53 protein-coding genes, 1 tRNA gene and 1 pseudogene (1 of these 55 only partly in view) are annotated in these 57,456 nt (G+C 69.6%); 18 read left to right on the forward strand and 37 right to left on the reverse strand.

Annotated features, from left to right (window positions below; all coding sequences use genetic code 11):
* The 7 genes from A5727_RS09785 to ftsH form a co-directional block, all read right to left on the reverse strand.
* Window positions 1–758, reverse strand: a 758-nt coding sequence (locus A5727_RS09785) for a DUF6779 domain-containing protein (RefSeq protein ID WP_353612250.1), incomplete at its 3' end; no start/stop codon positions are given.
* A 69-nt stretch (window positions 759–827) separates the two neighbouring features.
* A complete protein-coding gene (locus tag A5727_RS09790) occupies window positions 828–1,313 on the reverse strand; it encodes a DUF3180 domain-containing protein (protein ID WP_068248361.1) in 486 nt (161 codons plus the stop codon).
* Window positions 1,291–1,833 (reverse strand): 2-amino-4-hydroxy-6-hydroxymethyldihydropteridine diphosphokinase, encoded by a 543-nt coding sequence (gene folK / locus A5727_RS09795; RefSeq protein WP_068248365.1) that lies wholly within the window; start codon window positions 1,831–1,833, stop codon window positions 1,291–1,293. The genes A5727_RS09790 and folK overlap by 23 nt, the downstream gene beginning before the upstream one ends.
* The gene (gene folB / locus A5727_RS09800; protein WP_068248367.1) at window positions 1,830–2,234 is read right to left on the reverse strand and encodes a dihydroneopterin aldolase; all 405 of its coding nucleotides are present in this window, start codon (window positions 2,232–2,234) and stop codon (window positions 1,830–1,832) included. The genes folK and folB overlap by 4 nt, the downstream gene beginning before the upstream one ends.
* Complete coding sequence (folP, locus tag A5727_RS09805; RefSeq protein WP_068248369.1) at window positions 2,227–3,075, reverse strand: dihydropteroate synthase; 849 nt, start codon at window positions 3,073–3,075, stop codon at window positions 2,227–2,229. Before folP ends, folB begins: the two co-directional genes overlap by 8 nt.
* Window positions 3,072–3,680, reverse strand: a complete 609-nt coding sequence (gene folE, locus A5727_RS09810; protein WP_068248371.1) for a GTP cyclohydrolase I FolE — start codon at window positions 3,678–3,680, stop codon at window positions 3,072–3,074. The genes folP and folE overlap by 4 nt, the downstream gene beginning before the upstream one ends.
* A gap of 18 nt (window positions 3,681–3,698) precedes the next feature.
* Window positions 3,699–6,020, reverse strand: coding sequence for an ATP-dependent zinc metalloprotease FtsH (gene ftsH, locus A5727_RS09815; RefSeq protein WP_068248372.1), 2,322 nt, complete (start codon window positions 6,018–6,020; stop codon window positions 3,699–3,701).
* 132 nt (window positions 6,021–6,152) lie between these two features.
* Between ftsH and A5727_RS09820 the strand changes: the two genes are divergently transcribed.
* Entirely contained in the window at window positions 6,153–7,052 is a 900-nt protein-coding gene (locus tag A5727_RS09820; RefSeq protein ID WP_068248374.1) for an alpha/beta fold hydrolase, read from the forward strand.
* On the opposite strand, the gene A5727_RS09825 is transcribed toward A5727_RS09820, so the two are convergent.
* On the reverse strand, window positions 7,039–7,254 hold the full coding sequence (locus A5727_RS09825; protein WP_068248376.1) for a hypothetical protein: 216 nt from the start codon (window positions 7,252–7,254) through the stop codon (window positions 7,039–7,041). The genes A5727_RS09820 and A5727_RS09825 overlap by 14 nt on opposite strands.
* A 174-nt stretch (window positions 7,255–7,428) precedes the next feature.
* Between A5727_RS09825 and A5727_RS09830 the strand changes: the two genes are divergently transcribed.
* On the forward strand, window positions 7,429–8,163 hold the full coding sequence (locus tag A5727_RS09830) for an SIMPL domain-containing protein (RefSeq protein ID WP_068248378.1): 735 nt from the start codon (window positions 7,429–7,431) through the stop codon (window positions 8,161–8,163).
* 80 nt (window positions 8,164–8,243) lie between these two features.
* Here A5727_RS09830 and A5727_RS09835 read toward each other — a convergent pair whose 3' ends face one another.
* From A5727_RS09835 to dacB, 5 genes are read right to left on the reverse strand one after another with little or no spacing between them, the layout of a single operon-like run.
* Window positions 8,244–10,412, reverse strand: a complete 2,169-nt coding sequence (locus A5727_RS09835) for a molybdopterin-dependent oxidoreductase (RefSeq protein WP_068248381.1) — start codon at window positions 10,410–10,412, stop codon at window positions 8,244–8,246.
* Between the two features lie 13 nt (window positions 10,413–10,425).
* Window positions 10,426–11,001 (reverse strand): hypoxanthine phosphoribosyltransferase, encoded by a 576-nt coding sequence (gene hpt, locus A5727_RS09840; RefSeq protein ID WP_231992017.1) that lies wholly within the window; start codon window positions 10,999–11,001, stop codon window positions 10,426–10,428.
* Window positions 11,002–11,054: 53 nt separating this feature from the next.
* A complete protein-coding gene (gene tilS / locus A5727_RS09845) occupies window positions 11,055–12,017 on the reverse strand; it encodes a tRNA lysidine(34) synthetase TilS (protein WP_068248384.1) in 963 nt (320 codons plus the stop codon).
* On the reverse strand, window positions 11,996–13,003 hold the full coding sequence (locus A5727_RS09850; protein WP_068248479.1) for an Rv3626c family coenzyme F420 biosynthesis-associated protein: 1,008 nt from the start codon (window positions 13,001–13,003) through the stop codon (window positions 11,996–11,998). Before A5727_RS09850 ends, tilS begins: the two co-directional genes overlap by 22 nt.
* Window positions 13,000–14,385, reverse strand: a complete 1,386-nt coding sequence (dacB, locus tag A5727_RS09855) for a D-alanyl-D-alanine carboxypeptidase/D-alanyl-D-alanine endopeptidase (RefSeq protein ID WP_068248386.1) — start codon at window positions 14,383–14,385, stop codon at window positions 13,000–13,002. The genes A5727_RS09850 and dacB overlap by 4 nt, the downstream gene beginning before the upstream one ends.
* 95 nt (window positions 14,386–14,480) lie before the next feature.
* Between dacB and A5727_RS09860 the strand changes: the two genes are divergently transcribed.
* Window positions 14,481–14,969 (forward strand): inorganic diphosphatase, encoded by a 489-nt coding sequence (locus tag A5727_RS09860; protein WP_068248388.1) that lies wholly within the window; start codon window positions 14,481–14,483, stop codon window positions 14,967–14,969.
* A 66-nt stretch (window positions 14,970–15,035) separates the two neighbouring features.
* Window positions 15,036–15,554 (forward strand): 2-oxo-4-hydroxy-4-carboxy-5-ureidoimidazoline decarboxylase, encoded by a 519-nt coding sequence (locus A5727_RS09865; RefSeq protein WP_068248481.1) that lies wholly within the window; start codon window positions 15,036–15,038, stop codon window positions 15,552–15,554.
* 6 nt (window positions 15,555–15,560) lie between these two features.
* On the opposite strand, the gene A5727_RS09870 is transcribed toward A5727_RS09865, so the two are convergent.
* On the reverse strand, window positions 15,561–15,974 hold the full coding sequence (locus A5727_RS09870) for a hypothetical protein (protein ID WP_068248390.1): 414 nt from the start codon (window positions 15,972–15,974) through the stop codon (window positions 15,561–15,563).
* A 59-nt stretch (window positions 15,975–16,033) separates the two neighbouring features.
* Window positions 16,034–17,008 carry a TerC family protein gene (locus A5727_RS09875; RefSeq protein WP_068248392.1) on the reverse strand — a complete coding sequence of 325 codons (975 nt, stop codon included), beginning with the start codon at window positions 17,006–17,008 and terminating at the stop codon, window positions 16,034–16,036.
* A gap of 238 nt (window positions 17,009–17,246) precedes the next feature.
* Here A5727_RS09875 and A5727_RS09880 point away from each other — a divergent pair, with 238 nt between their 5' ends.
* From A5727_RS09880 to A5727_RS09900, 5 genes are read left to right on the forward strand one after another with little or no spacing between them, the layout of a single operon-like run.
* Entirely contained in the window at window positions 17,247–21,128 is a 3,882-nt protein-coding gene (locus A5727_RS09880) for a Pls/PosA family non-ribosomal peptide synthetase (RefSeq protein ID WP_068248395.1), read from the forward strand.
* Window positions 21,125–22,480: a M1 family metallopeptidase gene (locus tag A5727_RS09885; protein ID WP_068248397.1), complete on the forward strand. Its 1,356-nt coding sequence runs from the start codon at window positions 21,125–21,127 to the stop codon at window positions 22,478–22,480. Before A5727_RS09880 ends, A5727_RS09885 begins: the two co-directional genes overlap by 4 nt.
* Complete coding sequence (locus tag A5727_RS09890) at window positions 22,477–23,718, forward strand: hypothetical protein (protein ID WP_068248398.1); 1,242 nt, start codon at window positions 22,477–22,479, stop codon at window positions 23,716–23,718. The genes A5727_RS09885 and A5727_RS09890 overlap by 4 nt, the downstream gene beginning before the upstream one ends.
* A 25-nt stretch (window positions 23,719–23,743) precedes the next feature.
* Complete coding sequence (ppgS, locus tag A5727_RS09895) at window positions 23,744–24,451, forward strand: polyprenyl-phospho-N-acetylgalactosaminyl synthase PpgS (protein ID WP_068248399.1); 708 nt, start codon at window positions 23,744–23,746, stop codon at window positions 24,449–24,451.
* Window positions 24,448–24,795, forward strand: a complete 348-nt coding sequence (locus A5727_RS09900) for a DUF2304 domain-containing protein (RefSeq protein WP_068248402.1) — start codon at window positions 24,448–24,450, stop codon at window positions 24,793–24,795. The genes ppgS and A5727_RS09900 overlap by 4 nt, the downstream gene beginning before the upstream one ends.
* A gap of 5 nt (window positions 24,796–24,800) precedes the next feature.
* On the opposite strand, the gene A5727_RS09905 is transcribed toward A5727_RS09900, so the two are convergent.
* On the reverse strand, window positions 24,801–25,742 hold the full coding sequence (locus A5727_RS09905; RefSeq protein ID WP_068248483.1) for a GDP-mannose 4,6-dehydratase: 942 nt from the start codon (window positions 25,740–25,742) through the stop codon (window positions 24,801–24,803).
* Between A5727_RS09905 and A5727_RS09910 the strand changes: the two genes are divergently transcribed.
* Both A5727_RS09910 and A5727_RS09915 read left to right on the forward strand, forming a co-directional pair.
* On the forward strand, window positions 25,708–27,549 hold the full coding sequence (locus tag A5727_RS09910; RefSeq protein ID WP_197507633.1) for a hypothetical protein: 1,842 nt from the start codon (window positions 25,708–25,710) through the stop codon (window positions 27,547–27,549). The two genes, A5727_RS09905 and A5727_RS09910, sit on opposite strands and share 35 nt — an antisense overlap.
* Before the next feature lie 123 nt (window positions 27,550–27,672).
* Window positions 27,673–28,059, forward strand: a complete 387-nt coding sequence (locus A5727_RS09915; protein WP_157521312.1) for a carboxymuconolactone decarboxylase family protein — start codon at window positions 27,673–27,675, stop codon at window positions 28,057–28,059.
* A gap of 78 nt (window positions 28,060–28,137) precedes the next feature.
* Here the strand turns inward: A5727_RS09915 and A5727_RS09920 are convergent.
* Together A5727_RS09920 and A5727_RS09925 are read right to left on the reverse strand one after the other, a co-directional pair.
* Window positions 28,138–28,213: transfer RNA gene (locus tag A5727_RS09920), tRNA-Thr, on the reverse strand.
* Window positions 28,214–28,241: 28 nt separating this feature from the next.
* The gene (locus tag A5727_RS09925) at window positions 28,242–29,456 is read right to left on the reverse strand and encodes a DNA polymerase III subunit delta' (RefSeq protein WP_068248408.1); all 1,215 of its coding nucleotides are present in this window, start codon (window positions 29,454–29,456) and stop codon (window positions 28,242–28,244) included.
* Window positions 29,457–29,548: 92 nt separating this feature from the next.
* Here A5727_RS09925 and A5727_RS09930 point away from each other — a divergent pair, with 92 nt between their 5' ends.
* A complete protein-coding gene (locus A5727_RS09930) occupies window positions 29,549–31,150 on the forward strand; it encodes an adenylate/guanylate cyclase domain-containing protein (protein ID WP_068248409.1) in 1,602 nt (533 codons plus the stop codon).
* Between the two features lie 17 nt (window positions 31,151–31,167).
* On the opposite strand, the gene topA is transcribed toward A5727_RS09930, so the two are convergent.
* The 3 genes from topA to A5727_RS09945 form a co-directional block, all read right to left on the reverse strand.
* Window positions 31,168–33,966: a type I DNA topoisomerase gene (gene topA, locus A5727_RS09935; RefSeq protein WP_068248410.1), complete on the reverse strand. Its 2,799-nt coding sequence runs from the start codon at window positions 33,964–33,966 to the stop codon at window positions 31,168–31,170.
* 115 nt (window positions 33,967–34,081) lie between these two features.
* Entirely contained in the window at window positions 34,082–34,681 is a 600-nt protein-coding gene (locus tag A5727_RS09940; RefSeq protein ID WP_068248412.1) for a hypothetical protein, read from the reverse strand.
* Window positions 34,682–34,754: 73 nt separating this feature from the next.
* Window positions 34,755–34,958 carry a cold-shock protein gene (locus tag A5727_RS09945; RefSeq protein ID WP_005138711.1) on the reverse strand — a complete coding sequence of 68 codons (204 nt, stop codon included), beginning with the start codon at window positions 34,956–34,958 and terminating at the stop codon, window positions 34,755–34,757.
* Window positions 34,959–35,175: 217 nt separating this feature from the next.
* Here A5727_RS09945 and A5727_RS09950 point away from each other — a divergent pair, with 217 nt between their 5' ends.
* Both A5727_RS09950 and A5727_RS09955 read left to right on the forward strand, forming a co-directional pair.
* Window positions 35,176–37,506, forward strand: a complete 2,331-nt coding sequence (locus A5727_RS09950) for a DEAD/DEAH box helicase (protein WP_231992018.1) — start codon at window positions 35,176–35,178, stop codon at window positions 37,504–37,506.
* Between the two features lie 239 nt (window positions 37,507–37,745).
* Entirely contained in the window at window positions 37,746–38,381 is a 636-nt protein-coding gene (locus A5727_RS09955; protein WP_068248415.1) for a PAS domain-containing protein, read from the forward strand.
* Here A5727_RS09955 and A5727_RS27435 read toward each other — a convergent pair.
* The 7 genes and pseudogenes from A5727_RS27435 to ssd all read right to left on the reverse strand — a co-directional run.
* Window positions 38,371–38,682: pseudogene (locus A5727_RS27435) on the reverse strand (Rv3654c family TadE-like protein); the annotation flags it as partial. The gene A5727_RS09955 and the pseudogene A5727_RS27435 sit on opposite strands and share 11 nt — an antisense overlap.
* 10 nt (window positions 38,683–38,692) lie before the next feature.
* Window positions 38,693–39,010, reverse strand: coding sequence for a TadE family type IV pilus minor pilin (locus tag A5727_RS27440; protein WP_068248416.1), 318 nt, complete (start codon window positions 39,008–39,010; stop codon window positions 38,693–38,695).
* A gap of 14 nt (window positions 39,011–39,024) precedes the next feature.
* Window positions 39,025–39,228 (reverse strand): DUF4244 domain-containing protein, encoded by a 204-nt coding sequence (locus A5727_RS09970; RefSeq protein ID WP_068248418.1) that lies wholly within the window; start codon window positions 39,226–39,228, stop codon window positions 39,025–39,027.
* Window positions 39,229–39,252: 24 nt separating this feature from the next.
* Complete coding sequence (locus A5727_RS09975) at window positions 39,253–39,816, reverse strand: type II secretion system F family protein (protein WP_068248421.1); 564 nt, start codon at window positions 39,814–39,816, stop codon at window positions 39,253–39,255.
* Window positions 39,813–40,598 carry a type II secretion system F family protein gene (locus tag A5727_RS09980; RefSeq protein ID WP_231992019.1) on the reverse strand — a complete coding sequence of 262 codons (786 nt, stop codon included), beginning with the start codon at window positions 40,596–40,598 and terminating at the stop codon, window positions 39,813–39,815. Before A5727_RS09980 ends, A5727_RS09975 begins: the two co-directional genes overlap by 4 nt.
* A complete protein-coding gene (locus A5727_RS09985) occupies window positions 40,595–41,764 on the reverse strand; it encodes a TadA family conjugal transfer-associated ATPase (RefSeq protein ID WP_068248426.1) in 1,170 nt (389 codons plus the stop codon). The genes A5727_RS09980 and A5727_RS09985 overlap by 4 nt, the downstream gene beginning before the upstream one ends.
* Window positions 41,761–42,804, reverse strand: a complete 1,044-nt coding sequence (gene ssd, locus A5727_RS09990; RefSeq protein WP_068248491.1) for a septum site-determining protein Ssd — start codon at window positions 42,802–42,804, stop codon at window positions 41,761–41,763. The genes A5727_RS09985 and ssd overlap by 4 nt, the downstream gene beginning before the upstream one ends.
* Window positions 42,805–43,245: 441 nt before the next feature.
* Here ssd and A5727_RS09995 point away from each other — a divergent pair, with 441 nt between their 5' ends.
* Window positions 43,246–44,109: an HAD-IB family hydrolase gene (locus tag A5727_RS09995; RefSeq protein WP_068248427.1), complete on the forward strand. Its 864-nt coding sequence runs from the start codon at window positions 43,246–43,248 to the stop codon at window positions 44,107–44,109.
* Window positions 44,110–44,524: 415 nt separating this feature from the next.
* Here A5727_RS09995 and A5727_RS10000 read toward each other — a convergent pair whose 3' ends face one another.
* The 5 genes from A5727_RS10000 to A5727_RS10020 are packed head-to-tail and all read right to left on the reverse strand — an operon-like array spanning window position 44,525 to window position 50,318.
* Entirely contained in the window at window positions 44,525–45,301 is a 777-nt protein-coding gene (locus A5727_RS10000; RefSeq protein WP_068248429.1) for a Fic family protein, read from the reverse strand.
* Between the two features lie 11 nt (window positions 45,302–45,312).
* A complete protein-coding gene (locus tag A5727_RS10005; protein WP_068248431.1) occupies window positions 45,313–46,926 on the reverse strand; it encodes a dipeptide ABC transporter ATP-binding protein in 1,614 nt (537 codons plus the stop codon).
* The gene (locus A5727_RS10010) at window positions 46,923–47,798 is read right to left on the reverse strand and encodes an ABC transporter permease (protein ID WP_082949717.1); all 876 of its coding nucleotides are present in this window, start codon (window positions 47,796–47,798) and stop codon (window positions 46,923–46,925) included. The genes A5727_RS10005 and A5727_RS10010 overlap by 4 nt, the downstream gene beginning before the upstream one ends.
* Window positions 47,755–48,702, reverse strand: coding sequence for an ABC transporter permease (locus A5727_RS10015; RefSeq protein ID WP_068248435.1), 948 nt, complete (start codon window positions 48,700–48,702; stop codon window positions 47,755–47,757). Before A5727_RS10015 ends, A5727_RS10010 begins: the two co-directional genes overlap by 44 nt.
* A gap of 14 nt (window positions 48,703–48,716) precedes the next feature.
* Entirely contained in the window at window positions 48,717–50,318 is a 1,602-nt protein-coding gene (locus A5727_RS10020) for a peptide ABC transporter substrate-binding protein (RefSeq protein WP_068248492.1), read from the reverse strand.
* 159 nt (window positions 50,319–50,477) lie between these two features.
* On the opposite strand from A5727_RS10020, the gene acs reads away from it, so the two are divergent.
* Window positions 50,478–52,439: an acetate--CoA ligase gene (acs, locus tag A5727_RS10025; RefSeq protein ID WP_068248437.1), complete on the forward strand. Its 1,962-nt coding sequence runs from the start codon at window positions 50,478–50,480 to the stop codon at window positions 52,437–52,439.
* A gap of 110 nt (window positions 52,440–52,549) precedes the next feature.
* Here acs and A5727_RS10030 read toward each other — a convergent pair whose 3' ends face one another.
* Window positions 52,550–53,245 (reverse strand): S1 family peptidase, encoded by a 696-nt coding sequence (locus A5727_RS10030; protein WP_068248439.1) that lies wholly within the window; start codon window positions 53,243–53,245, stop codon window positions 52,550–52,552.
* Between the two features lie 119 nt (window positions 53,246–53,364).
* On the opposite strand from A5727_RS10030, the gene A5727_RS10035 reads away from it, so the two are divergent.
* Both A5727_RS10035 and A5727_RS10040 read left to right on the forward strand, forming a co-directional pair.
* On the forward strand, window positions 53,365–53,883 hold the full coding sequence (locus tag A5727_RS10035; protein ID WP_068248442.1) for a phage holin family protein: 519 nt from the start codon (window positions 53,365–53,367) through the stop codon (window positions 53,881–53,883).
* A gap of 7 nt (window positions 53,884–53,890) precedes the next feature.
* Window positions 53,891–54,838, forward strand: coding sequence for an alpha/beta fold hydrolase (locus tag A5727_RS10040; RefSeq protein WP_068248443.1), 948 nt, complete (start codon window positions 53,891–53,893; stop codon window positions 54,836–54,838).
* Here the strand turns inward: A5727_RS10040 and marP are convergent.
* The 3 genes in view from marP to A5727_RS10055 are tightly spaced (at most 13 nt apart) and all read right to left on the reverse strand, a layout consistent with a single transcriptional unit that may run on beyond the window.
* Complete coding sequence (gene marP / locus A5727_RS10045) at window positions 54,835–56,022, reverse strand: acid resistance serine protease MarP (RefSeq protein ID WP_068248444.1); 1,188 nt, start codon at window positions 56,020–56,022, stop codon at window positions 54,835–54,837. The two genes, A5727_RS10040 and marP, sit on opposite strands and share 4 nt — an antisense overlap.
* Window positions 56,019–56,807 (reverse strand): NUDIX hydrolase, encoded by a 789-nt coding sequence (locus tag A5727_RS10050; RefSeq protein ID WP_068248493.1) that lies wholly within the window; start codon window positions 56,805–56,807, stop codon window positions 56,019–56,021. Before A5727_RS10050 ends, marP begins: the two co-directional genes overlap by 4 nt.
* 13 nt (window positions 56,808–56,820) lie before the next feature.
* Window positions 56,821–57,456, reverse strand: partial view of a TlpA family protein disulfide reductase gene (locus A5727_RS10055; protein WP_068248447.1) — the 3' portion only. Its footprint extends 12 nt past the window's final position; the window shows 636 of its 648 coding nt (coding positions 13–648); its start codon lies beyond the right edge, outside the window — the gene reads right to left on this strand; it ends in the stop codon at window positions 56,821–56,823.

Here is a 57,456-nt window from a genome sequence, read left to right on the forward strand (position 1 = left end):
GGCGGCGGGGGCGGTGCGGAGGTCTGCGCCGGCACCGGCGGCATCACCCAGCTGGTCTCCTCCGACGCCCGGCGGTGCGAGCCGCGGTAGTCGGGCTCCTCGGCCCGGCGACGCCGTCGTGCCTGCGGTTCCGGCACCGGCGGCGGAGGCGGCGGCAGCAGCGGCTCCTCGGGCACGTCGATGATCGGGCTCTCGGCGGTGCGGGTGGTGTCGTCCTCCTCCGCGGGCGCGACCCGGCTGGCGATCACCCGGTCGGCCTTGACCGGTTCCGGGGTGCGCAGCCATTCGCCCCGGGTGCGATCGGTCTCGATGGCGGGCCGGTGCGCCAGGTCGGTGTCGAACAGGATCTCCAGATTGGTCCGCAGCGCCGCCAGTTCGGCGCGCAGTGCGGCCACCTCGTCGGCGGACTGAAGGCGCAGTTCCGACGAGATCTCGCGACGCAGATGGGTCTCGACGGTCAGCTCGTACTCCCGGCGTGCCGAGATCTCCCGATCCAGCTGAAGGTCGTACACGAGCTTCAGGTCGCGCACTTTGGCCTGATCGGCGTCGCTCTGCCTTCGATAGATGACCGAGACGAACGCCGCGACGACGGCGGCCCACAACGCCAGGATGACGGCGAGCTTGAGCAGTTCGACACGGTTGGTGAACACCAACGCGGAACTCGCCGCAATGGCGAGGACCAGCAACACAGTCAAGAGCAGCCAACCCGGCCTGCGGCCGCTGCGCCGACTCTGCGCGCCGCGGGACAGAACGGTCATGCGCCGACTGTACCTGTGCGAGGTCACTGCGCGTGTCGCCGCGCATCGGCGATTCTGAAGATCCCTGCGCTATTCCGGCAGACCAGACGGATCGTCGGGATCGTCCGTCCGGTCGCCGGGCGACTTGCAGCAATGCTGAAGCCAGAGCGCGGCCACCATGAGCACCAGTGCGCAGGCCGCCGCGACGAGCGCCCCGGGAGTGTCCTGCTCGGCCACCCGCAGCGTGGTCCGACGCGGAAATGTGTAGGCCAGCACCGCCAGCCACCACCCGAACATCACGGCCCCCACCCAGGCCGACGCCTTGGCGATCACCACGGTCCGCGCCACCGCAAGCGGGTGCAGCCGGTCTGCGCCCAGTCCGATCCTGTTGTCGGCGATCTTGGTGCGCACCTGCCACCCCCAGACCGCCTCGACCACTCCGACACCGGCCAGCGAGATCCCGGTCCAGAGCGTCAGCGGCGGAAACCACCGGTAGAGCAGCAGCACCGCGAGGTATCCGAGGACGGCGGCGACGACGACGGCCGCGGCCAGGTCACGCTTTCTCGTCGGGCCCATGCAACTCCGCCGCGAACAGTTCGACACCCTCGCGTTCGGCCGCGTCGATCTCGTGCAGAAGGTCGAGCACGCTGCGGCGCTCGTCGGCCACGGTCAGGGTGGCCTCGGGCTCCACCGCGAGCCACGGGATCAGCACGAATGCCCGCAGGTGCGCCAACGGGTGCGGCAGGGTGAGCCCATCGGACCGGGAGATCACCTCGGGCGCTTCGAGGTTGGCCGGATCTCGCACGGAGACCAGGTCGACGTCCAGCGTCCGCGGCCCCCACTTCTGCTCGCGCACCCGGTCGGCGTCGCGTTCCAGCTGCTGGGCCAGCTGCAGCCATGCGGGACCGTCAAGCGCGGGATCCTCGGCGATCACGATCGCATTGAGGAAGGGACCCTGGTCGACACCGCCCCACGGGGCGGTCTGGTAGACCGGCGACACCGCCACCACCCGCTCGCCGAGCGCGTCGACGACACCCTGCAGGCGCGCCAGCCGGTCGCCGAGGTTGGACCCGATGGAGAGTACGACGCGACTCACAGGGTCTCCCCCACCGCCGGGATGATCGAACCCCTGCCACCGCGGCGCGACCTGCGTGCGACCACGGCGACGTCGGCGAAGTCCAGCGGGATGGGCGCCTGGGGTTTGTGCACCGTGACCTCGGCGGCGTGCACGCGCTCATCGGACATCACGTCGTCGGCGATTTCGCCGGCCACGGTCTCGATGAGGTTGCGCGGTTCGCCGCCGACGACGGCGGCCGCCCGTTGCGCGAGCACCCCGTAGTCGTAGGTGTCGGACAGTTGGTCACTGGCCGCGGCGTCCGCGAGGTCGATCCACACCGTGATGTCGACGACGAAGTCCTGGCCGTCGCGACGCTCGTGGTCAAAGACTCCGTGATTACCGCGAACCTTCAAGCCGCGCAGTTCGATTCGATCAGCCATTCACGCCTCCTCCCGCACTGTTCCAGGCCGCCAGCACCTTGAGGGCGTCCACCGAGGCCCGCACGTCGTGGACCCGAACCCCCCAGGCCCCGTGGGCCGCGGCGAGCGCCGAGATCACCGCCGTGGCGACCTCCCGCCCGTCCGGAGCTCTGACGGTGCCGTCGGCGTCGGCCAGCAGCGAACCCAGGAAGCGTTTGCGGGACGCACCGATCAGCACCGGCAGGCCCGTCTCCACGAAGCTGGGAAGAGCGTTCAGCAGGGCCCAATTGTGTTGCGCTGTCTTGGCGAACCCCAACCCGGGATCAATGATCAACTGACTGCGCGCCACCCCGGCCGCCAGGGCGTCGTCGATCGCCGACTGCAGTTCGGCCCGCACGGTCGCCACCACATCGCCGTAGTGCGGGACGTCGTGCGGATGCTCGGCCCTCACCGAACGCCAGTGCATCAGCACCCACGGCACCCCGGCGTCGGCCACGACCGACGCCATCTTCGGATCGGCCCGTCCACCGGAGACGTCGTTGACGATCTGGGCGCCCGCGTCCAGGGCGGCTCGGGCGACATCGGCGTGCATTGTGTCGATGCTGACGGTGATCCCCTGGGCGGCAAGCCCTCGGATCACCGGGCCGACGCGCGCCGACTCGACGTCAGCGGCGATCCGGACTGCTCCGGGCCGGGTCGACTCGCCTCCGACGTCGACGATCGTGGCCCCCTGGCCGACCAGTTCTAGGCCGTGCGCGATCGCGCGTCCGGGATCGAGGTAGCGGCCACCATCGGAGAAGGAGTCGTCGGTGACGTTGACAACCCCCATCACCTGTACGGGCAGTCCCGCCGCGAGCGTCATTTACGCAGGATGAGTTCCAGCGCCTCAGCACGAGAGGCCTTGTCCGACTTGAACTGTCCGCGCACTGCCGAGGTGGTGGTGGTGGCGCCCGGCTTGCGGATGCCGCGCATCGCCATGCACAGATGCTCGGCCTCGACCACGACGATCACGCCGCGGGGGTCGAGTTTGCGCATCAGGGCGTCGGCGATCTGGGCGGTCAGACGTTCCTGCACCTGGGGACGTTTGGCGTAGAGGTCGACGACGCGGGCCAGCTTGGACAGCCCCGTCACGCGTCCGTCCACACCGGGGATGTACCCCACGTGCGCCACACCGTGGAAGGCGACCAGGTGGTGCTCGCACGTCGAGTACATCGGAATGTCCTTGACCAGCACAAGTTCATCGTGCTGCTCGTCGAACGTGGTGTTGAGCACCTCGTCGGGATCCAGGTAGAGCCCGGCGAACATCTCCTGATATGCGCGGGCCACCCTGGCGGGTGTCTCGATCAGTCCGTGCCGGTCGGGATCCTCACCGATCGCGTAGAGCAGTTCGCGGACCGCCGCCTCTGCACGCGCCTGATCGAACACCGGACGATCAACCGTTGCGACCCGAGAATTCGGCAGCACCATGCAAGACTCCGTTCGTCATCACGCATTTCCCGGCGGTACGGTCCGGTTCGAGTCGTTACCCGACGGCTCGCCCGGCGGCGGGTTCTGCGGCGGGTACGGCTGGTACGGGTAGGGCTGACCCGGGTACGGCTGCTGCGGCGGCACCTGCCACCCACCCGACGGCGGTGGTGGCGGCGTGCCCTGCGGCGGCGGGTACCACCCGCCCTGCGGCGCTGCGCCGCCCTGCGGTGGCCACCCCGGAGCATGCCACCCGGCCGGGGCGCCGTAGTCGGGCTGAGTCGGGCCGTTGGGGTGCTGAGGCGGTGCGCCGTTGGTCGGATTCGCCCCATGGGCGCCGTTGGCGCCGTTGGCTCCATTGGCTGCGCTGGCGTTGCGGATCGCCGTCTTGAACGCGGGCTCGGGCACCGGCTTGGGCCATTCCTCGCCACGTTCGATCGCCAGTTCGCCCGGCGTCTTGATCGGCGGCTTGTCTGATGGGATGCGACCGCCGAAGTCGTCGAACGCCGTGATGCGGGGCCGCTTCTTGACGTCAGCCAACACCACCTGGAGTTCGGCCTTGTGCAGCGTCTCCTTCTCGAGGAGCTCGCCGGCCAGCCGGTCCAGGGCGTCACGGTTCTCGGTCAGGATCTCCCAGGCCTCGGTGTGCGCGGCCTCGATGAGCTTGCGCACCTCCTCGTCGATCTCCCGAGCCACCTCGTGGCTGTAGTCGGCCTGCGTGCCCATGGTGCGGCCGAGGAAGGGGTCGCCGTGCTCCGTGCCGTAGCGCACCGCGCCGAGCTTGGCGCTCATGCCGTACTCGGTCACCATCGCGCGGGCGATCTTGGTGGCCTGGTCGATGTCGGACGACGCGCCGGTGGTGGGCTCGCGGAACACGAGTTCCTCGGCCGCGCGGCCACCCATCGCGAACACCAGGCGGGCGATCATCTCCGACCGGGTCATCAGACCCTTGTCGTCCTCCGGCACCGCCATCGCGTGCCCGCCCGTGCGACCGCGGGCCAGGATGGTCACCTTGTAGATCGGCTCGATGTCGGGCATCGCCCAACCGGCCAGCGTGTGACCGCCCTCGTGGTAGGCGGTGATCTTCTTCTCGTGCTCGCTGATGATCCGGCTCTTGCGGCGCGGGCCGCCCACGACGCGGTCGACGGCCTCCTCGAGTGCGGCGCCCGTGATGACGGTGCCGTTCTCGCGCGCGGTCAGCAGCGCGGCCTCGTTGATCACGTTGGCCAGGTCAGCGCCCGACATGCCGACGGTGCGCTTGGCCAGGCCGTCCATATCCGCGTCCGGCGCGATCGGTTTGCCCTGCGAGTGCACCCGCAGGACGGCCTTGCGCCCGGCCAGGTCGGGGTTGGACACCGGGATCTGGCGGTCGAAGCGGCCCGGGCGCAGCAGCGCGGGGTCCAGGATGTCGGGCCGGTTGGTGGCCGCGATCAGGATGACACCCTGCCGGTCACCGAAACCGTCCATCTCGACCAGCAGCTGGTTCAGGGTCTGCTCACGCTCGTCATGACCACCGCCGAGGCCCGCGCCGCGCTGGCGGCCGACCGCGTCGATCTCGTCGACGAAGATGATGCAGGGGCTGTTCTGCTTGGCCTGCTCGAACAGGTCACGCACGCGGGAGGCGCCGACACCGACGAACATTTCGACGAAGTCCGAACCGGAGATCGTGAAGAACGGCACCCCGGCCTCGCCGGCGACCGCACGGGCCAGCAGGGTCTTGCCGGTGCCCGGCGGGCCGAACAGCAGCACGCCCCTGGGGATCTTGGCGCCGAGGGCCTGGTAACGGCTGGGGTTCTGCAGGAAGTCCTTGATCTCGTAGAGCTCTTCGACCGCCTCGTCGGCGCCGGCCACATCGGCGAACGTGGTCTTCGGCATGTCCTTCGACAGCTGCTTGGCCTTGGACTTGCCGAAGCCGAAGCCCATCCGGCCACCGGACTGCATCCGCGAGAACATCACGAACAGGCCGATCAGCAGCAGCAGGGGCAGCATGTAGATCAGCAGCGAACCGAGGGCGCTGCCCTGATTGACCGTGGTGTTGATCTTGACGTTCTTGCTCTGCAGCGCGTCGAACAGCGGCACCGCGTACCCCGTCGGGTACTTGGTGATGACCTTGTCGCTGTTTGCGGTGTCACCGTTGCCGCTCTTCAGTTCGAGCCGAAGCTGCTGCTCACGGTCGTCGATCTGGGCGCTGTTGACATTGTCGTCCTGGATCTGCGACATCGCGACCGAGGTGTCGACGGGCTTGTACCCACGGGTGTCGTCACTGAAATAGAAGAAGGACCACGCCAGCAGGAGCACAACGCCGATCACGGTCAGCGTGCGGATCACGTTTTTTCGGTTCATCGTCAGTCTTTGGCCAGCGGGTGCGGGTCGGCCGGGTCCTTCCACGTGCGGGGCAGAGTTGTGAGCTGCGTTCAGTCAGGCTACCGCTAGTCCAACGATCGAAGGTTCCCGCCGGTGTGGTTTGGTGACCGGGTGGGCGAACCTGACGAACGTTTCGTCGTGCGCGATGGTGTCCGTCTGCGCGTCCTCGACGCCGGCGCGACCGGCGAGGCCGACCAACCGGTCGTGGTCCTCGCTCATGGCTTCCCCGAACTGGCGTACTCGTGGCGCCACCAGATCCCGGCCCTGGTCGACGCCGGCTGGCGGGTGCTGGCCCCCGATCAGCGCGGGTACGGCGGCTCCGACCGCCCCACCGACGTCGAGGCCTACGACATCAACGCCCTGACCGGCGATCTCGTCGGCCTGCTCGACGACATCGGCACCTCTCGGGCGGTCTTCATCGGGCACGACTGGGGTGCGCTGGTGGTCTGGCACACCGCACTGCTGCACCCTGCCCGGGTCCGCGCCGTCGCGGGCCTGAGCGTGCCGCCGATTCCGCGGGCCCGCACTCGGCCCACCGAACGGTGGCGGGAGAAGTTCGGTGCGGACTTCTACATGCTCCGCTATCAGACCCCCGGGGTCGTCGACGCCGAGATGGCCGCCGATGTCGCGGGCACCATGCGGGATCTGTTCGCCGAGGGCAGACAACCGGGCCTGCCCGACTGGATCTCACCGGCCGACTTCGAGGTCTACGTGCAGCAGTTCAGCCGGACCGGGTTCACCGGCGCGCTGAACTGGTACCGCAACTACGACCGCAACTGGGCGGCCACACCGCATCTGACGGATGCGCGCATCGACGTGCCCGCGCTGTTCGTCGGCGGAAGCGCGGATCCGGTGCGGCACACCATGCGACCCGAACGTGCCCGTGAGGTCGTCGCGGGCCCCTACCGGGAGATCTGGGTTGACGGTGCCGGCCACTGGCTGCAGCAGGAGCGGCCGACCGAGGTCAACCGCATCCTGCTGGCGTTCCTGTCCGACGTCACAGGTGGGTGAACTCGCGTGCCATCTCGGCCCGCTCCAGGTATTCGGCGCGGACGGGACGGCGGTGCGATTCGGGTGCCACACCCACGGTCGCGGCGTTGGCGAGACCGTGCCAGCACACGGAGAACCCATGGGTGACGTGGTGCGCGAGGGCCGGGGCCGCCCGCAGATACGCGTGCGGCAGGTGACCGATTCTCAAAGCGTTGGCGACCATGATGGTCCCCCTTCCGATCCGCCGACCGCGGCGAGCGATCGGCTCACCTACAAACCCTGCGCGGCCCCGCCGCCGAGGGCGTGAGTAGTCCACTACTTGAACTCGCGCACCGCGCAGGCGAATTCCCGACGCAGCCCGCCGGTGACACGCGGCGATCGCCGGTAGGGTGCCACCATGCCGATCGCCGGGAACTCCAAGACCCCCATCCGGTTGTCCGTCGCCGTGCTCGCCGGCGTGGCCGCTGTCACGATGACGGGCTGTGATGCCGTCAGCCCCGCGTCGTCGGGGGCACCGAACGTTCGCCAGGTGACCGTCGTCGGGAACGGCGAAGTGCAGGGCACGCCCGACACCGTGACCACCAACGTGGGGATCAGTTTCACCGGCGCGGACGCGGTCACCGTGCTCAACCAGACCAACGAACGCCAGCAGGCCGTCATCGACGCCCTCGTCGGGGGTGGCGTGGATCGCGACAACATCGCCACCACCGGGGCCACCCTGCAACCGCAGTACGGGCCCGACGGCACCACACCTGCCGGTTATCAGTCCACCAACACCATCGACGTCCGCATCCACGACGTCGACGCGGCATCGCGCGCTCTGCCGCTGATCGCGAACATCGGCGGCAACGCCACCCGGATCAACTCCGTGACGTTCTCGATCGACGACGACTCCGACCTGGTCCGGGACGCCCGGGCCCGCGCGTTCGAGGACGCCAAGTCGCGCGCCGAGCAGTACGCCGAGCTGTCCGGGCTGACGCTGGGCGACGTCATCTCGATCTCGGAGGCCGCCGAGGGGTCGACCCCGCCGTCGCCCACGCCCATGCCACGCGCGATGGCCGCCGACGTGCCGTTGTCACCCGGTCAGCAGACCGTGAGCTTCTCGGTCACCGCGATCTGGGAACTGCGCTAGCGCCCACAGGACCGTCGCGAGCGTCCGCATTGGTCCGCTTTCGGGCGGCGCGTCGCGTACAGACACGCGCGCTCGCCGGATTAGTGGACTGCGGTGACGTCCACCGGGATGCCGTTGAGCACGGCCGTCCCCGACAGGGGGTCGAGTGCCCCGCCGTCGTTGAGTTGATTGACGTTGGCCTCGGCCCACCCGTGCGGGATCGACACCACGCCCGGCCGGATCGTGTCGGTGACCTCGATCGGGATGAGGATCTCGCCGCCGGGGCCCTTCACCGACGCCATGTCGGTCAAGCCCCGCGCGGCGGCGTCATCCGGATGGATCTGCAGTGTGCACCGGTTGGTGCCGCCGGTCATGTGCATCCAGCTGTTGTTCGAACGCAGGTGCCGCCTGCCGATCAGCACCAGCCCATCCACCCGGCCGGCCAGCGACGCGCGCAACCGGGCCGCGTCGGCGACCAGTTCCTCGGGCGCCAACTCGACCTGGCCCGACGGCGTGCGCAGCACTTCGAGGAGTCGGGGCTGAAGCGGTCCGAGGTCGATGCCGTGCGGCGCCTCCAGCAGCCGCTGCAGCGTCAGCCCGCCGGGTTGGGCGCCGAACGCATCACCGTAGGGGCCGACCCGCAGCATCATGTCGAGTCGCCGCTCATAGCCCGGCCCCGCCGGCAGCATGCCGATCATCTCGTCGACCGATCGCCCAGCCACCGGCGACTCCGGATCCTCGGACTCCTTGGCCAGCGTCGCGCGGATCACCTGCTCGTCGGCCAGTGTCGGGTCGGCGTGCACCCCCAGACCGAAGACCAGGAGCGCGATCCTGGCCAGGATCTCGGTCTCGTCGGGCCAGCCCTCGTCGGGCGGCAGCACCGGCGGTGAGTAGCGCGCATTGTTGCGCACCGCGAGGTTGTTGAGCACGAAGTCGAAATGCGGACTGCGGGACGGTGGTGGAGGCGGCAGGATCACGTCGGCGTGCCGCGTCGTCTCGTTCAGGTACGGGTCGATGCTCAGCATGAACCCGACGCCGTCGAGAGCCCTGGCGAGCCGGTCCCCGTCGGGCGCCGACAACACCGGATTGCCCGCGATCGTGATCAGCGCCTTGATCTGGCCGTCCCCGGGGGTGTCGATCTCCTCGGCCAGCGCGACGGCCGGGAACTCCGATGCGACCTCGGGGTGGCCCGACACGCGACTGTGCCAGCGGCCCACCTGGAATCCCCGGCCCCGGTGTGGCGGCCGCGGCGTGGACGCCGTCGGTGACAGCGGGAACATCACCCCGCCCGGGCGGTCCAGGTTGCCCGTCAGGATGTTGATCACCTCGACGAGCCAACTTCCGAGCGTCCCGAACTCGACGGTCGAGGTGCCGATGCGGCCGTACACCGCGGCACTCTCGGCGGTCGCGATCTCACGCGCCAGTCGCCGGATGTCCTCAGGCTCGACACCGCAGTGCGCGGCCACCAGGTCGGGGTTGAAGTCGGCCGCCATGCCGCGGACCTGTTCGACACCCGCGACGTGCTCGGCGATGCCCCCGAGGTCGGGAGCCACCAGATCCTCGTCGAAGAGCACGTGCACCACCGCGAAGAGCAGGGCCGCGTCCGTGCCCGGGCGCGGCGCCAGATGCCAGTCCGCCTGGGCCGCGGTGCGGGTGCGGGCCGGGTCGATCACGGTCAGCCGGCCGCCGCGCCTGCGCAGCGCCTTGAGCCTGCCCGGGAAGTCCGGGGCCGTGGTGAGGCTGCCGTTCGACACCAGGGGGTTGCCCCCGATGATGACGAGGTGGTCGGTGCGGTCCAGGTCGGGCACCGCGAACGCGAACGGGCTGCCGAACAGATGCCCGAGCGCGACCTGCTTGGGCATCTGGTCCAGAGTGCTCGCCGAGAACACATTGCGCGTGCCCAGGGCCTTGATCACCATGGGCCCGTAGAGCGCACCTGCGACGGTGTGCGCGTTCGGGTTTCCCACGTAGACCCCGACGGACCGGCCACCGTGCTCGCCGAGCACCGCGCCCAGACCCTGCGCGACGGCATCGAACGCCTCGTCCCACGTGGACTCGGTCAGTTCGCCGTCACGACGCACCATCGGGTGGGACAGTCGCGCGGGGTCGTTGTCGAGGTCGGCGAACGTCGCGCCCTTGGGGCAGATGAACCCCGCGCTGAAGACGTCCTCGGCGTCGCCGCGCGCCGCGGTGACGCGGTCACCGTCGACGGTCAGGGCCAGGCCACACGTCGCCTCGCAGATCGGACAGATGCGAAGTTCGGTGCGCATGGCGCCTCCAAGATCAGTGGCTGTAGACCTTCGGCTCCAGTGTGCCGATGTAGGGCAGATCTCGGTAGCGTTCGGCGTAGTCGAGGCCGTATCCGACGACGAACTCGTTCGGGATGTCATAGCCGACGTACTTGACGTCGATGTCGGTCCGCACGGCGTCGGGTTTGCGCAGCAGCGTGCAGACCTCCAGAGACCGCGGGTTCCTGGTGGCGAGGTTGCGCAGCAGCCACGACAGCGTGAGCCCGGAGTCGATGATGTCCTCGACGATCAGGACGTCACGACCGTTGATGTCGCGGTCGAGGTCTTTGAGGATCCGTACGACACCCGACGACGACGTCGACGATCCGTAGGAGCTGACGGCCATGAACTCCAGCTGGGTGGGCAGCGGAATCGCCCGGGCCAGGTCGGTGACGAACATCACCGCGCCCTTGAGGACCGTCACCAGCAGCAGATCCTCTGCGCCGAGCGAATCGCTGTAGTCGGCCGCCACCGCGGCTGCGAGTTCAGCCGTGCGGTTCTGAATGTCCTGTTCGGACAACAGCACCGATTTGATGTCCCCCGGATAGATTTCCGCAGAATTCACTGGCACGTTCACAGCGTGCCACGTCGCGGCGTGCAGAACCAATGCGGTGACGTCCAGGGTTACCGTTCGGTGTGTCGCAGCACCAGCCGGCCGTCCCGGCGTTCGGCGAACACCCGGCGGTCGCTGAACTCCGTGCCGATGGCCACGCCGCCCTGCCCCCGCCATGACGTCACCAGCGCGTCGACTGCCCGGATGTGCCGGCTGGTGAGATTGCGCGCACCGGCGGACAGCAGCCACTCCCGGATCGCGCGCAGGCGCACCGCCGCGGGCAGCCGGGCCAGCTTCACGGCGTCGAGACCCTGTTCGGTCACCACCAGCGCGGCCGCTCGTGTCGTCAGCTCGTCGAGGACGTCGCCATCCTCCTGCAGTGCGGTCGCGGTGCGGGCCAGCGCCTCGGCGACGCCACCGCCCAGCACGTCCTCGAGCAGGGGCAGCACCTCGTGCCGCAGTCGCGACCGGGTGTAGCGCGCGTCGGTGTTGTGCGGGTCGCGCCACGCCCGCAGCCCAAGAGCGTCACACGCCGCCTCGGTCACCTCGCGGCGCACACCCAGCAGCGGGCGGCACCACGGGGGGTCGTAGGGCCTTATCCCGGCGATCGACCGCGGACCGGACCCGCGCCCCAGGCCCAGCAGCACGGTCTCGGCCTGATCGTCGAGCGTGTGGCCGATCAACACGGGTGCGCCGTCGCGGGCCCGCGTCAGCGCGGCATAGCGGGCGGTCCTGGCCGCCCCCTCCGGACCGCCATCCCTGCCAACGCTGACCGAAAGAACCTGCGCGCCAACACATCCCAGAGAAAACGCCTGCTCCCGCGCCTGTTCTGCGATCGCCGCGGAGCCGTCCTGCAGTCCGTGGTCGACGATCAGCGCGGTGGTCGGCAGCAGACCCGCGGCCGCGGCGGTGAGGGCCAGGGAGTCCGGGCCGCCCGAGAGTGCGACGCACCACCGGTCGGCACCAGGGAGCCACTGGCTGGCGAACGTCGAGACGGCAGCGCGCAGGCGGCCTACAGAATCCGGTCGATCCACAGCTGAGGCTCATCGATTTCAGCGGGCAGGGGCAGGGTCTCCGCGCTCGTCCAGACGGTGTTGAAGCGATCCATGCCGACGCGTTCCACGACGTGGTCGACGAAGGCCTTGCCGCGGGTGTACTGCGCGAGCTTGGCATCGATTCCGAGCAGGGCCCGCAGAAGTCGTTGCAGCGGAGGCTGTCTGCGCTGCCTGCGGTCGTCGAACCGGCGCCGGATGGTGGCCACCGACGGCACCACCGCCGGACCGACCGCGTCCATCACATGGTCGGCGTGCCCTTCGAGCAGGGTGCCGAGAACGAGGAGTCGATCCAGGGCCTGCTGTGCGGGCTCGGACTGCACGGCGCGCAGGAAACCCACCACACCGTCGCGCCGGTCTCGGGCGAACTCGGCCAAACGTCCCACCACGGCGGCGAATTCATCGCTGGTGTCGGCGGTGAGCACGCCCAGGGCTTCGGTCATGTACCCGGCCAGCCACGGGTTCGCGGTGAACTGCACGCGGTGGGTCACCTCGTGCAGGCACACCCACAGCCGGAAATCCTTGGGCGCCACCCGCAGTTGGCGTTCCACCGCGATGACGTTGGGATACACCAGCAGGAGCTTTCCGCCGTCGGCCGAGAACGGGTCGAACTGACCGAGGATGCCCGACGAGACGAACGCCAGCACAGCACCGGTCTGCGCGCCCGTGATCCGGCCGGTCACCGGACCGCTGCTGCGCTGTTCGCCACCGGTCATCACCCGCATGGAGTCGCTGGCCGCACGGATCCAGTCGGGGCGATCGACGATCCGCGCGTCGGGCACCGGTCCGTCGGTGTGCAGTCGGGTGACCTCGCGGACAGGAGGTTCGGCCGCGCGTGAGGCCGCGGCCAACTCCTCGATGGCCTGGTTGCGGGTGTAGTCGGTCACCGGCGGAGCGGGACGCGCCAACCGGGCGCCGACCGTCGCGGCGAACTGCCAGTCGACGGCCCCGCCGACCGTGCTGCTCATCGGACGCACCCGCAGGTCCGCAGCGCGGCCGCCAGCGCGTCGATCGCGAGCCGACCGGTGGGTCCCGCGTTGTTGGACAGGAACGAGAAGGTCAGCACCCGCCCACTGCGGTCGGTCACGACACCGGCCAGCGCGTTGGTGCCGGTCAGCGACCCGGTCTTGGCGCGCAGCCAACCCGCGGCGCCCTGGCTGGCCATCGGGTCGAGGAATCGGTCGGACAGCGTGCCCGAGCCACCCGCGATCGGCAGGAGGTCCAGCAGCGGACGCAGGTCCCGATGGTCGGGACCGGCGGCCTCACCGACCACCTCGTCGAGCGTCGTGGCGGTCAACCGGTTGTCCACGGACAGACCGCTGGAGTCGACGAGCCTGGCGCCGTCCATGTCGACACCTTCGGCCTTCAGCCGATCGGTGATCGCGTCGACCGCACCGCTGAAGCTCAGCGGCCGACCCTGTTCGGCGGCCACCTCCCGCGCGATCGTCTCGGCCATGACGTTGTCGGAGGTGACCATCATCTGCCGCAGCCGCTCGATGAGGGCGGCGGACTGCACCGAGGCCAACTCCTGACCCGTGGCCGGGCCCGGGGCCGTCGTGACGGTCGCGGGGTCGACTCCCAGGGCCGCGGCCAGCGCCCGCCCCGCGTCCAGCGCCGGGGTCGGCGAACGCCGGGACTCGACCGTCGTGGGCTGCGTGCGGCCACCGTCGAGCATCACCGATTCGATGGGCGCGATGTCGCCGCCGTCGATGTCGGCCGGATCCCAGCCCGGTGCCATTTTGGGGCCGGTGAACAGCGACGTGTCGACCTGGACCGCGGTGACGTCGACGCCGCTGCGCCGAACCTGGTCGGCCAGGTCGCTGATCCGCGCGGCGCCGCGATACCAGGTGTCCTGGTCGGGCGGGGCCGCCGACAGCGTCGGATCCCCCGCACCCACGAGGACCACCAGGCCCGGGGCCCTCGTCTGGTCGGCGGCGACCACCGTGGTGGTGATGCGTGCGTCCCGGTCGAGGGTCAGCAGAGCGGCCGCCGCGGTCAGCACCTTGTTGGTCGACGCGGGCTGCATCGGCAGGTCGTCGCCCTGCTGCCACAGCTGGTCGCCCGTCAGCGCGTCGGTGATGCGCCCGGTCAGGACGCCCAGATTGGGATCGGCCAGCGGCGGCGCGAGCGTGGCGGCCAGACCGGCCCCGGTGGGCATCTCCGAGTCGTCGGCCACCGGCACCACTCCCGGATTGGCCGCCGCGGGCGCCGGGCGCGGGGCGGCCTGGGCATCGCCGCCGTGCCGCCCACCCACGAACAGCGCCGCGGCCGCGACCGCGATGACCACGACGGCGAGTACGGCGAGTCCCACCAGAAGGTGAGTGGTGCGACGCCACCGGTGGGGATGCATGTAGAGCAGGGTATCGCCCCGCTGACGGTCGACCCGGTCACGTTAGGGTGGCTGGCGAGACTTTGGCAGACCCAGCGAGGCGAAGGAGCCAGCCGGTGGAATTCGACGTGACGATTGAGATCCCCAAGGGACAGCGCAACAAGTACGAGGTCGATCACGAGACCGGCCGCGTGCGCTTGGACCGCTACCTCTACACCCCGATGGCCTACCCGGCCGACTACGGCTTCATCGAGGACACCCTCGGCGAGGACGGCGACCCCCTGGACGCGATGGTGCTGCTGCCGGAGTCGGTGTTCCCCGGCGTGATCGTCGAGGCCCGTCCCGTGGGCATGTTCAAGATGGTCGACGAGGCCGGCGGCGACGACAAGGTGCTGTGCGTGCCGGCGGGTGACAAGCGCTGGGACCACATCCAGGACATCAGCGACGTGTCGGACTTCGAACTCGAGGCCATCAAGCACTTCTTCGTGCACTACAAGGACCTCGAACCGAACAAGTTCGTCAAGGCCGCCGACTGGGTCGGGCGCGCCGAGGCCGAGGCCGAGGTGCAGCGCTCAATTGAGCGTTTCAAGACCAGCGGGCACTGATTTTTCCTCCCCGTAACACGGGGTAACGCCGCTGTCCAATCGAGTTCTCATGATGTGTGTGTGCTGATGCATCAGGGGATGGGGTTGGACGCGTTCAATGCGCTGTCCGAGAGTCGCGCGGTGCATGCGCTGTACGAATGCTGCAACAGCGTCATCATGGCCCACGCGCTGGCCGACGACCGGCCCTACGCGAGCCACGATGCGCTGTTCCGGCGCGCCGACGCACTGCTGTTCAGCCTGTCCGAGGCGGCCGTCGACCAGATCCTGGTGGCGTATCCGCACGTCGGCCGTCGGCCCCGCAGCCTCAAGTCCCACGCCGAACAGTGCTCGGTGTGGGACGAGGACGAGGCGGTGATGGCGACGCTGCGAGCCACGGCGCAGGAGTACGAGGACAAGTTCGGCTTCGGGTTCGTCATGTGCTGCGGCGGGCAGAGCGCCCGCGACGTGCTGGGCGCCGTCACCGACCGTCTGCACAACGACGCCGAGACCGAGCGCAAGGTCGTCCGCAACGAGTTGGCGCGCATCAACCGCACCCGGCTGGAGCGCATGCTCGGCCCCGAGGGCGGCTACCAGAACTGGTACTGAAGGCCCTCAGCAGGCCTTTTTGAATCGCAGGCGATGCAGGGTGCTCTCACCCAGGGCGCGAGCATCCTGCTCCGGCGACACCGGGATCAGCGTCACCCCGTCGGCCACCCCGGCGGAGTAGATGTCGGCCACCAGTCCAGCCAGACCGTCGACCGTGCCGACGTAGTGCACGGTGTCGCGTTCGGAGGTGACCGAGGCCATCAGCCGGCGGGCCGCGCGCCTGTCATCGGCGATCAGCACCTCGAGATCGAGGACGACGGCCGACTCGGCCTGGGCTTCGGCCCGGACTCGGCGGCTGGCGCGCTGCGCATGCTGGAGGTCTCGCGCCTGGATCCGGACGGCCGGTTCGGCACCGCTGGTCAGCTCGGTCCAGTCCGCGGCGCTGTCGGTACCGGCGATGAAGAGGCGCAACGAGGACATGGGGCCAGCTAAGCGGCCCCATGTCCTCGTGTCTGCGGTTGCGCTCAGGCAGAGCGGAACTAGGCCGACCGCTTGGCCTCGGCCCGGGTCTTGAGCAGGCTCAACACCATCGTGATGAACAGCGTGAGGATGATCACGCCTAGGCTCCACAGGGTCGGGATCTCCGGCACCGCGACATGCTCACCGCCGTTGATGAACGGAAGCTCGTTCTCGTGCAGCGCGTGCAGGATCAGCTTGACGCCGATGAACAGCAGGATGAACGCCAGGCCCTGGGACAGGTACACCAGGCGGTCCAGCAGGTCACCGAGCAGGAAGTAGAGCTGACGCAGGCCCATCAGGGCGAACACGTTCGCCGTGAACACGAGGTAGGGCTCGCGGGTCAGGCCGTAGATGGCCGGGATCGAGTCCAGCGCGAAGAGCAGGTCGGTGGTCCCGAGCGCGACGATCACCAGGAACATCGGCGTCATCACCCGCGAGCCGTTCTCCTTGACCCACAGCTTGAGGCCGTCCCATGTCTCGGTGAACTTCAGATGGTTGCGCGCGAACTGCACGATCTTGTTGTCGGCGTCGTCGTCGTGATCGGTGTCCCGGGCGAGCTTGATCGCGGTGTAGACCAGGAACGCACCGAAGATGTAGAAGATCCAGGAGAACTGGTTGATGGCCACCGCGCCGAGCGCGATGAAGATGCCCCGGAAGACCAGCGCCAGGATGATGCCCACCAGGAGGGCCTGCTGCTGGTACTTCTTGGGCACCTTGAAGCTGGCCATGATGATGATGAAGATGAACAGGTTGTCGATCGACAGGCTGTATTCGGTGAGCCAGCCCGCGAAGAATTCGAGCCCGAACTGGCGGTCGTGGAAGTTCCACACGAAGATGCCGAACAGGATGGCCAGACCCACGTAGATCGACAGATATGTCGCGCATTCGCGTGTCGAGGGCTCATGGGGTCTGCGGCCGATGACCACCACGTCGAAGATCAGTACAGCCACGGTCACGCCGAGCGTGATGGCCCACTCGAGAGCGGACACGTTCATGTGAGAAATCCTCCGGTCGCCAAAACGCCAGAGGTCTCTTCCGCCGCTCTGATCGACATGCGGCCCACGGCGCCGGTCGACCGATGACGGTCGACGTGATGACGACTCCGCGGCGAAGGAGTACTCCCCTCTGACAGCCAGTCTGTCAGGTCTACCCGCAAAGTGAGAACTCGTACCCCAAAACGCCCGGTGAGCGCGGCGGTGCCGCGACACCGCTGGCGCTTAGTATTTTCGACTTGTGGCAGCGGACCCCGTCTCGCAGATCCCCCCGCAGTATCTGCTCTCGGGGGATGCCCCGGACCCTCGAACCCTGATCGACATCCTCTACGCGACCGCGTCGCGATATCCCGACGCCGCGGCCATCGACGACGGTGACGTCCAGCTGACCTACAGCGAACTGATCACCGACATCGAGGACAGCGTCGCGTGGCTGGCCGCGCGCGGCATCGGTCGCGGCGATCGAATCGGCATCCGGATGCCGTCGGGCAGTTATGCGCTCTACGTCGCGATCCTGTCGACCCTGGCCGCCGGGGCGGCCTACGTCCCCGTCGATGCCGACGACCCCGCCGAGCGGGCCGAGCTGGTGTTCTCCGAGGCGCAGGTGGTCGCGATCATCACCGAGGCGGGTCTGGTCCGGGGGCCCGGTTCGTCGCGAGGCTGGCGCGCCGGGGCGCCGCTGGGTCGCGACGACGCATGGATCATCTTCACCTCGGGTTCGACGGGCACCCCGAAGGGTGTTGCGGTGACGCACCGCAGCGCCGCGGCGTTCGTCGACGCCGAGGCGCAGATGTTCTTGAAGGACAACCCGATCGGACCCGGAGACCGTGTGCTGGCGGGATTGTCGGTGGCCTTCGACGCGTCCTGCGAGGAGATGTGGCTGGCGTGGCGGCACGGCGCGTGCCTGGTGCCCGCACCGCGGTCACTGGTGCGCAGCGGCATGGACCTGGGCCCGTGGCTGGTGTCGCGCGACATCTCCGTCGTCTCGACCGTCCCGACCCTGGCAGCACTGTGGCCCGCCGAGGCCCTCGAACAGGTGCGGCTGCTGATCTTCGGCGGCGAGGCGTGCCCGCCCGAACTCGTCGACCGACTCGCCGTCGAGGGCCGGGAGGTGTGGAACACCTACGGACCCACCGAGGCCACTGTGGTCGCGTGCCTGGCCAAGCTCGACGGCACCGGGCCGGTCACCATCGGTCTGCCGCTGCCCGGCTGGGACCTGGCCGTCGTCGACCCCGAGGGCAACCCCGTCGACTATGGGCAGACCGGCGAACTGGTGATCGGGGGCGTCGGCTTGGCGCGCTATCTGGACCCGGACAAGGACGCCGAGAAGTACGCCGAGATGCCGACTCTGGGCTGGCCGCGCGCCTACCGCAGCGGTGACCTGGTGCGACTCGAACCCGACGGGCTGTGCTTCCAGGGTCGCGCCGACGATCAGGTCAAGGTCGGCGGACGCCGGATCGAACTCGGGGAGGTGGACGCCGCACTGGTCAACCTCCCCGGCGTCTCCGGCGGTGCTGCGGCCGTCCGGCGCACCGCGAGCGGCACACCCCTGCTGGTCGGTTATGTCGCGAGCACCGACCCCGACTTCGACGTGCAGGCGGCGCGCGCAGCGCTCGCCGAGTCACTGCCCGCCGCCCTGGTGCCGCGACTGGTGCTGGTCGACGACCTGCCGACCCGCACCTCGGGCAAGGTCGACCGCGACGCGCTGCCCTGGCCGGTCGGCGACGCCGACGCGGACGACACTCCCGAACTGGCCGGCACCATGGGATGGCTGGCCGGGCTGTGGCGGGATGTCCTGGGCGCCCGCGTCGACGGGCCGGAGGCCGACTTCTTCGCCCTGGGCGGCGGATCGCTGGCCGCTGCCCAGCTGGTGGCGGCGCTGCGCACGCGCCACCCCGAGGTGACCGTCGCGCAGTTGTACGACCACCCCCGGCTGGGATCGCTGGCCGGGTTCCTCGACGAACTCGCGCCGACGGACAAGGTCGAAACCCGTCGCGTCGAACCGACCGGGGTGGGCACCCAGGCCGTGCAGGTCGCGGCCGCCGTTCCGCTCGCGACGCTGACGGGTCTGCAGTGGGTGACATGGCTGGCGCTGGCCAACAACGTGCTCGCGGCGGCCCTTCCGCTGCCGTGGCTGGTGGAGCTCAACTGGTGGTGGGTCATCGCGGCGTTCCTGTTGTTCATCACGCCGATGGGCCGGATGGGCATCGCGGCCGCCGCCGCGCAGATGATGCTGTCCAACCTGGAGCCCGGCACGTACCGCCGGGGCGGGTCCGAGCATCTGCGGGTGTGGCTGGCCGAGCGGTTGTCGGAGGCCAGCGGCGCGGAGAACCTCGCGGGCGCCCCGTGGCTGGTGTACTACGCCAGGGCGCTGGGTAACAAGGTCGGCAAGGGCGTGGACCTGCACTCCACACCCCCGGTCACCGGCATGCTCACCCTTGGCCACCGAAGTTCCATCGAACCGGAGGTCGACCTGTCGGGACATTGGATCGACGGTGACCTCTTCCACGTCGGTCCCATCACCATCGGCAACGACGCGACGGTCGGGGCGCGAACCACGCTGCTGCCCGGTGCCGTGGTCGGCAAGAACGCCGATGTGGCGGCGGGATCCGGCGTCGTCGGCAAGGTCAAGAACGGGCAGTACTGGAAGGGCTCCCCCGCGGTGAAGTCGGGCAAGGCCCGGCACCCGTGGCCCGAACACCGCCCGCCACGGGCGCTGGGCTGGGTGCCCGTCTACGGCGTGACGTCGCTGTTGCTCGGCGCCCTGCCGCTGATCGCCCTGGCGGCGGGCCTGGCCGTGATCGCCCATGCGGTGCGCGACACGCAGACGCTGTCGGCCGCGATCGTGCCCGCGCTGGTGTGGGTGCCGGCCGCGACGCTGGCCTCACTCGGGGTCTACGCGGCGCTGACGGTGGTGCTGGTGCGCCTGCTCGCGATCGGACTCACCGAGGGCTATCACCCGGTGCGAAGCCGGGTGGGCTGGCAGTTGTGGGCCACCGAACGCCTGATGGACGGCGCCCGCAACTACCTCTTCCCGCTGTATGCGAGCCTGCTCACGCCGCTCTGGCTGCGCCTGCTCGGCGCGAAAGTGGGCAAGGGCACCGAGATCTCGACGGCGCTGCTGACCCCGAAGTTCACCGTCATCGAGGACGGCGCATTCCTGGCCGACGACACCATGGTCGCCAGCTACGAACTCGGCGGTGGCTGGATCCACGCGGCCAAGGCCACCATCGGCAAACGCGCGTTCCTGGGCAATTCCGGCATCACGCAACCCGGGCGCCGGGTGCCCGACGACGGCCTGGTCGCGGTCCTCTCGGCGACCCCGCCCAAGGCCAAACGCGGATCCTCGTGGCTGGGCAGTCCGCCGATCCGGCTGCGCCGCCAGCCCACCGCGGCCGACGCCCTGCGGACGTTCCACCCGTCGATCGGGTTGCGGATCATGCGCGGCGCGGTCGAGACCTGCCGGCTGATCCCGGTCATGGTGAGTTTCGCGATCGGGGTGGCCGTGCTGGGCGCGCTGCAGGCGATGGCACACCACTTCGGCTGGGGGTGGGCCACGCTGTCCGGCGGTGTCGTGCTCCTGGCCGCGGGAGCGATCGCCGGCGCCATCTCCGTCATCGCCAAATGGGTTGTCGTGGGCCCCATCCGCGCGGTCGAACATCCCCTGTGGTCGTCATTCGTCTGGCGTAACGAGGTCTCGGACACCTTCGTCGAGACCGTGGCCGCGCCGTGGTTCGCCCGGGCCGCCAGCGGCACGCCCGTGATGAACATCTGGCTGCGGGGCCTGGGCGCCGACATCGGCCGCGGGGTGTGGTGCGAGACGTACTGGCTGCCGGAGGCGGACCTGGTGACCCTGGAACGGGGCAGCACCGTCAACCGCGGCTGCGTCGTGCAGACCCACCTGTTCCACGACCGCATCATGCGAATGGACACCGTCGTCCTCGAGGACGGCGCCACGCTGGGGACACACTGTGTCGCGCTGCCCGCGGCCCGGTTGGGCGCGGGCGCCACCGTCGGGCCCGCGTCCCTGGTGATGCGCGGAGACGAGGTGCCGCCGTCCACCAGATGGCAGGGCAATCCCATTGCCCCCTGGCCGGTTTCGGGCCGGAAGCGGCGCCGATGAGAAAGAGCAGGAACACCGCGGGCAAGCCCCCGGTCATCGATCCGTACCTGCCGCGCAACGGCAATTACGGCTACCGGGTGTCCCGCTACGAACTCGACCTCGAGTACCGGGTGTCGGCGAACCGGCTGACCGGCTCTGCCACCGTCACCGCGGTCACACTCGCCGCGCTCAGTTCATTCTCATTGGATCTGTCTGACGCACTGCGGGTTTCCAAGGTCTCGGTGAACGGACGACGCCCACAGGGATACCGCACCTCCGACGGCAAGCTCCGAATCACCCTGGCAACACCGCTTCCCGCGGGTGCGGCGATGACGGTCGAGGTGCGCTACGGCGGTAATCCGCGTCCGCTGCGCAGCCTGTGGGGGGAGGTCGGCTGGGAGGAGTTGACCAATGGCGTGCTGGTGGCCGGCCAGCCCAACGGCGCGGCGTCGTGGTTCCCCTGCGACGACCATCCCGGGGCCAAGGCCAGCTACCGCATCCAGATCAGCACCGACAGTCCCTATGCGGCGATCGCCAACGGCGCGTTGACCTCTCGCAGGGTGCGCGCCGGCCAGACCACCTGGACCTACGAACTCGCCGAACCCACGTCCACCTATCTGGTGACCCTGCAGATCGGCGACTACGTCACACACAAGCTGCCCAAATCGGGGAAGTCCGACCGATCCGATCGCGATGCCGTGCCGATGCAGGCGCTTCTTCCCGCGCGCCTGCGGGACGACTTCGACCACGACTTCGGCCGGCAGCCGCAGATGATGAAGCTGTTCACCAAACTCTTCGGCCCATATCCCTTGGCCGACGGCTACACCGTCGTCGTCACCGATGACGACCTCGAAATCCCCTTGGAGGCACAGGGCATTTCGATCTTCGGCGCCAACCACTGTGACGGCAGCAGACGCTCGGAACGGCTGATCGCCCACGAACTGGCGCATCAGTGGTTCGGCAACAGCGTGACGGTGCGGCGGTGGCGCGACATCTGGCTGCACGAGGGGTTCGCGTGTTACGCGGAATGGCTGTGGTCTGAGGAGTCCGGTGGCCCCAGCGCGCGGGAGTGGGCGGCGCACTATCACGAGAAGCTGGTCGACTCACCGCAGGATCTGCTGCTGGCCGATCCGGGTCCGGAGGACATGTTCGACGACCGCGTCTACAAGCGCGGCGCGCTCACCCTGCACAGCCTCCGCGGTGTGATCGGGGACAAGAATTTCTTTGCACTGCTTCGGGATTGGACCACGCGCTACCGGCACGCCACCGTCGTCACCGATGACTTCACCGGCCTGGCCGCACACTATGCCGAGGTGTCACTGCGGCCGCTGTGGGACGCCTGGCTTCACTCGACCGCGGTCCCGCAGCTGTGACCGACGCGGCCGTCCCCACCGGGCCCTCGGGGCCTGTCGCCCGCAGCGGCGTCGCCCGCGTGGGGATGGCCACCGCCGTCACGGCGGTGTGCGGGTACGCGGTGCTGTACCTGGCCGCGCGCGACCTCGATCCGGCCGGCTTCTCGGTCTTCGCGGTGTTCTGGGGCGCCTTCGGTCTGGTCACCGGTGCCGCCAACGGCCTTCTGCAGGAGAGCACTCGCGAGATCCGGTTGGCCGGCTCACTCCCTGCGACCGGGGCCGTCACGCGGCCGATGCGGCTGGCCGCCGTCGTCGGACTGGTGTCGGCCGCGGCGGTCGTCGCGACCGCGTTGCTGTGGTCGTCACACGTGTTCGTGCAGGCCCGGTGGTTGTCGGTGCTGCTGTTGGCCGCGGGCCTCGCCGGGTTCTGCCTGCATGCCACGCTGCTGGGCATGCTGGCCGGGGCGGGCCACTGGTCTCAGTACGGCGCGCTGATGGTGACCGACGCGGTGATCCGCGTGCTGATCGCCGGGGCGACCGTGCTGGTGGGCTGGGGGCTGGTCGGGTTCCTCTGGGCGACCGTCGGCGGCGCGCTGGCCTGGCTTCTGCTGCTGCTGGCCTCCCCCACCGCGCGCCTGACCGCGGCCCTGGTGGCGCACGAGGACACCGGCGACTTTCTCCGCGGTGCGGCACATGCGGTGGCCGCGGCGGGTGCCAGCGCCATCCTGGTGATGGGCTTCCCGGTGCTGCTGCAGGCCACCGGCGGCGATCTGGGCGCCACCGGCGGTGTGGTGATCCTGGCCGTCACGCTGACCCGCGCACCGCTGCTGGTGCCGCTGACGGCGATGCAGGGCAATCTGATCGCGCACTTCGTCGACCAGCGCCGGCACCGCCTGCGCGCACTGCTGATGCCGATCGCGATGGTGGTCGGAGTGGGGGCGGTCGGCGTGGTGCTCGCCGCGGTCGCCGGGCCGTGGCTGCTGCGGGTGGGCTTCGGGCCGGACTACATCGCCAGCGGTGCGCTGCTGGCGTGGCTGACGGCCGGCGCCGTCGCGATCGCGGTCCTGACGGTCACCGGCGCGGCGACGGTCGCCGCGGCCCGCCACCGCGCCTATTCGGTGGGCTGGGTCGGAGCGACGGTGGCCGCCGCGGCCCTGCTGGCCACGCCGCTCGATCTGGAGACCCGCACCGTGATCGCGCTGCTGTGCGGGCCCGTGGTGGGCATTGCGGTGCACCTCGGCGCGCTGGCCAGGACCTGACAGCGTCCCCGCGTAGCCTGTCAACATCGAAACGCAAGTTCACCCGCCCGACGGGGTCTGGGTCATCGTGCCGGCCTATCACGAGGCGTCCGTCATCGCCGACGTCGTCGCCGGCGTGCGCGCGGTCTTCCCGAACGTCGTGGTCGTCGACGACGGAAGTCGTGACGACACCGCCGCGCTGGCGCTTCGGGCCGGCGCGCATGTCGTCACCCACCCGGTGAACCTCGGCCAGGGTGCCGCCATCCAGACCGGGGTGGAGTACGCGCGACAACGCCCCGGCGCCCGCCTGTTCGTCACCTTCGACGCCGACGGCCAGCACCGGGTCGCGGACGTCGTGACGATGATCAACCGGATGTCGGAACCGGACCGTCCCGACATCGTGATCGGCACGCGGTTCGCGCACGGTCCGGCGACGCAGATCCCGTGGCTCAAGCGGGCGATCCTGCGGACCGCGGCCGCCGTGAGCCCCGCCAGTCGCCGCCTCGGGCTGACGGATGCGCACAACGGCCTTCGGGTCTTCAACCGCACGGTGGCCGACGGACTGAACCTGACGATGAACGGCATGAGCCACGCCAGTGAGTTCATCTCGCTGATCGCCGAGAATCGCTGGCGCGTGGCCGAGGTGCCGGTGGAGATCCTGTACACGGACTATTCGATGTCGAAGGGACAGCCGCTGCTCAACGGCGTCAACATCGTCTTCGACGGATTTCTGCGCCGGAGGATGCCCCGATGAACTGGATTCAGGGTCTGCTGATCGCCGCGGTGGTGCTGCTGCTGCTCTATCTGCTGCGCTCACGCACCAGTGCCAAGACCCGCGCCTGGGTCAAGGTCGGTTATCTGCTCTTCGTGGTGACCGCGATCTATGCGATCCTGCGCCCCGACGACACCACGGTGGTGGCGAACTGGCTGGGTGTGGCACGCGGCGCCGACCTGATCGGCTACGTCCTGATCATCGTGTTCATCTTCACGACGATGAGCACCTACATGCGCTTTCGGGATCTGGAGCTCAAGTACGCCCGACTGGCGCGCGCGGTGGCGCTGCAGAACGCGCAGGAGCCGGGGTCCGAGCCGTCCTGACGGGTTCAGCGCCCGTGCACGCGGAAGTACTCCACGGTGCGCTGCACGCCCTCGGCCAACTCGACGCGGGGACGCCAGCCCAGCACCTGCTCGGCGCGGCTGATGTCCAGGCAGGACCGCTTGAGGTCACCGAGCCGCGGGGGGTGGAACTCCGGGTCGTCGGGCGCGCCCGCGGCCTTGGCCACGGCCGTGTGCAACTCACGGTCCGAGGTCTCCACTCCGGTGCCGACGTTGAAGCGCAAGCCGCTGCCCGCCCCGCCTGAGGCCTTGACGAACGCGTCCACGACGTCGTCGACGAACACGTAGTCACGGGTGTTCGAGCCGTCGCCGAAGACCTTGGTGGGCCTGCCCTCGAGCAGCGCCTGGGCGAAGATCGCGACGACGCCGGCCTCACCGTGCGGATCCTGCCGCGGTCCATAGACATTGGCGGGCGCGATGTGCGAGCAGTCCAGGTCGTACAGGTGCCGGAACGTGTTGAGGTAGATCTCGCCCGCGACCTTGCCCGCGGCGTAGGGCGAGTGCGGGTCGGCGGGCACGGCCTCGCCGGTCGGAAACTCGGTGGGGACGCCGTAGATGGATCCGCCCGAACTGGTGTGCACGATCTTGCGCACCCCGGCCCTGCGCGCCGCCTCGGCGAGGCGGACCGTGCCCAGCACGTTGACCGAGGAGTCGAACTGCGGATCGGCCACCGAATGCCGGACGTCGATCTGCGCCGCGAGGTGGAACACCACCTCCGGGTGGTACTCGGTCAGGATCGCGTCGAGGTCGGCGGTCACGATGTCGGCCTCGGCGAAGAAGAACTCGGGCTCGTCGGAGAGGTGCTCGATGTTGGTGGCCCGGCCGGACGCGAAATTGTCTAGTCCCACGACGGAGTGGCCGTCCGCCAGCAGCCTGTCCACCAGGGTGGAACCAATGAAGCCGGCAGCGCCGGTGACCAGTGCACGCATCCGCTCCAATCTACCCAGGTATGAATGCAGGGTGCGTGCCCGTTCCGTCGCTGTGATCGCCGCCACCCTGATCGGGGTGGCCCTGGCGGTCCGCGGCGTCCTCGCGTTCGGGGGCTATTTCTACTGGGACGACCTGATCCTGGTGGGCCGGGCCGGCACACAGAACCTGCTCTCGACGGGCTACCTGTTCGACGATCACGACGGCCACGTCATGCCCGGCGGGTTCCTGCTGGGCGGCCTGATCACGCGCGCCGCGCCGCTGGTCTGGTTCTGGCCCGCGGTCTCGCTGGTGGTGCTGCAGCTGCTCGCCTCGCTGGCCCTGCTTCGTACGCTGCACCTGATCCTGGGCTGGCGCCCCGTCCTGCTGGTGCCGCTGGTGTTCGCGTTGTTCACCCCATTGGGCGTGCCGGGCTTCGCGTGGTGGGCCGCGGGCCTGAACTCCCTTCCCCTTCTGACCGCGCTGGCCTGGGTGTGCGGCGATGCGATTCTGTTGGCCCGCACCGGCAATCAGCGCTATGCGGTGACGGGCACGCTGGTGTACTTCGGCGGCCTGCTGTTCTTCGAGAAGGCCGCGGTCGTCCCGTTCGTCGCGTTCGCCGTGGTGGCCCTGCTGTTCCACGTGCAGGGACAACCGCGGCCACTCGTGACGGCGTGGCGGCGCGGGGCGCGGTTGTGGACGTCGTCGTTGGCCCTGACAGCGGCGTGGGTGGCGCTCTACCTGGTGGTGGTGGACCAGCAGCGGTGGAGTTGGGATCTGTCGATGACGTGGGATCTGTTGAGCCGCTCCTTCACCCACGGCATCGTGCCGGGACTCGTCGGCGGGCCCTGGACGTGGCAGCGCTGGGCGCCGGCCTCACCCTGGGGGGTGCCGCCGACGACCGTCATGGTGCTGGGTTGGGCGGTACTGGCCGCGGTCGTGGCGCTCACGCTCTGGCGCAAACAGCGGATCGGCCCGGTGTGGCTGGTGGCGCTGGGTTACGCGGTGGCCTGCCAGATCCCGATCTATCTGATGCGCTCCTCACGGTTCACGGCGTTGGAGTTGGCGCAGACCCTGCGTTACCTGCCGGATCTGGTGGTCGTGCTGACGCTGTGTGCCGCGGTCGGACTGTGCGCCCCCAATCGCCCGGGCAGCGCGTGGTTGGACGCCTCGCGGCGCCGTACGGTGCTGGTGACGGCGGCGGTCGCGGCCTTCGTGGTCAGCAGCCTGTACTCCACATCGACGTTCCTGACCAGCTGGCGGGACAACCCGACCAAGTCCTACCTGCAGAACGCCCGGGCCAGTCTTGCTGGCGCACAGCAGATTTCGGACGCACCGCTCCTGGACCAGGAGGTCGACCCGATGATTCTGCAGCGGGTGGCGTACCCGGAGAACCTGGCCAGCCATATGTTCGCGCTGTTGCGTGAGCGACCCGACTTCGATGCGTCGACGACGAAGCTGCGCATGTTCGACTCGGCCGGAGACCTCGTCGACGCCAACGTCACCTGGGTGCGGATGATCGCGCCGGGCCCGACTCCGCACTGCGGCTACCTGACCCAGCCCGACAGCCCGGTTCGGATGCCGCTGGACGGCCCACTGCTGCCCGCGGACTGGACAGCCGAGATCAATTACCTGGCCAACAGCGAGGGGTCGATGGTGCTCACGCTGGACGACGGGGTGCCGGCCAAGGTGCCCGTCCACCCCGGACTCAACCGGGTCTACGTGCGCCTGCCCGGCGCCGGCCACGCGATCACGGCACAGGCGGCAACCGCCGCGCTTTCGGTGTGTCTGGCTTCGGGTCCGGTGGGCCATCTGGCTCCCGCCCGCTGACGAATCGGCGAGACGCCGGAGGAAACCACGTCAGGACGATCGCCAGCGCCGCGGTGACCGTGAGGCTCCAGGTCATCGCCCTGGTGAACGCTGCGTGCCGGAAGCTGTGTCACAGTACTTCGTATGACTAACTTGCGTGACGAGGGTCTCAACGTCTTCCGGGAGCTGCTGCCCGGCATCCTCCCCGACGACCTCCCCAACGAGAAGGTCAGCTTCGGTAAGGGCTTCGCCAACGAGCTGATGGAGATCGGCATCGAAGGCATCTTCGGGCGGCTCTGGAGCCGTGAGGGCCTGGCCCGCCGGGATCGCAGCCTGGTCACCCTCGGCATCCTCATCGCGCTGGGCGCCGAAGACGAGCTGGAGTCACACTTCCGCATCGCCAAGCAGAACGGGCTCACCGACGAGGAGTTGGCCGAGGTGGTCTACCACTCCTCGGGCTATGCGGGCTTCCCGGCGGCCAACACCGCCAAAGCCGCGGCGCTGCGCGCCCTCAAACCTGCCACCCCCTGACGGCGGGCGCCCAAGTCTGTACGGGGACACGCCGCAGTCAGGCGTACCAACCCGCACGCTCGCGGGTGGTGGGAAAGGTGGAGCCGCCTGGGGGAATCGAACCCCCGACCTATTCATTACGAGTGAATCGCTCTGCCGACTGAGCTAAGGCGGCGTGCCCGGAGCACCGGGCCCAGGAGAGTCTACAGGTCGCTGCGGAGTGCTTGACCCACGGTGGCCACCATGGCGTCGACGGCGAACTTCGGCTTCACGTTGACCGCCAGCGCCTCCCGGCATTCGAGCACGGCCTCGATGCAGCGCAGCAGCCGATCCGGGGAGGCGTGGTCGGCCATCGCGGCCACCTTCTCCGCCATGTCCGGGTGGTTGGCCGTGATCCCGACGCTGCCCGTCGACACCATCAGGGCGTCCCGGAAATAGCTCGCCAGGTCGATCAGCGCGCGGTCCAGCGCATCCCGGGAGGCTCTGGTCTGCCGGGACTTCTGCCGCTTCTCCAGATCCTTCATCGCGCCCGCGGCGCCCCGCATGGTGCCCGCGGTGCCCTTCCCGGTGCCGCCCGCACCGAGGGCGGTCCGCAACTCCTCGGTCTCGACTTCGTTGCGGCCCTCGGTGAGCGCCTTGGCCTCCGCTTCGGCCGCCGCCACGAGCTCCTCGGCCGCGGCGTACGCGCGCGACGGGGTGGCGGCGTCGCGCGCCAGGCCCAGCGCGCGCTTGCGCCGATCCCGCGCCTCGGGGTCCGTCGCCAACCGGCGGGCCCGGCCGACGTGCCCGCCGCTGACCGACGCCGCCCACCGGGCCTCATCGGGGCTGAGCCCGTCGGTGTCCATCAGCACCCCGGCGATGGCCTCGGGCGGCGGCGTCACCAGCGCCACATGCCGGCACCGGGACCGCAGGGTGATCGCGATGTCCTCGGGGTCCACCGACGGTGCGCACAACAGGAACACCGTCGACGGCGGCGGCTCCTCGACAACCTTAAGCAGGGCATTGGCCGCGCCCTCGGTGAGACGGTCGGCGTCCTCGATCACGACGATCTGCCAGCGGCCGGTGCTGGGACGCCGGGACGCGGTCTGCACGATCGCGCGCATCTCGCTCACACCGATCGACAGACCCTCGGGAATGACGCGGCGGACATCGGCGTGGGTGCCGGCCATGGTCGTCGTGCAGTCCTTGCAGCTTCCGCAGCCGGGGGTTCCGGACGATCCACACTGCAGTGCGGCCGCGAAGCACAGCGCGGCCACGGACCGGCCCGACCCCGGCGGACCGGTGATCAGCCAGGCATGTGTCATAGTTCCGGCCGTCATCGGACTGTGAGTCTCGTCACCACGGGCCGCCACTGCGGCCGCCACCAACTCCGCCTCGACGGCGTGTTGGCCCACCAATCGCGTGAAAACCCCGGACACCGGTCAAACAGTAGTGGTCGCGGCCGACACGGCGGTCCAACAGGCGAGATGTGGGGTTCGGATTGGTCGGCCCCGACCGATACGGTTAACGGGTGACCACCGGGGAGGCGCCACGCGGACGGATCAGCGCATTCGTCCGCTGGGTGGTGCGTACCCCGTGGCCGGTCTTCACCCTCGGCATGGTGCAGGCCGACATCATCGGCGCGCTGTTCGTCCTCGGCTTCCTGCGGTTCGGCCTGCCGCCGCAGGATCGCATCCAACTCCAGGATCTGCCGCGGCTCAACCTCGCGATCTTCCTGGCCTACCTGCTGGTGTCGTTCGCGATCGGTGCGTACGTCAGCCTGCGCCTGCTGGTGCCGGTGTTCCGGTGGCAGCGCCGCGACGGCCTGCTCACCGACTCCGACCCGCAGGCCACCGAGTTGGCCCGCACCCGCGCCCTGCGGATGCCCATCTACCGCACCGCCATCAGCCTGACCAACTGGTGCCTCGGCGCGGTCGTGTTCATCGCGGCCAGCTGGCCCGTGGCCGGCCATTCCGCGCCGGTCCTGGCGGTGGCCACGGGGCTGGGCGCCACGGCCACCGCGATCATCGGCTACCTGCAGTCCGAGCGCGTGCTGCGCCCGGTGGCGGTCGCGGCCCTGCGCGGCGGTGTGCCGGAGAACTTCAGAGCGCCCGGCGTGATCCTGCGTCAGGTCCTGACCTGGGTGCTGAGCACCGGTGTCCCGCTGCTGGCGATCGTGCTCGCGGTGGTGGCCAGCAGATACTCCTTCCTGCGGGCCTCGGCCGATCAGCTGGTCACCCCGATCCTGCTGATGGCGCTGGCCGCCCTCGGGATCGGCTTCGCGGGCACGGTACTGGTGGCGATGTCGATCGCAGACCCCCTGCGCCAACTGCGGTGGGCGCTCGGCGAGGTGCAGCGCGGCAACTACAACGCCCACATGCAGATCTACGACGCCAGTGAACTGGGCCTGCTGCAGGCCGGCTTCAACGACATGGTGCGCGATCTCTCGGAGCGGCAACGCCTGCGCGACCTGTTCGGCCGCTACGTCGGCGAGGACGTCGCCCGCCGCGCACTGGAGCGCGGCACCGAGCTGGGCGGGCAGGAGCGCGACGTCGCGGTGCTGTTCGTCGACCTCGTCGGCTCGACACACCTGGCCGCGACGCGTCCGCCCGGCGAGGTGGTCAGCCTGCTCAACGAGTTCTTCCGGGTGGTCGTCGAGGTCGTCGCGCGCCACGGCGGATTCGTGAACAAGTTCCAGGGTGACGCGGCGCTGTGCATCTTCGGCGCCCCGATCGAGCATCCCGACGCCTCCGCGGCCGCCCTGGCCGCCGCCCGCGAGCTGCACGACAACCTGCTGCCGGTCCTCGGTGACTCCGAGTTCGGGATCGGCGTCTCCGCCGGACGCGCGATCGCCGGACACATCGGCGCGCAGGCCCGCTTCGAGTACACCGTGATCGGCGACCCGGTCAACGAGGCCGCCCGCCTGACGGAGCTCGCCAAGCTCGAACCCGGCCATGTGCTGGCCTCGGCGAGGGCCGTCAGCGATGCCGTCGACGCCGAGGCGCTGTGCTGGGATGTCGGCGAGATCGTCGAACTTCGCGGCCGCATCGCGCCGACGCAGCTCGCCCGGCCGGTGAATCTGGCGGTGCCGGAGGCGATGGCGAAGACCGAGGTTCCCTCGGTCGAGGCCTGATCCGGTTCAGATCCGGATCAGGCCTTCTTGGCGGGTGCCTTCTTGGCCGCCTTCTTCGCGGGCGCCTTCTTGGCCGCGGTCTTCTTGGCGGCGGCCTTCTTCTTCACCGGACCACGGGCACGCCGATCGGCCAGCAGTTCCGAGGCCCGCTCGTCGGTGATCGACAGCACGTCGTCACCCTTGCGCAGGCTCGCGTTGGTCTCACCGTCGGTCACGTACGGACCGAAGCGGCCGTCCTTGATGACCATCGGTTTACCCGACACCGAGTCCGTGCCGAGTTCGCGCAACGGCGGCGTTGCCGCACCCTGGCGGCCGCGACGCTTGGGCTCGGCGTAGATCCGCAGTGCCTCGTCGAGGTCGATCGTGAAGATCTGATCCTCGGTGGCCAGCGAGCGGGAATCCGTGCCGCGCTTGAGGTATGGGCCATACCGCCCGTTCTGCGCGGTGATCTCCTCGCCCGTCGCCGGGTCGACACCCACGACGCGGGGCAGCGACAGCAGCTTGAGCGCATCCTCGAGCGTCACGGTCTCGAGGTCCATCGAGCGCAGCAGCGAACCGGTGCGCGGCTTCGGACCCGTCGGCTTCTTGCCCTTCTTGGCCGGGCTGCCCGCTTCACCGTCATCGGGCGGTTCGGGCAGCACCTCGGTGACGAACGGGCCGAATCTTCCGTCCTTGGCGACGATTTCGTGACCGGTCTCCGGATCGATGCCCAGGCTGCGTCCACCCTGCGGGGTGGCGAACAGCTTCTCGGCCAACTCGAGCGTCAGTTCGTCGGGCGTCAGGTCGTCGTTGAGGTTGGCCCGCTGCGGGGTGAGCTCGCCGTCCTCACCGATGACCATGCGCTCCAGATACGGACCGTTGCGGCCGACCCGGACGTTGATCGCGCGGCCCTCGTGATCATCGAAGAGCTTGATGGAGTTGACTTCTCGCGCATCGATGCCTTCGAGGTTGCCACCCACCAGCTGTTTGAGACCACCGGAGCGCGCGATCGAACCCTCGACACCGTGCTCGCCGCCGAAGTAGAAGTTGGACAGCCAGTTGGTGCGCCGCTCCGACCCGGACGCGATCTCGTCGAGTTCGTCCTCCATGGCCGCGGTGAAGTCGTAGTCCACCAGCCGCGCGAAATGCTGCTCCAGCAGGCCGATCACGGCGAAGGCCACCCAGGACGGCACCAGGGCACTGCCCTTCTTGTGCACGTAGCCGCGGTCCTGAATGGTCTTGATGATCGACGAGTACGTCGACGGCCGGCCGATGCCCAGCTCCTCGAGCGCCTTGATCAGCGAGGCCTCGGTGTAGCGGGCCGGGGGGTTGGTGGCGTGGCCGTCGGGGGTCAGGTTCTCGGCACGGACCTGCTGACCCTGCCGCAGGTTCGGGAGGCGCCGTTCGGCGTCGTCGGCCTCACCACCGGCGAGTTCGTCGACGGTCTCGACGTAGGCCTTCAGGAAACCCGGGAACGTGATGGTGCGACCGCTTGCGGCGAAGGTGACCTGCTGACCGGATTCGGCCTGCCCGCTGATCCGCAGGCTCAGGGTGGTGCCGCGCGCGTCGGCCATCTGGGATGCGACGGTGCGCTGCCAGATCAGCTCGTAGAGCCGGAACTCGTCGTTGTCCAACTCACGCCGCACCGCGTCGGGCGTCGCAAAGGTGTCACCCGCGGGACGGATGGCCTCGTGGGCCTCCTGGGCGTTCTTGACCTTGCGGGTGTACTGGCGGGCCGTCGGATAGACGTAGTCCTCGCCGTAGAGCTGGCGGGCCTGGTTGCGCGCCGCGTTGATGGCCGACTCCGACAGCGTCGTCGAGTCGGTACGCATATAGGTGATGTAGCCGTTCTCGTACAGCCGCTGCGCGATGCTCATCGTGCGCTCGGAGGAGAAGCGCAGCTTGCGGCCCGCCTCCTGCTGCAGCGTCGAGGTCATGAACGGCGGGTACGGCCGGCGGGTGTAGGGCTTCTCCTCGACCGAGGCCACCGACAGCGACGCGCCGCGCAGCCCCGCGACCAGCGCGCCGGCGCTGGACTCGTTGAGCACCACGACCTCGTCGGGCTTGCGGACCGCACCGAGCGAGTCGAAGTCACGGCCCGTGGCCACCCGCTGCCCGTCGACGTTGACCAGGCGCGCGGTGAACACCGGCGGCGCAGCGGTCGGGTCGGAGACACTGGCGTCGAGTTCGGCGACGATGTCCCAGTAGGCCGCGCTGCGGAACGCCATGCGCTCGCGTTCGCGCTGCACGATGATGCGGGTCGCGACCGACTGCACTCGGCCCGCGCTCAGCTTCGGGGCGACCTTCTTCCACAGCACGGGCGAGACCTCGTAGCCGTAGAGCCGGTCCAGGATGCGGCGGGTCTCCTGCGCGTCGACGAGGTCGATGTCCAGTTCGCGCGGGTTCTCGGCGGCCGCGCGGATCGCGGGCTCGGTGATCTCGTGGAACACCATGCGCTTGACCGGGACGCGGGGCTTCAGCGTCTCCAGCAGGTGCCAGGCGATGGCCTCACCCTCGCGGTCACCGTCCGTCGCCAGATAGAGCTCGTCGACGTCCTTGAGCAGGCCCTTGAGCTCGGTGACGGTGCCCTTCTTGTCCGGGCTGACGATGTAGAGGGGTTCGAAGTCCGCGTCGACGTTGACCCCGAGGCGGGCCCACGGCTCGGATTTGTACTTGGCGGGCACGTCGGCCGCGGCCCGCGGCAGGTCACGGATGTGCCCTCGTGACGACTCCACGATGTAGTTCGAACCCAGGTAACCGGCGATTTTGCGCGCCTTGGTGGGCGACTCGACAATCACGAGCCGTCGGACGCTGCCATTGCCGTCATCGCCAGCCAACTGCGGTTACGCTCCTACTTCATTCATCGCCGTGCAGGGCCCCCATCCCTGCGGGCAACTGCCAATTTTGCATTGTGGGCCCTTGGACGCAAACTGACTTCCCCGTGAAGCATTGTCATACACGGGGCCACTGAGAAAACGCTTCGACATCACCGGGCGGTTCCCCCACGTTCTCTACCAGGCGTAACAGGCGTCGACGGCCGCTTATCCGCAACGCGGGCCGGGTGCCGCGGGTTCCAATGAGAGTGGGCGCGATTCCCACCCGCATCAGTGCCGAAGCAAGCGGTGAATGCGTGTCGGGCGCGTGCGGGTCCAGCCCCAGCAGATACCGGTCCCCGTCGGCGTACCCGGCCGCCAGCGTCCAGGCCCGCAGTTCCCGCGAGCCCGGCAGCCAGTCCTCCGGCACGGTCTTGACCGCGCCGCGGGTCCAGGCGCGCGCCATGGCGACCAGACGCGGTTCGACGCCGGTGCGCACCAGCGGGGTGTCCTCATCGGTGCGGGCGATCTCCGGCTGCAGCCCAGCGTCCTCGATCATCTCGGCCAGACCCGTCGCCCGCCACGGCCGATCCACCACCACCGACAGGCGAGCACCGAAGCCCTGCGAGCCCTCGGGAGCGGCCACGAGCACGATCTGTCCCGACGCGGCCAGCAGCCCCGAGAGATCGGCGACCGCAGGCGGCACCGACTCCGCAGAGAAGAAGGACAACTGGCTCACGACACGACACTAAGGCAGACAAAACGCCCCGGGCGGTAGGAACCGCCCGGGGCGCTTGTTGTCAGCTGAAAACTCAGACGGCGCGCACGCCGGTGGCCTGCGGCCCCTTGGGGCTCTGGCCGACCTCGAACTCGACGCGCTGGTTCTCCTCGAGGGTGCGGAAGCCCGAACCCTGAATCTCCGTGTAGTGGACGAACACGTCAGCGGAGCCGTCCTCGGGAGCGATGAAACCGAAGCCCTTTTCCGCGTTGAACCACTTCACAGTTCCCTGTGGCATCTTCCGATCTTTCCTTACTTTCCTACCGGGTGCGGTGCACCACCGTTGCGGAACACCGGGCCCGTTGTGACCGCACATCCTTCGCAGGAACCGCGACCGCAACGTCGATCCTGCGAGAGCGTTGCACACCACACAGAAGCTGCGACCTCCCACATCAAATCATGATCAGAGCGTCCGCGACAGTCTCGTTGCAACGTTCTGGTGAACAATTACGGATGTGACGGCGAATTTCGGCAGCGAACTGCTCGCTGCGGCCCTTACGGGCAGCGGAAGCCCCGTCGGAGCCCCCGTCGGCTTGGTCGACGACCCCATCCGGCACATCGCCGAACTGCCTGCTCAGGACGGTGTGACGGCACCCTGGCCGGACTGGGTCGACGCCGATGTCGTGGCCGCGTTCACCGAGCGCGGGGTGCGGGCGCTGTGGTCACACCAGGCCACGACGGCCCAGCACGCCCACGACGGCAGACACGTCGTGGTGGCCACCGGCACCGCGTCGGGAAAGTCGCTGGCCTATCAGGTGCCGATCCTGACCGCACTGGCACAGGACCCGCGGGCCCGCGCGCTCTACCTGTCGCCGACGAAGGCCCTCGGACACGATCAGCTTCGCGCCGCGCACGCGCTGACCACCGCGGTCCCGCGCCTGGCCGACGTCGGCCCCAGCGCCTACGACGGGGACACCCCCAGCGAGATCCGCCGGTTCGCGCGGGAGCGGTCGCGCTGGCTGTTCTCCAACCCGGACATGATCCACCTGTCGATGCTGCGCAATCATGCGCGGTGGGCGGTGTTCCTGCGGGGGCTGCGCTACATCGTGGTCGACGAGTGCCACTACTACCGCGGCGTGTTCGGGTCGAACGTGGCGATGGTGCTGCGGCGCCTGTTGCGGTTGTGCGCGCGGTATTCGGGCTCCCCGACCGTCATCTTCGCCAGTGCCACCACCGCCTCTCCGGGTGAGACGGCGTCCGAGCTGATCGGGCAGGCCGTCATCGAGGTGACCGAGGACGGCTCGCCACGGGGCGCGCGGACCGTCGCGCTGTGGGAACCGCCGCTGCGGACCGATGTCACCGGGGAGCACGGCGCCCCCGTGCGCCGGACCGCGGGTTCGGAGGCCGCCCGCGTGATGGCCGATCTGGTCGCCGAGGGCGCGCGAACCCTGACCTTCGTGCGGTCGCGCCGCGGCGCCGAGCTGACCGCCCTGGGTGCCCGGTCCCGCCTCGAGGAACGCGCGCCGCACCTGGTCGAACGCGTCGCGTCCTACCGCGCGGGATATCTGGCCGAGGACCGACGCGTGCTCGAACGGGCGCTGGCCGAGGGTCAGCTGCTGGGCGTGGCCACCACCAACGCGCTCGAACTCGGCGTCGACATCGCGGGGTTGGACGCGGTGGTGCTGGCGGGTTTCCCGGGCACCGTGGCGTCGTTCTGGCAGCAGGGCGGGCGGTCCGGGCGACGCGGTCAGGGCGCTCTGATCGTGCTCATCGCGCGGGACGACCCGCTGGACACCTATCTGGTGCACCATCCGGCCGCGCTTTTGGACCGGCCCATCGAGCGCGTGGTGATCGACCCGACCAACCCCTACGTGCTGGGCCCCCAGCTTCTGTGCGCGGCCACCGAGCTGCCCCTCGAGGACACCGAGGTGCGGACCTGGAACGCCGAGATGGTCGCCGAATCGCTGGTGGACGACGGTCTGCTGCGGCACCGGTCGGGGCGGTACTTCCCCGCACCGGATGTGGATCCGCATCCCGTCGTCGACATCCGCGGCGCCGGGGGGCAGGTCGCGATCGTCGAGTCCGAGACCGGGCGCCTGCTCGGCGGGGTCGGTGCGGGGCAGGCGCCGGCGACCGTGCATCCGGGCGCGGTGTACCTGCATCAGGGGGAGACCTACGTCGTCGACGCCCTGCAACTCGAGGACGCGGTGGCGTTCGTGCACGCCGAGGATCCCGGCTACACCACCTACGCCCGGGAACGCACCGACATCGCGGTGACCGGTGAGGGTGACCGCATCGACCTGGGCGAGGTGACCCTCGGCCTGGTGCCCGTCGACGTCTCGCACACCGTGATCGGTTATCTGCGCCGGACCCTGGCCGGCGAGGTGATCGACTTCGTCGAGTTGACGATGCCCACCCAGACGTTGTCGACCGTGGCGGTGATGTACTCCATCACTCCGGAATTGTTGGCGGAGAACGGAATCGAACCCTTGGCGACACCGGGGGCGCTGCACGCCGCCGAGCATGCGGCGATCGGTCTGCTGCCACTGGTGGCCAGTTGTGACCGCGGGGACATCGGCGGGCTGTCCACCCCGATCGGACCCGAGGACGGGCTGCCCACGGTCTTCGTCTACGACGGCCATCCCGGAGGTGCGGGGTTCGCCGAGCGTGGATATCGGCAGGCCGCGACCTGGCTGGGGGCGACCGCCGACGCGATCGAGGCCTGCGAATGCCCGCAGGGCTGCCCGTCGTGCGTGCAGTCACCCAAATGCGGCAACGGAAACGACCCGTTGGACAAGACCGGCGCGGTCAGGGTGCTGCGCACCGTGCTCGCCCAACTGGGGTGACGACCGACCCCTCGAACGGTCGACCTCCCAGGGGGCGGTCAACAGCGGACGCTTGGACCGCCGCGCGTGAACCGAGGCGACCGAGCGTCCTCCGAACGTACCGCGACAATCGATGCTGTGCAACCGCTCAACATTGCTGGCTTGAGATCACTGGCCCCTGACGGTGGCCGACGCGGTGCGCGCCCGTTGCTGCGCGCTGCTTCGCGGGCTGTTGTCCCCGCTCAGTAAGATCAGCCGACATGGGCCATGAGTGGCTGCTGGTGGAGACGCTGGGCAGTGAACCCGCCGTCGTCGCGCGGGGACGTGAGTTGGCCGACCTCGTCCCGGTCCGGTCCATGCTGCGCCGCAGTCCTGATCTCGCGGCGGTTCAGACGGCCATCAGCGAGACCGTCACGTCGGGGACCAGCCTGGCCAGCATCAACCCCAAGGGCAGTCGGGTGATCTGCACCGAACCGGTCCGGATGACCGACGGCACGGTGCACGGCGTCCACGTCTGGGTGGGCCCCAAGGACACCGAACCGCCCGAACGCGCCATGCCGGGCCCGCTGATCTGGAACCTGACCACCGGACTGGCCACCGACACCGTGCAGTCGCTGCTCAACAGCGGCCTGGACCCCGACACCGACGTCAGCCGAAGCCGCGCGTTCGCCGACGATCTGCCCGACCGCAACCTCAGCCCCATGGAGGCGCGGGCACTCGCCAGAGCCGGCGAGGCCACACCGGGCACCACCTACTGCAACGTCTGGAACGTCACCGACGAGGACGGCCAGCCCATCTCGGTCGGGTTCGTGGTTCGGGTCAACCTCGAACGCGTCGAGGGTGGGTCGCAGCACCGCATCGCCCGGGCGATGAACTGGCGCGCCTCTACCCCGTGACCGGCCCCGCCCTGGCGGCCGCGCGGGCGACACCGAGCATCGCCGGCGCCTCGACCCGCACGATGACGTCCAGGCCGTCGGCCTGACAGTCGACGACGGCGGTCGCCATCGCCGTCGCGAGGTTGCGGCCCCGCGCGCAGGCGAATTCCGGCCCCGACGGCAGCGCACCGGCGGCGGCCAGCGCCGCCAGGTCCGCGGCGGCCTGCGCCCGATGCCGGGCCAGCACGGCCGAACCGAGTTGGGCACCGCCCACCGTCGCCACCATGAACGCCAGCATCACCAGCGCTGCGGCCACGCTCGCGGCCCCGGCATCATCGCGACATCGACGGCTCCACGGCCGAGACGGCGTGCGCCCGGATCGGGATGCCCGGCAGCAGTGCGTGCCGCGCCGTGACTGTGGCGATGACGAACCCGCCGTCGCGGCGCAGGTGCACCTCGGCCCCCGACGGCGCCACCGACAGCGCCGTCGCGGTGGCCGCGGCCCCGTCGCCGAGGGCCGCCAACCGGGCGGCCTCCCGCGCGGCGTCGGTGCACCGCGCAGCGGAGATGATCGCGGTGACACCGCTGAGGCACAACACCGCGACGACCACCAGCGCCGCCAGCGCCAGCGCGGCCTCGACCGTGCCCATACCGGCATCGCCGCTCAGACAGCGGTGTTCAGCGCGCGATTGATCAGGTTGGTCAGGGCACCGACGATCGAGTCCCCCGTCACGACGCTGTAGAGGATCGCCCCGAACGCCGCGGCCGCGATCGTCCCGATGGCGTACTCCACCGTGGACATGCCGCTCTCGTCGACGGCCAGCAACACCAACCTGCCCTTGAGCACCCGTAATCTGTTCTCGTTCACTGCTTTTCCCCTCTCCTTGAACTGTCACATCAACCCTGAACCCAGGACGTCTCCGGCCAGACCGGCCACCACCGGCACGATCCCCAGGCATACGAATGCGGGCAGGAAGCACAGGCCCAACGGACCTGCGATCACCACCGAGGCGCGTTGCGCGGCGGCCTCGGCGCGATGCCCCGTCTCCTGCCGGGACTGCTCGGCGAGTTCTGCCACGCCGGCCGCAAGCGCACCACCCGACGAGGAGGACCGCCGCGCCAACCGCAACAGTGCCGTCGACGACTCGTCGAGCGATTCGCCCGGCCGAGGCGCCCACGCGGTCGCGGGATCCGCGCCGACGGCAAGCAGATCCGCGGCGCGCCGCAACAGGCCGGCCAGGGCGGGTGGTGCGGACGGTGCCGTCGCTCGCGCCGCAGCGGCGACGGCAAGGCCGGAGGTGAGGCAGACCGCGAACACGTCCAGGCTCGCGGCGACGGCCAACGGATCCTCGGCCCGCCGGACGACCCGACCGGATTGTCGCTGCACCTTCGGGATCCGGGCGTCCCGACCACTCAGAATCAGCGCGACCGCCAAGGCCAGCGCGGCGATGATCACGCCGAACCCGTGATGTGATCCGCCCAGACCAGTCCGCAGCACACCAAGGCCACCCCGACCAGCAGGAACCATCCCCCGGCGCCGCGATTCAGCAGAAATGCCACCGGGTGCGCACCCATGAGTTGACCGAGCACCAGACCGAGGACGGGGAGTCCGGCCAGAATGGCGGCGGTCGCGCGGGCGCCGGCCATGCCGGCTTCGACACGGGCAACGAATCGCTGCCGTTCGACGATGTCGCGCTGCGCCGCGCGCATCAGTGTCGCGATCGCCAGCCCGTGATCGACCGCGAGCCGCCAGAACACCGCCATCCGCTCCCAGTCGGCCGCACGCGCGGACGTGGCTGCGGCGCAACGCAGTCCGGCAGGCACATCCGCGCCGAGCAGGGCCCTGGCCGCGACTCCTCGAAACGCCGCGGCCACCACGCCGTGGGACTCCCGAGCCGCGACGACGAACGCCTGCACAGGGTGGGCGCCGACCCGCAGTTCGGACACCAGCACGTCCAACGCGGCCTCCATGCTGTGCGCATCCCGCGCGGCACGACGGCCGGCGGCGCGGCGCCGGATCCGCGTCGAGACCGTCAAGGCCAGCAGGGCGCACGCAACCCCGGCGAGGACTCCGCCCGTCGCGGTCCCCGCGGCGATGAGGGCCCCCCATCCCACGATCTGCGCTCCCCGCGTCGACCGGACGCGCCGTGTGACCGGCACCAACCGGCGTCCCGGCCGTGCGGGTACGGCGACCATGACGGCGGCGAGTGTCAGCGCCGCGGTGGCCGCGCCGATCACGAGCCCATCCTCGCGGCCACAACCGCCTCGTAGTCCTCTGCGGCAGAGGTGAATCCGCGGTCGGCATGCCACGCGGTGACGACCTCGCTGTGGTCCGTGCCAGCGCTGCGGCGCAGCAGCGCGACCTCGGCCAGGCGGCGACGCCCGTCCCGCTGGCGGTCGACGTGAAGCACCACCTGGACCGCGGCGCTCAGCTGGCTGTGCAGGGCGGCACGTTCGAGGCCGCCCGTCGCGGCCAACGCCTCGAGCCGTGCCGGGACCTCGGCGGCGCTGTTGGCGTGCACGGTTCCCGCGCCGCCGTCGTGTCCGGTGTTCAGCGCCGCCAGCAGGTCGACGACTTCGGCACCACGCACCTCCCCGACGACGATGCGATCCGGGCGCATTCGCAGCGCCTGCCGGACAAGCTGGCGCAGGGTGATCTCACCGGCCCCTTCGATGTTGGGGCCGCGCGACACCAACCGGACGACATGCGGGTGGGCGGGAGCCAGTTCGGAGGCGTCCTCGACGCATACGATCCGTTCGGCCGGGTCGACCGCCCCGAGCATCGCGGACAGCATCGTCGTCTTGCCCGCGCCGGTGCCGCCGGAGATCAGGTACGCCAGGCGCGCGGCGACGGTCTGGCGCAGCAGGCGCAGCGCCTCGGGCCTGATGGCGCCCGAGGCCGCCAGTCCGTCGAGTGTCTCGGTGGCCGGGCGCAGCACCCGCAGTGAGATGCAGGTCCCCTCCACAGCGATCGGTGGCAGCACGGCATGCAGCCGCACCGCGGCGCCACCGGCGGCCAGTCCGGTAAGCACGCCGTCGACCCAGGGTTGGGCATCGTCGAGCCGACGGCCCGCGGCCAGCGCCAGACGCTGCGCGAGGCTGCGCACCGCAGCGTCGTCGGCGAACCGGATTGCGCTGCGGCGAAGCCGGATTCCGTCGTCGTACCACACCGAGTCCGGGCCGCTGACCAGTACGTCGGTGGTGCCCGCCGCGCTGAGCAGCGGCTCGAGCGCACCCGCACCCGTCAACTCGGTCTGCAGCACCCGCATGGTGGCCAGCACCTCGGTGTCACCGACGACGCCGCCCGTCTCGGCGCGGATGGCCGCGGCCACCTGCGTGGGACGCAGCGGTGTGGACTCGGCCGCCAGCCGCTCGCGCACCCGGTCGATCAGTGACGCGGTCATGCGGCCACCGCGGCCCGGCGGCGCCCGGGCAGCACATCCCAGACCCGGTTCGCCGCCGACGCCAGGGGTGAGCGCGGTTTCAGCGTCAGGCCGCCGCGTTCGAGCCGCTCGGCCAGCAGAGGCTCGGGCCGCATCGATGCCAGCAGCGGAAGCTCCGCGATTGCGGCGACGTCGGTCGCGCGCAGCCCGCCCGGCGCCGGTCCGCGCACCACCAACCCGACATTGGGGTTGATCGCCGCGACAGCCGGGGCCAGGGCGGCGGTGGCGGCGCACGATCGGATGTCGGCGGGGCAGACGACGACCACAAGGTCGGCGGACCCCAGAGCGACGACGGCGGCATCGGACAGGTGCCGCGGGAGGTCACAGACCACCGCGGCCCCGCCGCGCCGGCCCGCGTCGATGACCGCCTCGGCGGCACCAGGGTCGGGGTCGCCGCCGCGACGAGCCCCGGACAACACGGCGACGGCACCGGCCGAGGGCAGCGCCTGCCGGAGCGCATCCCAGCTGACCCGGCCGGACTTGACCGCGAGGTCAGGCCAGCGCAGACCGGTGGCGGCCTCGGTGCCCAGCAGCAGGTCCAGACCACCACCGCACGGATCCAGGTCGACCAGCAGGGCCGGCGCGCGAAGCGCCAGGGCCGCCGCGAACACCGACGCCCCCGCACCGCCGCGGCCGCCGACGACCGCGACCACCTCACCGCTGGCCGCATCGGCACGCACGGCCGCATGCGCACCCGACGACAGCGCCGCGACCAGTTCTCCCGCCGCCCCGGGGAGCTGCAGGACCGCCTGGGCGCCGATCGCCATGGCGGCCCGGAAATCCTCATCGCCGGGTTCGGTCCCGGTCACGACGTAGACATCCGATCGTCGTGGAAGCGGGTCGCGGAACCGGCGTGCCGTCTCGGTGTCGAGCACGACGGCCAGTGCCGCCGACCATCCCGCACGGGTCAGCGCGGCGGGCCCGGACACCCTCACGGTGCGCAGGCCCACAGCGGCTGCGACCGCGTCGACCTCGTCACTCAGCGAAGAATCGTCCAGCAGAACTGCTATCGAACCCGTGTCGGCACTCACTCAGTCACAGTGCGACCCGCGTGATCCGCGACGCCACTGCGGCACACCGAATTGTGGATTGGCACCAGATTGTGGACAACGCTTTGCGCGTTAGTCGAAAACAGGATTCCGCAACTCTCGAATGCGTTAGCGGAGCAGTTCAGGAAACACCTGTAGATAAGGGACGACCCCCGCCAGGGGGGGAGGAGGCGAGGGTCGTCGTGTATCAGCCCCGGGGGGTCGGGCTGATACACACCCGGCCATAAGCCGAGTAATACTCACTATACACATGTAACCGCGCACTAGCGCAAGTCCCGACACGAGATGGGTCAGCTGACCAACACTGAAGAATTGCAGCGTACGACAGGTGGCTTGATCTGCCATTTTGAGCATCGCCACAGAAAATGTCAGAGCCGCCCTATCCTGGCCTACGTGACCGCCCCCGTTCCGGACCACACGGCCGTCAATTTCGCGCACTCCGGACCCCCGAATGACTCCCCGCAACGCACTGCCGCGTTCTTCGATCTGGACAAAACCGTCATCGCAAAGTCCAGTACGCTTGCGTTCAGCAAACCCTTCTTCGCCCAGGGTCTGCTCAATCGACGGAGTGTGCTGAAGTCGAGTTACGCCCAGTTCATGTTCCTGATGTCGGGCGCCGACCACGATCAGATGGACCGCATGCGGTCCTACGTGACGAGTATGTGCGCAGGCTGGGACGTCGAGCAGGTCAAGGCCGTCGTCGCCGAGACGCTGGACGAGATCATGACACCGCTGGTGTTCGCGGAGGCGGCCAACCTGATCGCCGACCACAAGCTGTGCGGCCGCGACGTGGTGATCGTGTCGGCGTCGGGCGAGGAGGTGGTCGCGCCGATCGCGCGCGCACTCGGCGCCACCCACGCGATGGCCACGCGCATGGTCGTGGAGGACGGCAAGTACACCGGCGACATCGCCTTCTACTGCTTCGGCGAGAACAAGGCCCAGGCGGTTCGCGAACTCGCGGCGCGCGAGGGCTACCCCCTCGAGCACTGCTACGCCTACTCGGACTCGATCACCGACATCCCGATGCTCGAGTTGGTCGGGCACCCCGCCGTGGTCAATCCCGACCGCACCCTGCGCAAGGAGGCCGCGGGCCGGGACTGGCCCGTGCTCACGTTCTCCAACCCCGTGTCGCTGCGGGATCGCCTGCCGGCGCCCTCGGGAGCGGCCGTGGCCACGACCGCCGCGGTGGGGGTCAGCGCACTCGCCGCGGGTGCGCTGACGTATTCGCTGCTGCGCCGGTTCGCATTCCGCGACTGACGTCGGCGAGGCGCCCGAACCCCCGATCAGGTAACGATCCGAAATCGGCTTTCCAACACGACCGGATTTTGTACTTGATGTGACCGGGGTCACGGAGTACAAAGGAAGCACGGAAGCCCGACGAGGCCAAGATCGACCCGGAAGAGAAGGACCGATCTCCCGAAGGCGGGCGACCCAGCACGGTACCGGGCACCCACGCGGAGCCGAAGCCGCGATAGAGGCAGAAGTGTTGCGGGCCTGCGTAATTGGCGAAAAGCGAGCGGAGATGTCAACCCTTTGGGTGGGGTGACATCCGAAGCGCATCCCAAACACGCCGAGGCCAACCCACGCAGCCCAACGTCGCACGCTTGGTAACCGGCTACCGTGCTAGCGGGCGGCGATCCGAGTCATTCGGGGCGCCGCCCGCTTCGCATGTTCAGGGCTTCTCCTCGGCGCTCTCCGACTTGCCCGCCTGGTCCTTGGAGTCCGCGATCGACAGCGCCTCGCGGGCGCCGGCCTGCATTGCTCGACAGCTCAGCAGCAGCCACTCGGTCAGACCCTTCTCGGTTCCCGACGCGAATCCTTCGGCGGCCTTTCGATAGTCGGCGGCACGGCGCATCCAATGCACCTCCGGCACGCCGAGGCCGTGCGGGTCGAGCCCCGTCGCGATCGTCACCAGCCGAGCCACCGCGCGGGCCACCACGCCGTCGGCGCTTCCGAATGGGGACAGCGCCAGCAGCTCGCCGTGCGCCACCGCCGCCAGCACGGGCGCCGGGACCGCACTGCCTCCGGTGACCAGTCGGGACATCAGGTCGAGGCGCGCCGAGATCTCCGGGGAGACGCGAGGCCGACCCAACTGCTCGTCATCGACGAGATCGGCGGCGGCCAGCGAGTGCAGTTTGGCCAGCGCCTGCAGCGGGGCCCTCCGCCAGACGCCGACCAGCGTTCCGCTGCCGCCCTCGAGCGCCTGCGCCACCCGCAGCGCACCGGCGAACACCGGATCGCTGGCACTGTCCTCGTCGAGTTGGAGCGCACCGCCGTCGAGCACCGACGACGCGCGCGCCGCCCGGAGTGAGGCCTCGGCGGCGGTCACGGGCCATCCGCGCAGGTTGGCGCGGTGTCGGTGGGCGCGGCCCAGCGCTTCGCGGGTCTGCTCGGCGGCCTCGGCGACACCGGGGAGCGCCAGCAGCGGGGCGAGCGGATCAGCGGTCACGGCGGCTCACGTTACAGCGCGCGGTCCGCGCCGGGAATCGCCTCCAGCAGTCGACGGGTGTACTCGTCGCGAGGAGCGGTGAACACGGCCTCGGTGGACGCCGACTCCACGACGCGCCCCCCGGACATCACGATCACGGTGTCGGCCACCTGCCGCACCACCGCCAGGTCGTGGCTGATGAACAGGTACGTCAGGCCCAGTCGGCGCTGCAGATCGGCCATCAGGTCCAGAATCTGCGCCTGCACGATCACGTCGAGCGCCGAGACCGCCTCATCCCAGACCACGAGTTCCGGACGCAGCGCCAGCGCCCGCGCGATGGCCACCCGCTGCCGCTGGCCGCCCGACAGTTCGCGCGGTCGCCGATCCATGGTCGCGGCGGGCAGTGCGACCTCGTCGAGCAGTTCGGCGACGCGCTGCCGGCGCTGGCCGCGGTCGCCGACGCCGTGGATGCGCAGCGGTTCCTCGATCGCCTGCCGGACCGAGTGGCGGGGGTCGAGGCTGCGGTAGGGGTTCTGGAAGACAGGCTGCATACGCCGCCGCAGCGCCAGTTCGCCTGCGCGGTCGGTGGCCGCGACGTCCATGCCGTCGAACCTGACCCGCCCGGAGGTGGGTTTGAGCAGACCGAGCACCATGCGCGCCAGAGTGGTCTTGCCCGAACCGGATTCGCCGACGACGGCCAGGGTGGTGGCCTTGGGCAGCCGGAACGAGACCGAGTCCACCGCGACGTGCTCCTGGGGCCGGCGGAGCAGACCACCGCCGGTCCGGAAGACTTTGGTGACCTCGGTGGCGACCAGGAGATCGTCGCCGGGTGGGTGCTCGACGACGTGCGGCGCCGCGGACCGTGCGGTGAGCGCGGGAGCCGAGGCCACCAGCCGCTTGGTGTAGTCCTCGCTGGGGTGACGCAGGATCTGCTTCGCGACACCGGTTTCGACGGTGCGGCCGCGGTACATGACGACGACGCGGCTGGCCCGTTCGGCGGCCAGCGCCAGGTCGTGGGTGATCAGCAGCACCGCGGTGCCCAGTTCGGCGGCCATCTGCTGCAGGTGGTCGAGCACCTGCCGCTGCACCGTCACATCCAGTGCCGATGTCGGTTCGTCGGCGATCAGCACGCGCGGTCGCCCCGCCAGGCCGATCGCGATCAGCGTCCGCTGACACATCCCGCCCGACAGCTGGTGGGGGTACCGGCGCGCCTGCACCGCGGGATCGGGCATGCCGACGTGGCCGAGCAGCTCGACCGCCCTGCGACCGGCCTCGCTGCGCTCGCCGATATTGTTGGCGCGCAACGCCTCACGGACTTGGAATCCGATCCGCCAGACGGGGTTGAGATTGGTCACCGGGTCCTGCGGCACATACCCGATGCCGGTCCCGCGGATGGCCCGCATGCGGAACTGGTCGGCGCCGGTGATGTCGGCGCCGGCGAATTCGATGCGGCCGCCGACGATCCGCCCGCCCGCGGGCAGCAGTCCCAGCACCGCGGCGGCCATGGTCGACTTGCCGGACCCCGACTCCCCCACCACCGCGACGGTCTCCCCGGCATGGACGGTCAGGGTCGCAGCACTGACGGCGGGTTCGTCGGCGCCGAACCGCACCGCGAGATCGGTGATGCTCAACACGGGTTCTGTCATGCGCGCCAACCCATCCGGCCGCGGTACCCCGGATCGAGGGCGTCCCGCAGGGCGTCGCCCATCAGCATGAACGCCAAGACCGTCAGTGCCAGCGCACCCGCGGGGTAGAACAGGACGGCCGATCCGGACCGCAGCCTGCTCTGCGCGGCGTTGATGTCCCCGCCCCACGACACCACCGACGGCGGCAGCCCCACCCCGAGGTAGGACAGCGTGGCCTCGGTGACGATGAAGACGCCGAACGCGATCGTCGCGACCGCGATCACCGGGCCCAGCGCATTGGGGACCACATGACGGACCAGGATGCCGAACCGATGCAGCCCCAGTGCCCGGGCCGCGGCCACGTAGTCGGCCTCTCGGACCTGCAGCACCGACCCGCGGGCGATGCGGGCGACCTGCGGCCACCCGAACACGGCCAGGATCGCGATCACCGTCCACACCGTGCGGTGCTGCATCACCTGCATCAGCACGATCGCCGCGAGCAGCAGGGGGATGCCGAAGAACACGTCGGCCAGTCGGGACACCACGGCGTCGAGCCACCCGCCGTAAAACCCGGCCAGCGCGCCGAGTACACCCCCGACCAGCAGCACCGCGGTCGTCGCCCCCAAGCCGACCAGCACCGAAGCCCGCGCCCCGTAGATGGTGCGGGCGTAGACGTCATGCCCCTGCAGATCGGTGCCGAACCAGTGCGCCGCCGAGGGGCCCAGAAGACTCTCGTCGGGGTTCGCGTACTGCGGGTCGATGCTGGTGAACAGACCGGGGAACGCGGCCACCACCACCACCAGCAGGATCAGCGCGCCCGCCACCACGAACTGCGGACGGCGCAGGAGATCAGGCATGAGCGGCCTCCCGGATCCGCGGATCGAGCGCCGCATACAGCAGGTCGACCAGCAGATTCGCCAGCAGGTAGACCATGACCAGCACCGTCACGATCGACACCACGGTCGGCGCCTCCTGCCTGGTCACGGCCTGGTACAGCGCGCCGCCGATGCCGTGGATGTTGAAGATGCCCTCCGTCACGACGGCACCGGCCATCAGTGCGCCGAAGTCCGCGCCCAGGAAGGTCACGACGGGGATCAGCGAATTGCGCAGGATGTGCACGGTGACCACCCGCGGCCGGGACAACCCCTTGGCGGTCGCGGTGCGCACATAGTCGGCGACGGCGTTCTCGGCGACCGCCGAGCGGGTCAGGCGTACGACGTAGGCGAATGACACCGACCCCAGGACGATGCCGGGCAGCAGCAGGCGCCCGAGGGTGGCCTGGTCACCGACTGTCACCGGGGCGATGCCCAATCGGACGCCGAACACGAACTGGGCCAGGAACCCGAGGACGAAGATCGGTATCGCGATGATCACCAGGCTGGCCAGCAGCACGCTGGCGTCGAACCACCCACCGCGGCGCAGTCCGGCGACCACGCCGAAGGCGATCCCGAAGACGGTCTCGACCACGAGTGCCACCAGGGCCAGGCGCAGCGTCACCGGAAACGCCTGTGCCAGAACGTCACGAACCGGCAGACCCGAGAACGAGGTGCCGAAGTCGCCGCGCACGATGTTGCCCAGATAGCGCAGGTACTGCAGCCAGAACGGGTCGTCGAGGTGGTACTGCGCGCGCAGTTGGGCCACGACCGCGGGGCTGAGGGGGCGGTCGCCGCCCAGGGCGACGATCGGGTCCCCGGGCAGCAGGAAGACCATGGCGTAGATCAGCAGCGTCGCCCCGAGGAACACCGGGATCATCGCGAGGGTGCGACGCGCGATGAACGCAGCCCAGTAGCCACCCATAACCGGCCCAGCCCTCAGTCGGTGCCGGCGGCCTTGGCGATCCGCTCGTAGTCGGGCAGGCCGTTCCACGCGATCGCCACGTCACGGACCGCGTCGGAGTGCCCGGCGGCGTTGATGTAGTCCCACAGCGGAATCACCGGCATATCCCTGAGCAGGATCTGCTGGGCGTCGTTGGTCAGCACGTAGGACTCCTCGAGCGTGGGCGCGGCCTGCGCGACGGTCAGCGCCCCGTCGAAGTCCCGTTTGGAGTAGTCGACGTCGTTGGATCCCGCGCCGGTCACGAACAGTGGTTCGAGGAATTCGAGCATCGAGGGGTAGTCGCCCTGCCACCCGGCCCGGAACGCGCTGTCGATGGTGCGGTTGGTGATCTCGGTGCGCAACTGTGCGAAGGTCGGCATCGGCGCGCCGACGGCGTCGACGCCGAGGGTGTTCTTGATGCTGTTGGCCACCGCGTCCACCCATTCCTGATGGCCGCCGTCGGCGTTGTAGGCGATGGCCAACTGACCGCGCCACGGTGCGATCGCCTCGGCCTGGGCCCACAGCTGTTTGGCGCGCTGCGGGTTGTAGTCCAAGGCGTCGGATCCGGGCAGATTGGGATTGAATCCCGGCAGTGAGCTGGCGGTGAACTCCCTCGCGGGAGAACGGGCCCCGTGGAAGATCTGGTCGCAGATCTGCCGACGGTTGATCGCCGCCGACACCGCCAGGCGGCGCAGGCGGCCCTCCTCGCCGCCGAAATGGGGCAGCCGCAGCGGGATGTCGAGCGTCTGGTTCTGCGCCGTCGGGCCGCTGATCGCGCGGTCGGCGAGATCGTCGCGGTAGGTCGGCAGCGCGCTGCTGGGGATGGTGTCGAGCACGTCGAGGTTGCCGGCCTGCAGGTCCGCGTACGCGGTGTCCAGGTTGGCATAGAACACGAAACGCAGGCCCTTGTTGGCCGGCACCCGGTTGCCGCGGTAGTCCGGATTGGGCACCAGATCGATGCGGACGTTGTGCTGCCACGGATCTGAGCGCGCCAGCTGGTACGGGCCGTTGCCGACGGGATTGCGACCGAAGGCCTCCATGTCCTCGAAGGCCACGGGCGGCAGGGGGTAGAACGGTGTGAATCCCAGGCGCTGTTCGAAGTCGATCGTCGGCGCCTTGAGGCGCACCGTGAACTCGGTGTCGCTGACCACCGTCAGCCCCGACATGGTCGAGGCCGTCGGGTTGGGCGCGGCGACCTCGTCGTAACCGACGATGGGCGAGAAGAAGCTCTGCATCAACTGCGCGTTGGTGGTCAGCGCACCGTAGTTCCAGGCGTCGACGAACGACCGCGCGGTCACCGGGGAACCGTCGGTGAACTTCCAGTCGGGCTTGAGCCTGATGCGGTAGTTGACGTTGTCGGTCGTGTCGATGGACTCGGCCACCTCCAGTGAGGGCACGCCCTTGGCGTCGTAGGACATCAGTCCCGCGAACAACCGGTCCAGGATGCGCCCGCCGTTGGTCTCATTGGTGTTGGTCGTGAGCAGCGCGTTCTGCGGTTCACCGCCGTTGACGGTGACGAACCCGCTGTCGCCCGCATCGCCACCCCCGCAGGCCGAAAGCGTCAACACGCCGGTCAGCAGAACGGCCGCCAGGGCCATCACCGGGCGGATGCGACGCACGCGGACCTCCTAGACGAGATGCTCACAGGACCGCTCGCCCTGGGATCGGTTACCGCTCGGCGCACCGCATCCGCCGCCTGTGGGCGCAGATGTGAGTTGCCAACGTCGATGCAACGTCGGGTGACTACCCTCACAGACATGACCGAGACGCACACCGAAGTTCCGTCATGCTATCCGCCGGCCCCGGAATTCGCCGCGAATGCCAACGCCACCGCGGCGCTGTATGACGAGGCCGAGGCGGACCGGCTGGCATTCTGGGCCAAGCAGGCCCAGCGGCTGCACTGGGACACCCCGTTCACCGAGGTTCTGGACTGGTCGCAGGCCCCCTTCGCCAACTGGTTCGTCGGCGGCAAGCTCAACGTCGCCTACAACTGCGTGGACCGCCACGTGGAGGCCGGCAACGGCGACCGCGTCGCCATCCACTGGGAGGGTGAGCCCGTCGGCGATGCCCGCGACATCACCTACGCCCAGCTCAAGGATGAGGTCAGCCAGGCCGCCAACACCCTGACCGACCTCGGCCTGACCGCCGGCGACCGCGTCGCGATCTACATGCCGATGGTGCCCGAGGCGATCATCGCGATGCTGGCCTGCGCACGCCTGGGCGTCATGCACAGCGTCGTGTTCGCCGGCTTCTCGGCCTCGGCGCTGCGCGCCCGCGTCGAAGACGCCTCGGCCAAGCTCGTCATCACCACCGACGGCCAGTTCCGCCGCGGCAAGGCCGCCCCACTGAAGGCCGGCGTCGACGAGGCCCTCGAAGGACTCGAGGACAGCCCCGTCGAGCACGTGCTCGTGGTGCGCCGCACCGGCATGGACGTGCCCTGGACCGAGGGCCGCGACCTGTGGTGGCACGACACCGTCGCGCACGCCTCGGTCGAGCACACCCCGGAGGCATTCGACTCCGAGCAGCCGCTGTTCCTGCTCTACACCTCCGGCACCACCGGCAAACCCAAGGGCATCGTGCACACCTCGGGCGGCTACCTGACCCAGGCCTCCTACACCCACTTCAACGTGTTCGACGTCAAGCCCGAGACCGACGTGTACTGGTGCACCGCCGACATCGGCTGGGTGACCGGCCACACCTACATCACCTACGGGCCGCTGTCCAACGGTGTCACGCAGGTCGTCTACGAGGGCACCCCGGCCTCCCCGGACGAGCACCGGCACTTCCAGGTGATCGAAAAGTACGGCGTCACAATCTATTACACCGCCCCCACGGTGGTCCGCACCTTCATGAAGTGGGGCCGCGAACTGGCCTTCGAGCATGACCTGTCCAGCATCCGCCTGCTCGGTTCGGTCGGCGAGCCCATCAACCCCGAAGCCTGGCGCTGGTACCGCCTGGTCTTCGGCGGCGACAAGACCCCCATCGTCGACACCTGGTGGCAGACCGAGACCGGCGCCATCATGATCTCCCCACTGCCCGGCGTCACCGACTGCAAGCCCGGTTCAGCGATGCGGCCCCTGCCCGGCATCTCAGCCAAGATCGTCGACGACGACGGCAACGAACTGCCGCCGGCCTCCGAGCACGGCGAGCAGACCACCGGCTACCTGGTGCTCGACAAGCCGTGGCCGGCCATGCTGCGCGGCATCTGGGGCGACCCGGAACGGTTCAAGGAGACCTACTGGTCACGATTCGCCGAACAGGGCTGGTACTTCGCCGGTGACGGCGCGCGCTACGGCTCCGACGGCGAGATCTGGGTCCTGGGCCGCATCGACGACGTCATGAACGTCTCCGGACACCGCATCTCCACCGCCGAGGTCGAATCCGCCCTCGTCGGGCACGCCGGGGTCGCCGAGGCCGCCGTCGTCGGCGCCGCCGACGAACACACCGGCCAGGGCATCTGCGCGTTCGTCATCCTCAAATCGCACGCCGCCGAGATGAGCCACGAGCAGATGGTCGAGGAGTTGCGCGCCGAAGTCTCCAAGGAGATCTCCCCGATCGCCAAACCGCGCGAGATCCACGTCGTGCCGGAGCTGCCCAAGACCCGCAGCGGCAAGATCATGCGCCGCCTGCTGCGCGACGTCGCCGAGGGCCGCGAACTCGGTGACACCTCAACACTGTTGGACCCCAGCGTGTTCGAGGCCATCCGCGCCAGCAAGTAGCCCTCTCCCTTCCCGCGAGCGGCCGTGTCTGTACGCCGACACTCCGTGAAATGCGTACAAAGGTGCACGCTCGCGGTTGTTGGAGGGGCCGTCCGCTCCCGGGAAGGGGGCTAACTCCCGATCGGGACGAATCCGCTTCCGGGGCGGCCCTTGGCCACGATGTCGGCCATCTGCGTGTTGAACGACATCGTGACAGCCGGGGTGTGCAGCGGGATGAACTTGATGACGCAGGTCGGCAGGTCCTCGGTGAACGCGCCGTGGATCATGCCGACCAGCTTGTTGTCGACGGTCACGGGTGCACCGGAGTCCCCGGGCTGACCGCAGACCTGGTTGACGATCGTGCCGGGATCCTTGCCGGGGCCCCACGTGACACCGCACGAGTATCCGGTCGTGCGGCCCAACTTGCACGCCACGGCACCGAACTTCGGGTCGGGGCCCAGACCATTGATGACGAAGCCCTTGACGTTGTTTGTGGGGGTCACCTTGGCCGGGTCGAAGCGGATGACGGCGTAGTCCAGGCCGTCGTTGCCCGCGACCATGGTGCCGACGGGCCCTTCGGCCTCAGCGCCCTCGGCGGCGACTGTCGCGCCCGGGCCACCGCAGTGCGCCGAGGTGAATCCGACCAGGTCACCGCGGTTGTCGTGGCCGATCGCGGTCAGGGTGCAGTACGACTCGCCGTCGACCACGATGCCCGAGCCACCACCCAGAACCACGGGGGCCGCGTGTGCGGGGCCCGCGAGGACGACACCCGAACCGATCACGGCGCACAGACTGGCCAGAACTCCCCACCGCCGGCGTCCGGTCATCCAATGATCTCCTGCCATCGTCCAGCCCCGACTGTCGCGTCAGTCTAGCCGGGCCACACCTGCAACATCGGCATCAGCGGGTCGTGCTGGCCCCAGACGGCATGGCAACATGAACCACCGTGAGCAAAGGTGACCGCAAGACCGGCGTACCCGCCACCGTGACCTCGATCCCGTTGGTCGATCCGCACGCGGTGCCGGCCGACGCATCCATCGGCGACCTCGTGAAGGACGCCACCGCCCAGGTGTCGACGCTGGTGCGCGCGGAAGTCGAACTGGCCCGGGCCGAGATCACCCGCGACGTGAAGAAGGGGCTGACCGGCAGCGTCTTCTTCATCCTCGCGCTGGTCATCCTGTTCTATTCGACCTTCTTCTTTTTCTTCTTCGTCGCCGAACTGCTGGACACCTGGCTGTGGCGTTGGGTCGCGTTCCTGATCGTCTTCGCCGTGATGCTGGTGGTCACGGCGGTGTTGGCGCTGTTCGGGTATCTGAAGGTGCGCCGCATCCGGGGCCCGCAGCAGACGATCGAATCGGTCAAGGAGACCCGGTCGGCCCTGACGCCCGGCGACCATCGCGGCCCGAACGCCCAGTCCGCGCTGACCGACAAGGCGGCCAACGCCCCCGACCCATCCGGTTGGTGACCGTCTGATGGCGGTTGGTCCCGACCCCTCGGTGACCCGCATCGCCGGACCGTGGCGTCATCTCGACGTGCACGCCAACGGCATCCGGTTCCACGTGGTCGAGGCCGACCCCAAGCCCAACGACCCGCCCCCGGCCGCGCGCCCGCTGGTGATCATGCTGCACGGCTTCGGCTCGTTCTGGTGGTCGTGGCGCCACCAACTGCGCGGTCTGTCCGGCGTGCGCGCCGTCGCGGTGGATCTGCGCGGCTACGGCGGCAGCGACAAACCGCCCCGGGGTTACGACGGGTGGACGCTGGCGGGCGACACCGCCGGACTGATCCGCGCGCTGGGCCACACCTCGGCGACGCTCGTGGGTCACGCCGACGGCGGCCTGGTGTGCTGGGCGACCTCGGTGCTGCATCCCCGGCTGGTGCGCGGCATCGCCCTGGTCAGTTCGCCGCACCCCGCGGCGCTGCGGCGTTCGGCGCTGACGCGTCGCGATCAGAGTCGCGCGCTGCTGCGCTCACTTCTGGCCTACCAGGCGCCAATGTGGCCGGAACGGATGCTGACCCGGCACGACGCCGCGGCGCTGGAGGACCTGTTCCGTCGCCGGGCGTCCCCGAAATGGGTGGCATCCGAGGACTTCTCGGAGAGCATGGGACATCTGCGGCAGGCCATCCAGATTCCGGGTGCGGCGCACTGCGCCTTCGAGTATCAGCGCTGGGCCGTGCGCAGCCAGTTCCGCTCCGAGGGACGGCGATTCATGCAGGCCATGGACCGTCCCCTCGACATCCCGATGCTGCATCTGCGCGGCGAGGCCGACCCGTACGTGCTGGCGGATCCGGTGTCCCGGACGCGCCGGTACGCGCCGCTGGGTCAGTTCGGGTCACTGCCCGGCGCCGGGCATTTCGGCCACGAGGAGGCGCCTGAAGCCGTCAACGACCACCTCAGTCGGTTCCTGGCCGAACTTCATTAACCGACGCAGGATCCCGTGGGCGCGGGCCCGGCGTTGTTGATCTTGGGGAACTGCTTGGACACCTCGTTGGCCGTCAGCACGAACCCGGTGTCGTTGTCGTCCACGGCGGCGCCGAAGATGACGCCGAGCACCTGACCGGCCCGGTTGATCAGCGGCCCACCTGAATTGCCCTGCCGGACAGTGCCTCTGATGGTGTAGACCTCACGGTTGACGGTCTTGGTGTGGTAGATGTCGGGGCCGTTGAGTTCGATGACCTCGCGGATCCGTCCCGGTGTGGCGACGAAGTCCCCGCCGCCGGGATAGCCCAGGACCAGCACGTCGGTGCCCGAGGCGGCCTGATCGGTGACGAACGGCAGCGGTGGCGCGGGCAGGTCGGGCACCTCGAGGATCGAGATGTCGGCGTCGGGGTCGTAGGAGATCACCGTGGCGTTGTACTCGGTGCCGTCCGACTCGACCGTCACGCTGTCCGACCCGGCGACGACGTGTGCGTTCGACATCACCCGATTGGGGGCGACCACGAAGCCGGTGCCCTCCAGGACCTTCTGACACCCCTGCGCCATCCCACGGATCTTCACCACGCTGGGGCGCACGGTCTCCACGATCGGTGACACCGCCAATGACGCATCCGGCGGATCGACGGCCGTGATGGTGGCCGGCCCCAGCGGACCGAGCGCCTCATGCAGATGCGAGGTGTCCCACACTTCGGACAGCCGTTTGGGGAACGCGCGCAACCACTCCGGGGCCACCGCCTCGACTTCGGAGATGACCTTGGAACCCTGCACGGCGGCCGCCAGATTCGGCTGCCCGGAGGCTGTCAGCGGGCTGCCGAGCATCCACGCCGCGACCACCACGAGCAGCATCTGCACCACGGCGCCGATCAGAGAGTCCAGGAACCGCAGGCCCCTCCCCCGGATCACGCCGCGCATGGCCCGGCCCAGCACCACTCCGGCGATCTCACCGACCACGACGAGCGCGAGGATCAGGAACAGCGCGACGAACAGCTTGGTCCGCTGACCGTCGAGCTTGTCGATGATGTGCGGCGCCAACAGCAGTCCGGCGCCGCCGCCGAGTGCGACGCCGATCAGCGACATCACCGAACCGAGTGCTCCGGAGCGCCATCCGGACACGGCGAACACGAACGCCAGCGCGACGATGGCGATGTCGATCCATTGAGATGTGGTCATACACCTTCACCGTCTGTGGGCACCAGCGCCATCGCCTCGTCGAGTTCCAGCACGCGGTCGGCGTCCCAGGGCTGCGACCATCCGGCGACGTCGAGCATCGCCGAGATCACCTGTCCCGTGAAACCCCAGACCAGCATCTGGTTGAGCAGGAACGCAGGCCCGGCGAAGCGTCGCGTACTGCTTGCGCGGTACACCGTGAGCCGGTTCTCCGGGTTCACAAACGCACGCACGGGCACCCGCGCGACAATAGCGGTTTCCGCCTCGTCCACGACGGCCACGGGCCCGGGGTCCGGCGAATAGGCCAGCACCGGCACGACATGAAAACCCGACGGCGGGATGAACATGCGCTCCAGGGTCGCCAGCGGATGGATGCGCGAGGTGTCGATGCCGGTCTCCTCCCACGCCTCGCGCAGGGCTGTCGCGACCGGGCCGTCATCCTCGGGGTCACTGGCGCCGCCCGGGAAGGCGGCCTGCCCGGCATGGTGGCGCAGGGTCGACGCCCGGACCGTCACGAGCAGGTCGGCGTCGGGGGGCAGGCCACCGTCGTGAGGTACGTCCTGCGGGCCGGAGAACAGCACCAGCACCGCGGCATCGCGCCGGGTTCCCTGGGTGACGGCCTGGGTGTTGGCGTCGGTGATCATCGCGAGCACCTCGGCGGGCACCCGGCGGCGGTACGCGCCGCGAACCTGGTCGACGTTGTCGAGCAGCGGTCGCAGCCACGGCGGACCGACATGGGGCGCCAGCGGGACCGGTTCCCCCCAGCGCGCGGTGCCACCAGCGCTCACCACGGATCCCCTCTCATCGCAGGTCACCCACCGCCGCCTCGATCTCTTCGGCGGTGGCGAATGACCGCGGCAGGATCTGAGCAACGCTACCGTCCGCGCGCAGCACGACTGTTGCGGGCATCACGTTGGGCACGCGCAGCGCGCCCGCGACGCGACGCCTGCCGTCCTGCAGTGTGGGCAGGTGGACGCCCAGTTCGGCCAGCCGCAACAAGGCCGCCTCCTCGTTCTGATCCTGGTGGACCGTCAGCACCGTGACCGCCGATCCGACTCTGCGCTGATACTCCGCCATCGCGGGCAGTTCGTCCGCGCACGGGCCACACCAGTAGGCCCACAGGTTCAGGACGGTCGGTCGGCCCGCGACGGCCTCGGCCACATCGACGGTGGATCCATCGGATGCGCACTCCAACTCGATGCCCCGCAGCTTCTCCGGTCCGGGTCCGTCGCCCGGCCCAGGACAGGGACGCAGGTCGGCCCGCTGCCGTGGGCCCGCGAGAGCCTCGGCGGTGTCGGCCGCGCGCCGGTCCTGTTCCTGCGGGCCGTCGGCCGACTGCGATGTCGTCGGCGCACCGTCGTCGGAGCGCACGAACTCGGCCACGAAGGCGCCCAGCACCACCACCATGACCACTGCGAGCGCCAGGGTCCAGCGCGC

Origin of the sequence: Mycobacterium sp. ACS4331, assembly GCF_001667265.1 — a bacterium.
Lineage (GTDB): Bacteria > Actinomycetota > Actinomycetes > Mycobacteriales > Mycobacteriaceae > Mycobacterium.

Coding starts and splice junctions, on each gene's coding strand:
- A5727_RS09790 (WP_068248361.1), bottom strand. CDS start 1,313: ATGGGCCCGACGAGAAAGCGTGACCTGGCCGCGGCCGTCGTCGTCGCC.
- folB (WP_068248367.1), bottom strand. CDS start 2,234: ATGGCTGATCGAATCGAACTGCGCGGCTTGAAGGTTCGCGGTAATCAC.
- folP (WP_068248369.1), bottom strand. CDS start 3,075: ATGACGCTCGCGGCGGGACTGCCCGTACAGGTGATGGGGGTTGTCAAC.
- folE (WP_068248371.1), bottom strand. CDS start 3,680: ATGGTGCTGCCGAATTCTCGGGTCGCAACGGTTGATCGTCCGGTGTTC.
- ftsH (WP_068248372.1), bottom strand. CDS start 6,020: ATGAACCGAAAAAACGTGATCCGCACGCTGACCGTGATCGGCGTTGTG.
- A5727_RS09825 (WP_068248376.1), bottom strand. CDS start 7,254: ATGGTCGCCAACGCTTTGAGAATCGGTCACCTGCCGCACGCGTATCTG.
- A5727_RS09830 (WP_068248378.1), top strand. CDS start 7,429: ATGCCGATCGCCGGGAACTCCAAGACCCCCATCCGGTTGTCCGTCGCC.
- A5727_RS09835 (WP_068248381.1), bottom strand. CDS start 10,412: ATGCGCACCGAACTTCGCATCTGTCCGATCTGCGAGGCGACGTGTGGC.
- A5727_RS09850 (WP_068248479.1), bottom strand. CDS start 13,003: ATGAGCAGCACGGTCGGCGGGGCCGTCGACTGGCAGTTCGCCGCGACG.
- dacB (WP_068248386.1), bottom strand. CDS start 14,385: ATGCATCCCCACCGGTGGCGTCGCACCACTCACCTTCTGGTGGGACTC.
- A5727_RS09865 (WP_068248481.1), top strand. CDS start 15,036: ATGCATCAGGGGATGGGGTTGGACGCGTTCAATGCGCTGTCCGAGAGT.
- A5727_RS09870 (WP_068248390.1), bottom strand. CDS start 15,974: ATGTCCTCGTTGCGCCTCTTCATCGCCGGTACCGACAGCGCCGCGGAC.
- A5727_RS09875 (WP_068248392.1), bottom strand. CDS start 17,008: ATGAACGTGTCCGCTCTCGAGTGGGCCATCACGCTCGGCGTGACCGTG.
- A5727_RS09885 (WP_068248397.1), top strand. CDS start 21,125: ATGAGAAAGAGCAGGAACACCGCGGGCAAGCCCCCGGTCATCGATCCG.
- A5727_RS09900 (WP_068248402.1), top strand. CDS start 24,448: ATGAACTGGATTCAGGGTCTGCTGATCGCCGCGGTGGTGCTGCTGCTG.
- A5727_RS09910 (WP_197507633.1), top strand. CDS start 25,708: ATGAAGCCGGCAGCGCCGGTGACCAGTGCACGCATCCGCTCCAATCTA.
- A5727_RS09905 (WP_068248483.1), bottom strand. CDS start 25,742: ATGCGTGCACTGGTCACCGGCGCTGCCGGCTTCATTGGTTCCACCCTG.
- A5727_RS09915 (WP_157521312.1), top strand. CDS start 27,673: ATGACTAACTTGCGTGACGAGGGTCTCAACGTCTTCCGGGAGCTGCTG.
- A5727_RS09945 (WP_005138711.1), bottom strand. CDS start 34,958: ATGCCACAGGGAACTGTGAAGTGGTTCAACGCGGAAAAGGGCTTCGGT.
- A5727_RS09955 (WP_068248415.1), top strand. CDS start 37,746: ATGGGCCATGAGTGGCTGCTGGTGGAGACGCTGGGCAGTGAACCCGCC.
- A5727_RS27440 (WP_068248416.1), bottom strand. CDS start 39,010: ATGGGCACGGTCGAGGCCGCGCTGGCGCTGGCGGCGCTGGTGGTCGTC.
- A5727_RS09985 (WP_068248426.1), bottom strand. CDS start 41,764: ATGACCGCGTCACTGATCGACCGGGTGCGCGAGCGGCTGGCGGCCGAG.
- A5727_RS10005 (WP_068248431.1), bottom strand. CDS start 46,926: ATGACAGAACCCGTGTTGAGCATCACCGATCTCGCGGTGCGGTTCGGC.
- A5727_RS10010 (WP_082949717.1), bottom strand. CDS start 47,798: ATGCGGCGCTCGATCCGCGGATCCGGGAGGCCGCTCATGCCTGATCTC.
- A5727_RS10015 (WP_068248435.1), bottom strand. CDS start 48,702: ATGGGTGGCTACTGGGCTGCGTTCATCGCGCGTCGCACCCTCGCGATG.
- A5727_RS10020 (WP_068248492.1), bottom strand. CDS start 50,318: ATGGCCCTGGCGGCCGTTCTGCTGACCGGCGTGTTGACGCTTTCGGCC.
- acs (WP_068248437.1), top strand. CDS start 50,478: ATGACCGAGACGCACACCGAAGTTCCGTCATGCTATCCGCCGGCCCCG.
- A5727_RS10030 (WP_068248439.1), bottom strand. CDS start 53,245: ATGACCGGACGCCGGCGGTGGGGAGTTCTGGCCAGTCTGTGCGCCGTG.
- A5727_RS10040 (WP_068248443.1), top strand. CDS start 53,891: ATGGCGGTTGGTCCCGACCCCTCGGTGACCCGCATCGCCGGACCGTGG.
- marP (WP_068248444.1), bottom strand. CDS start 56,022: ATGACCACATCTCAATGGATCGACATCGCCATCGTCGCGCTGGCGTTC.